Genomic DNA, 55,039 nt, shown 5'->3' on the forward strand with positions numbered 1-55,039 from the left:
TATATGGATTGACGTAAGGCAAGGCGATACGCCTTGGTATGACAAAAATATCCGCCATCGGCTTCAAATCTCTCGCGGATTTACCAAATTCGCTGATTTCCTTGACTTTCCGGCACTTTCGGCATATTTGCGCTGCATCCTTGCGGCGATAGGGCCGCTGAACCTCATTGCGTTCGTAAGAACCGGAACGGAAACTGTTTTCCCTTTGACCACTTTTGCTGATCTTGGCCTGAGCCCGAAAGTCCTGTCCGCCGTCACAGATGCCGGGTACACGATCCCGACCCCGATCCAGGCGGGCGCCATTCCGCCGGCCCTTGCACGGCGCGACATTCTCGGCATCGCCCAGACGGGCACCGGCAAGACCGCCTCCTTCGTTCTGCCAATGCTGACGCTGCTCGAAAAGGGCCGTGCCCGCGCCCGCATGCCGCGCACGCTCATCCTGGAGCCGACGCGCGAGCTTGCCGCCCAGGTTGCCGAGAACTTCGAGAAATACGGCAAGAACCACAAGCTGAACGTCGCCCTCCTCATCGGCGGCGTCTCCTTCGACGAGCAGGACCGCAAGCTGGAGCGCGGCGCGGACGTGCTGATCTGCACCCCCGGCCGCCTGCTCGACCATTGCGAGCGCGGCAAGCTCTTGATGACCGGCGTCGAGATCCTCGTCATCGACGAAGCCGACCGCATGCTCGACATGGGCTTCATCCCGGATATCGAGCGCATTGCCAAGCTCATTCCCTTCACGCGCCAGACGCTGTTCTTCTCGGCCACCATGCCGCCGGAGATCCAGAAGCTGGCCGACCGCTTCCTGCAGAACCCGGAGCGCGTCGAGGTGGCACCGCCCTCCTCCACGGCCAAGACCGTGACGCAGCGCCTCGTCGCCACCCACGGCAAGGACTACGAGAAGCGCGCCACGCTGCGCGATCTCATCCGCGCCCAGGAGGATCTCAAGAACGCGATCATCTTCTGCAACCGCAAGGTCGACGTGGCGGACCTCTTCCGCTCGCTCGATCGCCACGGCTTCTCCGTCGGCGCGCTGCACGGCGACATGGACCAGCGGGCCCGCACGACGATGCTGGCCAATTTCAAGGAAAACAAGCTCACGCTGCTCGTGGCGTCCGACGTCGCGGCCCGTGGCCTCGACATTCCGGATGTGAGCCACGTCTTCAACTTCGACGTCCCGATTCATGCCGAGGACTATGTCCACCGCATCGGCCGCACCGGCCGTGCCGGCCGCTCGGGCGCCGCCTTCACCCTGGTATCCAAGCGCGACGGGAAGTTCCTCGACGCCATCGAAAAGCTGATCGATCAGAAGATCGAATGGCTGAGCGGCGGCATCGAAGACCTGCCGCCGCAGGCCGAGAGCGAGGAGCGCGAGCGTCCCCGCGGCGGCCGCGATCGGGGCGGTCGTGACCGCGACCGCGATCGTTCCCGTGGCCGCAAGGGCGAACCCAGCGCGACCGAAACGCGCATCGAGACCAGCGAGAGTGAAGAGAAGGTGGAAGCCGTGAAAGCTGAACGCAAGGCGGAAGGGCGGCCGCAGAATCCCGCTCGCAATCCGCGTGCCGCAAACCATAGCGCGCCGCGTCCGGCCAATGACGACAGCCGCGATCGCCGCAGCCGTTACCGCCGCGACGAGGACGACGGCCCGACGCCGCTCGGTTTCGGCGACGAGGTTCCCGCCTTCATGCTGATCGCCGGCAAGGCCTGATCTCCCCGAATGTCCATTCCAGGCATCGATGTGCCAGGCCTCGGTTGCGGCCTGGCGATTTTGCGTGAGGGCAGGCTCCTGCTCTACCGGCGCCTGCGCGCGCCGGAAGCGGGCGCGTGGAACATCGTCGGGGGCAAGATCGACCACATGGAGCGCGCCGTGGATTCCGCCCGCCGGGAGGCGGAGGAGGAATCCGGGCTGACCATCGGCGCCGTCGATTTTCTCTGCGTTTCCGAACAGATCATCGCGGACGAACGCCAGCACTGGCTGTCGCTCATCTATGTGACGGAGGATTTCTCCGGCGAGCCGCGCGTCATGGAGCCGGAAAAGCTGCCGGAATTCGGCTGGTTCGCGCTCGATGCCCTGCCCGCGCCGCTCTCGCGCTTCGCCGCCGATGCGGTGAAGGCACTGCGGAAATGATCAGAACCGGGCCGTCGCGCCGATGATGAAGGTGCGGCCGCGGCCGTTCTTGACGCCGCCGTAATTGTCCATCAGGCCGGAATTCGCCTTCATGTAGGTCGTGTCGAAGACGTTCTCGACATTGAAGAAGATCTTGGCGTTCTCGTTGATCTGCCAGGAGGCGTGCGCGTCGAACAGCGTATAGGCGTCGACGTCGAAGGCCATGCTCTGGTTGATATAGGCCTGCTTGCTCTTGCCGACATAGCGCATCCGGCCGCCGACCGTGAGGGTTTCCTCCAGGAAGCGCATGCCGGCGTCGATCGTCAGGAAGTCGTCCGGCAGCCGCCCCGTGTCGCTGCCGACGCCGGCGGCGGCGCCCTCCGGCTGCTTGGTGTCGGCAAGCGTCAGCGAGAAGCCGGCATAGTAGCGGCCGGCATCGTAGCCGCCCTCCACTTCCAGCCCCTTCATCACCGTCGTGCCATCCACGTTGACCCAGCGCGCGGCACCGTCCGTGTCGATGTCGTAGGTGATGTAGTCGCGGATGCGGTTGTGGAAGTAGCCGACCTTCAGCCAGGCGGAATCGCCCGGCGTCAGGAGGTCGTCCGCCGTCATGTTGACGCCGAGTTCCCAGCCGCGGCTCTTTTCCGGCACGAGGTTGGGATTGTTGTTGATCGGGTCGGAGGAGCCGTCGAAGCTGTGGCCGCCGGGATAGAACATCTCGGCCGCCGTCGGCGGACGGGCGGTTTGGGCATAGGTCACATAGGGCTGCAGCCATTCGAGCGGGCGCGCCGAGAGGGTGACCTTCGGGTTGAGGTCGCCGCCGTCGCGCGACAGCGTCTCCATCGGGCACGGATCGCCGCCGGCGGCACAGCCGTTCGTGCCCGGCGCGTCGTAGCCGCTGATGCCTTCGAGCGACCAGTAGTCGTAGCGCAGGCCTCCGGTCAGGTCGAAGATTCCGTGCGAGATCGTCGCCTCGCTGAAGACGCCCGCCTTCACCAGCGTCCCGTCCGGATTGGCGCCGCGCTTGGCATTGCCCTCGTAGCGGTCGCGGCTGTAGGCGCCGCCATAGGTGAGCTTCAGCTCCGTTTCCTCGCCGAGATCGAAGCGCATGCGGTTGGAGATGTCGAAGCCGGTCGTCGTGTTGGTGCCCTTGCGGCCGTCGAACGTGCTGACATTGCCGTTGGTGCCGTCGAATTCGAGATCGGTGATGTTGAGATAGGCATTGATCGAGAGGTCGATCAGGTCGCTGCCGGGCTGGTAGCTGTATTTCGCCGTATAGGTCTGGTTCTCGACGATCCAGTTGTAGCCGGAGCTGCCCGGCAGGAACTCGTTGCCGTACCAGATGCCGCCAAGCGACAGCTTGTGATCGGAATTCGGCGCCAGGTTGACCTTGAAGAGGCCCGATTTCGGGTGCTGGTAGCCGGCATTCGGGTAGAGAATGCCCGAGCCGTTCTCGTAGGGGCTCTTCTTCGTGTCGCTGAGCGCGCCGACGATGCCGATCTCGCCCTCGCCCATCTCGGTGCGCACGGCGCCGCTGAGAAGGCGCGAATAGTCGAAGCCGTTGGTGCCGGCGCGCACCGAGGTCATCACGCCGTAGTCCCTTCCGGGCAGCAGCACGTCGTCGACGTCGAGCGTGCGGAAATTGGCCGCGCCTGCCAGCGTGCCCATGCCCTCGGCACCCGAGACCGCGCCGCGCGTCACGTCGACGCCGACCAGCATGTTCTGCTCGACATAGAGCAGGCTGTCGAAGGTGCCGCCATGGCCGGACAGGTTGCTGAAGGTCTGCGGCACGCCGTCGATCATGCTGTTGACGCGGCCCATGCCCTGCATGCCGCGGATATTGACGGTGATGCCCGGCTGGTCCGCCGGCTCGCGCGTGAAGGTGCCCGGCGCGGAGCGCAGGACCTGCATCACGTCGCCGGCATAGCGGTCCTGGATCTTCTCGCGGTCGGCGGTCGAGACGCCGGCCGGAACCTCGACGATGCCGTCGCCATTGCCGTCGCCTTCCACGTTGATCTGCTGGAGGTCGGTCGCCGTCACGTCCTGCGCGGCGGCAGGGCCGACGGCTGCCAGCAGCGCCAGAGCAATTCCGGCAAAAGTGTAAAGCGGTTTTGCGTCCGGGATCGCGGCGAAGCAGAAGTTTGGGGCGGTTTTGCGATTGGGAGAGAAGCGGAAACGCTCCAACGCCATGGCCGTGCCCGCAAGAAGCGTCGACGCGTGGAAACGAACCTTTTTCATGGAGACCTCACCGCACTCTGCCCGCGCAATTTTGACGCGCGGACCGTCCGGTAATGGACAACATGACAATATAAGTCAAGTTTGAATGCGGTGTTTTCCGGGCGCCGGTTATTTCACCCGCAGCGCCGCCTCGTAGGCCCGGCGCACCCAGAGCGCCATGAGGTCGGGATCGTCAAAGGCCTCGTCCGGAATGGACCAGTAGGGCATCTTCACCGGCTTGCCGCTCTTGCCGTCATAGAGCCATTGCCGGCAGCCGGCGGCCGCGAAATCCGGAGCGCTGACCGCGTCGGCCTTGAGCAGGATCTCGTCGTAGACTTCCAGCGCCAGGATGCGGCCCTGGTGGTAGATGCCCTTGCCGCCGAACATGCGCTTGATCGTCACCGGTCCCAGCGCCTGGAACATCTCCTCGATCGCGTCCCGATCCATGCCCTACCCTTTCAGAACCCCGCCCGCGGCCAGCACCGCCTCCGGCGTATCGACATCGACATGCGCCGCCGCGCCGATCTCCACGTCGATTATGTCGAGCCCGGCGCTCTCTACGATATGGCGCGCGCCGACATCGCCTTCAAGCTGCAGGATCGCGGCAAAGGTGGTGCGCGGCAGCACGACGGGATTGCCGCGCTTTCCGCCGGAGACGGCCCGCACGATGGCATGGCCGCCGGCCGCGGCAAAGGCGTCGAGCAGCCGGCGCACATCCTCGCCGGTGACATGCGGCATGTCGGCCAGCAGGACGACGACGCCGTCGCAGCCCGGACCGAGCGCGGCGACGCCCGCCCGCAGCGAGGTCGACATGCCCTGCGCGTGATCGGGATTGCGCACGAGATCAACCCTGAGACCGGAAAGCTCCGCCTCCACCTCCTCCGCCCGATGTCCCGTCACCACCAGCACGCGCGCCGGCCGTGCCGCAAGCGCGGCCTCCGTCGAACGGCGGACGAGCGCCTTGCCGTCGAAGGCGGCGAGCAGCTTGTGGCGGCCGTTCATGCGGCTGGCGCGGCCGGCGGCGAGCACCAGTGCCGCGACGGAGAGCGGCCGTTCCGCCGCGCGGGTATCGCGCGGCTGCGGCCGGCTCGGGATTTCGGCGAGAAGGCCGCCGACGCCCATGCCGGTGATCTCGGCGGGGCCTGGCGTTTCCCCGGCGAGGATGCGGGCGAGGATCCAATCGAAACCGTTTTCCTTCGGGCTGCGCGCGCAGCCGGGCGCGCCGATGACCGGCACCGCGCCCACGCGGCCGAGGACCAGCAGGTTGCCGGGATCGACCGGCATGCCGACATGCTCGACCACGCCGCCGGCGGCCCGGATGGCCGCGGGGATGACGTCGTTGCCGTCGGTGACGGCGGAGGCGCCGAAGACGAGCACGAGGTCGTTGTCGGCCGCAGCCATACGGATCGCCTCCGCGACGCCGGCCGTCTGGTGCGGCACCCGCACCTCGCCGGTCAGGCGGCTGCCGGAAGGATGCAGGCGCTGTTCGAGCAGCCGGCGCGTCTTGTCCATCACGGAGGGTTTCAGCGTCGGCAGTTCCGTCGCGACGAGCCCGACGCGGCGGGGCGCGAACGGCTTGACCTCCAGCGCCCGGCTGGAGGCCAGCACCGCCGCCGCCTTGCGCGCGAGGTCGCCGGCCACCGCCAGCGGAATGATCTTGATCGTCGCCACCATGTCGCCGGCCGTCACGCTGGCATGGTCCGGCAGGGTGGCGATGGTGATGGCCGGATCGACCCGGTTGAACCGGTCGATGGCCGCCCGGTCGGCAACGAAGAGCCCGTTGGCCGCGGCATGGAGATTGATGCGGCCGGTCGCGGGCGCGGTGAAGGTCAGGTGGTCCGGCGGGATCGCCCCGGCGATCAGCGCCGCCGCCGCGTCCTCGTCGAGATCGCCGGCTTCAAGGCGCACGGCGATGACGGTCGCGATGCCGGCGGCAAGCAGCCCGTCGCAGTCCGCCTGCGTCACCACATGCCCCTTGTGCAGCGACAGGCCCGCCACGCGCACGCCATGCGCCAGCCGCGCACCCAGCGCCCCGGACACCGGAACCTCCCCGAAGATCATGGTCCGGCCCCGAGGAGGGGGCGCCGGCGCAGATGCGCCACGATGTCGGCCAGGATGGCGACGGCGATCTCCGCCGGGCTCGCGGCGCCGATATCGAGGCCGATGGGCGCCGAGATGCGGGCGATCTCCGCCGCGCCGTGCCCCAGCGCCGTCAGGCGCTCGACGCGCTTGGCATGGGTCTTCCGGCTGCCGAGCGCGCCGACATAGAAACAGCCGGTGGTGAGCGCCTGCGACAGCGGAAAATCGTCGATCTTCGGATCGTGCGTGACGGCGACGAGGGCGGTATAGGCATCGAGCGGCCGCGCCTTCAGCACATCCTCCGGCCAGTCGGCGACAAGGTCGATACCGGCAAAGCGCTCTTCCGTGGCAAAGGCGGTGCGCGGGTCGATGATGGTGATGTCGAAGCCGGCGACGACCGCCATCCGCGCCAGCGCCTGGCTGATATGGACCGCGCCGATGGCGACGATGCGGGCGGGCGGCAGGTGGACATTGAGGAAGAATTTTCGATCCTCGACCTCCACAAGGCCGGACCGGCCGGAGCGGAAGGCGCGCGCGATTATCTCGCCGAGCGGGCCGGCGACCGGATCGCCCTCGCGGATCACCCGGTCGCGCCCGTCGCCGAGATCGGTCAGGTGGATGACGGCGCGGCGGGCGGCGCGCTCCGTGTTCAGCTTGCGCAGCAGATAGGGATCCATCAGCCGACGCGCTCCACATAGACCCGGATGCGCCCGCCGCAGGACAGGCCGACGCGCCAGGCGGTCTCGTCGGCGACGCCGAATTCCAGGAGCCGCGGCTCGCCGTCCGCAATCACCTCCATCGCCTCGCCGATGACGGCGCCCTCGACGCAGCCGCCGGAAACCGAGCCGTGGAAATTGCCCGCGCCGTCGATCACCAGATGGCTGCCGACCGGGCGCGGCGCCGAGCCCCAGGTCTCGATGACGGTGGCGAGCGCCACCATGCGCCCGTCGTCCATCCAGCGTTCCGCGATGGCCAGCGGATCGAACACGTCGTTGGTCTCCATTCTCCCCTCCTCACGCCGCCGGCAGGAAACGCCGCGGATCGCCGGTGCCGCGCGGCGCCGCGCCAGAAAGCGCCGCCACCAGGTCGGCCATGGCCTCCAGGTTGTGCACCGGCCGCAATTCGTCGACATGCGGCAGCATCGCCCGCACCCCGCGCGCCCGCGCCTCGAACCCTTCGAAACGCAGCAGCGGATTGAGCCAGACAAGACGCCGGCACGAGCGGTGCAGCCGGTCCATCTCCCTTTCCAGGAGGTCGATGCCCTCGCGCTCCAGCCCGTCGGTGATGAGCAGCACGACGGCGCCCTGCCCCAGCACGCGGCGCGACCAGAGCCGGTTGAATTCCTTCAGCGTCTCGCCGATGCGCGTGCCGCCTGACCAGTCGCTGACCGACTGGCTGCACGCCTCCACCGCGATATCGGGATCGCGGTGGCGCATCTGGCGCGTGACATTGCTGAGCCGCGTGCCGAACAGGAAGGCGTGCAGGCGGCGGCGATGCTCGCCGAGCGCATGCAGGAAATGCAGGAAGATGCGCGTGTACTGGCTCATCGAGCCGGAAATGTCGGCCAGCACCACGAGCGGCGGATGCACCGTCTTCGGCTCCCGGTGGCGCGGCAGGATCAGCGCGCCGCCGGTGCGCATGGCATGGCGCATCGTGGCGCGCGCGTCGATCGCCACCGGCCGGGTGGACCGGCGGAAGCGGCGCGTGCGCACCTCGTCGAGAGGCAGCACGAGACCGGCGATGGCGCGTTTGGCGGCGGCAAGCTCGGCCGCGGACATCTGCGCGAAATCGGTCTTGCGCAGCACCTCGCTGCCGGAGGCGGTGAACCGGGCATCGACCTCGATGTCGGGCTCGTCGCGCAGGCGCCGCTCGTCCTGCCGGCCGCCGAACAGTGCATCGGAGACGCGCGTCTCGCCCGCCTTGCGTTTTTCCCGCTCCGCCTCGCGCCGCACCACCGGCGACATCAGCGCGATCATCTTGCCGACGAGATCGCGCGAGCGCCAGAACAGCCGGAACGCCTCGTCGAAGACAGCGTCGTCCTCGTGCCGCTTGACCAGCGTCGCATGCAGCGCCGTATAGAATTCCTCGCGCTCGCCGATGCCGATCGCCCGCACCGCCTCGATGGCATCCGTCACCGCCGCCGGCCCGATGCGCAGGCCCGCCTTGCGCAGCACGCGGGCGAAGAACACGATATTGTCGGCAAGCCGCCCTTCGAGGGCCGCGCCCGGCATGCCATTGTCCGCCGCCGCCGTCATCGCTCAGCCCGCCGCCGCCAGGTCGGCCTTCACGCCATCCAGCAGCCTGCGCCCTTCCGCGCCCTCGATGCGGGCAATGTCGTCCTGGTACTTGAGCAGCGTTCCGAGCGTGCCGGACACGGTTTCCGGGTCGAGCGCGACGCGGTCGAGCTCGGTGAGCGCGCTCGCCCAGTCGATGGTTTCGGCGACGCCCGGATTCTTGAAGAGATCGAGCCCGCGCAGCTTCTGCACATAGGCGACGACCTCGCGCGAGAGCGCCGCGTTGCAGCCCGGCACCTTGCGGCGGATGATCTCCAGCTCCTGCGCGGCGGCGGGATAATCGACCCAGTGGTAGAGACAGCGGCGCTTCAGCGCGTCGTGCACCTCGCGGGTGCGGTTCGTCGTGATGATGACGATGGGCGGCTCTGCGGCGCGGATGGTGCCGAGCTCGGGCACCGTCACCTGGAAATCGGACAGCACTTCGAGGAGGAAGGCCTCGAAGGCTTCGTCGGTGCGGTCCAGTTCGTCGATCAGGAAGACCGGCGCCCGGCCGTCCGGCGAGGACAGCGCCTGCAGCACGGGGCGGCGGATGAGATAGCGCTCGGAGAAGATATCGGCCTCGATGCGGCCTCGATCCGTGGTCCCGGCGGCCTCGGCAAGACGGATCTCCAGCATCTGCGCCGGATAGTTCCACTCATAGACCGCCGAGGAGATGTCGAGGCCCTCGTAGCATTGCAGGCGGATCAGCGGGCGGTCGAGCGCGGCGGCGAGCACCTTGGCGATCTCCGTCTTGCCGACGCCGGCCTCGCCCTCCAGGAAGAGCGGCCGCTTCATGCGCAGCGCGAGGAACAGGACGGTCGCCAGCGACCTTCCGGCGAGATAGTTGCCCGCCGCCAGCATGTCCACGGTTTCGTCGATGGATTGCGGTCTGTTTCCGCGTTGATAGGCCACGCCATTCCTCCGTCTGGAAGAACGAACTTATAGCGTGCGATAGCCCCGGTCCATATAGAGAAGGGCCTCCCCGGGCTCGCCGAAGGAGACGCCCATCACCTCGCCGATCAGCACCATGTGCGTCGCCATGACCTTGAGCTCGACAAGCCGGCAATCGAAGGCGGCCAGCGCGTCCTTCAGCACGGGTGCGCCGGTCACCAGCTCCTGCCAGTTGCCCATGGCGAAGCGCTGCTCGGACGTCAGCGCCGGGTCGCGTCCGGAAAAGGCGTTGGCAAGCTCGATCTGGCTGCCCGAGAGCGTGTTGAGCGCGAAATTGCCGCTCCTGGAGAAGATCGCGTTCTTCGGGTTGGAGGCGTTGACGCAGGCGAGCACCATGGCCGGATTGTCCGACACCGAGCAGGCGGCGGTGATCGTCACGCCGCGCTTTTCGCCCGCATGCGCCGTCGTCACGATCTGCACATGGCCGGCATAGCGGCTCATCGCATCACGGTAGAGCGACGGGTCCAGCATCAATCTGTCCAACACGGCATTCTCCTTCACCACAGGTGATACATGGCGAAAGTGAAGAAAAATGTAACCCCCGTTCTCGAATTTTCCTGTCCCGTCAGAGACAAAGCCGGGCTTTGCGTGGATATTTCTCTTTGACGCTGCCGGCCCGATCCTTACAAAGAGCGTCATCGCGATCGATGGATTGAGAATGAGAACCGCCTTCCTTGCCAGCCTGCTCTGCGCCTCGGTGCTTGCCGCCTCTCCCGCGGCCGCGGCCGGCCTCACCTTCGCCGTGGTTGCGCCGGCGGAAGGGCCGCTCGCCATCCTCGGCCAGCAGGTGCGCGACGGTGCCCGCTTCGCCGCGCAGGCGAACGGCGACACGGTGGTGGAAATTCCCGAGGCCTGCGACGAGAGCGACGGCGCGGCGATCGGCAAGGCGATCCTGGCGGCGGACGCCGTTGCCGCGGTCGGCTTCCTCTGCACGGAGGGGCTTGCGGCCGCCCTGCCCGCCCTCGCCGAGGCGAAGGTCCCCGCGATCACGCTTTCCGTGCGCTCGGGCATCCTCATGGAGGACGCGCTGAAGAAGAATTGGCCGCTCTTCCGCCTCGCCCCCGGTCCGAAGGCGGAGGCCGACAAGGCGGTCGAGGTCATCGTCCGGGACTGGAAGGCCGAGCCCTTCGCGCTCATCGACGACGGCACGATCCACGCCCGCGAGCTGGTCGAGACGATCCGCCTGCGGCTGGAGGAGGTCGGCATGAAGGCCGCCTTCGTCGATACCTATCGCCCGGCGCAGGAGCAGCAGCTCACCCTCGTGCGCCGCCTCGCCCAGACGGGCGTCACGCGCGTCTTCGTCGGCGGCGACCGGACGGATATGGCCGTGATCGCGCGCGATGCCAGGGCGGAGAACGTCGCGCTGGCGCTCATCGGCGGCGAGGCCCTGATGGGCGCCGATCCGCTCGTGCCGATGACCGACGGCGTCGGGGCGATCGCGCTGCCGGACTACCAGGCCTTGCCGGAGGGCGAGGCCGTCGCGGCGGCGATGAAGGAAAAGGGCATCGTCGCGGAAGGCTATGTGCTGCCGGCCCATGCGGCCGTCACCGTCCTTGCGACGGCGGCAAGCCGCGGCGGCGATCTTGCGGCGGCGCTTTCCGGCACGCCCTTCGCAACGGCGATCGGCACCGTCGCCTTCGGGGCCGACCACGAACTTACCGAAAATCCCTACCGCCTGCTCGTCTGGCGCGCCGGCGCCTTCGTGCCGGCGGAGGGAGAATGATGCGGCCCGGCCCGAAGAACCGCCTGACGGATGTCGCCGGGCTCACGGTCGGCAACGCCACGGATCATCTGCTCCGCTCCGGCGTCACCGTCGTCCTCTGCGAGGAGCCGGCGACGGCTGCCGTGCAGGTGCTGGGCGGCGCGCCGGGCACGCGCGAGACCGATCTCCTTGAACCGCACAACACGGTCGAGGCCGTCGATGCGCTGGTGCTGTCCGGCGGCTCGGCCTTCGGGCTCGATGCGGCATCGGGGGTGCAGGCGGGCCTTCGCGAAAGGGGGCGCGGCTTTGCCGTCGGCCCGCACCGCGTGCCGATCGTGCCGGCCGCCATCCTCTTCGACCTGATGAACGGCGGTGCCAAGGACTGGGGCCGCTACCCGCCCTATCGCGAGCTCGGCCATGCGGCGCTTGCCGGGGCGGCGGCGGATTTTGCCACCGGCAGCGCCGGCGCCGGCACCGGCGCGCTGACGGCGACGTTCAAGGGCGGGCTTGGCACCGCCTCCAGCGTGGTCGAGGGCGGCTTCACGGTCGGCGCGCTGGCGGCCGTCAATGCGCTCGGCTCCGCCACCATCGGCGACACCCGGCATTTCTGGGCGGCGCCCTTCGAGGAGGCGGGCGAATTCGGCGGCCTCGGCCTGCCCTTCCCGTTCCCGCCCGAGGCCCGCACGCCGCGCACGAAACTGTCGCTCCGGCCGAGCGGCACGGAGAACACGACGATCGCCGTCATCGCCACCGACGCCGCCCTCACCAAGGCCGAGGCCAAACGGCTGGCGATCGCCGCCCATGACGGCTTCGCCCGCGCCCTCTGGCCGGCCCATACGCCGCTCGACGGCGACCTCGTCTTCGCGCTTTCGACCGGCGGGAGCGGCCGCCGGCCGGCGCCGGAGGACTTCATCACGCTCTGCGCCGCCGCCGCCGCCACCATGGCCCGCGCCATCGCCCGCGGCGTGCACGATGCGACGCCGATGCCCGGCGATGTCCTGCCGGCGTGGGCGCTGCGCTGATTCGGCCGTTGTCCGCCCCTGCGGGGAATGGTATGGCGACGCCAAATTCCTTCCTCACGGAGCCTGACATGACCCTTCCCATCCGGATCGCGCCCTCCATCCTCGCCGCCGACTATGCGAAACTCGGTCAGGAAGTGCGCGACGTCGTTTCGGCCGGGGCGGACTGGGTCCATCTCGACATCATGGACGGCCATTTCGTGCCGAACATCTCCTTCGGCCCCGATGTCATCAAGGCGCTGCGCCCGCACACCGACGCCTTCTTCGACTGCCACCTGATGATCGCGCCCGCCGATCCCTATCTCGAAGCCTTCGCGAAGGCCGGCTGCGACGGCATCACCGTGCATGCCGAGGCCGGCCCGCATCTCGATCGCTCCCTGCAGGCGATCCGCGCGCTCGGCAAGCGCGCCGGCGTGTCGATCAACCCCGCCACCCCGGAAAGCGTGCTGGACTACTTGCTCGACAAGATCGACCTCATCCTCGTCATGACGGTCAACCCCGGCTTCGGCGGCCAGAAGTTCATTCCCGCCATGCAGGAGAAGCTGCGCCGCGTGCGCAAGATGGTCGGCGACCGGCCGATCGACATTGAGGTCGACGGCGGCATCGCGGTCGATACGATCGCCCTGCCCGCCGCGGCCGGTGCCAATGTCTTCGTCGCGGGCTCGGCGATCTTCGGCGGCGGTCATGTTGACGCCTATCGCAAAACCATCGACACTCTGCGCAGCAATGCGGAGGGGGCGCGGGCGTGACGATGTTCCGGAAGGCGGCGAGCGCCCTTGCGGCATGCCTGCTGGCGGCGAGCGCGGCCACGGCCGGCGATTTCTCCACCTTCCAGTCGCTCGGCTTCTCGCCGGACGGCAAGGTCTACGCCTTCGAGGAATTCGGCGTCCAGGACGGCTCGGGCTTTCCCTATTCCAACGTCTATTTCATCGACACGGAAAAGGACGCCTATCTCCCGGGCACGCCGGTCCGCGTGCGCATCGACGACGAGGCGGCGGATATCGCGAAGGCGCGCGCGCAAAGCCGCGACAAGGCCGTGGCGCTGATCGAGACGCACAAGGTGCTCTCCCATCCCGGCGTGATGGCCGCGTTCAACCCGATGGGCGAGGTCGGCGCCGACAGGAGCCGCATCGAATATCTGCAACACGCCATCGAACCGACGCCGGGCGGCAGCTTCGCCCTCGCGCTCGAGGAAATCCCGCTCGCGCTCTCCGAGAAGTGCCGCGACATCACGCCGGAGGGCGGCAAGGGGTTCCGCCTGAAACTCGTCAGGCGCGACGGCGAAGCGGCCGACACGGTGGTGCACGAGGATGCGCGCGTGCCCGACAGCCGCGCCTGCCCGCTTTCCTACCAGGTTTCCGGCGCGCTCACCTTCAATCCGATCGACGGCGACCCGGTCCATGTCGCGCTCGTCCTGGTGCGCAGCTTCGGCTTCGAGGGCAGCGACGGCCGCTGGATCGCCGTGCCCTTCCGGCCCTGACCATGGAGCTGGCCGCGGCGGGACGGGACGGGCCCGATGCCGCAGGGCGGCAGCCGTCCGCGCCGATCTTCCCGTCGCTGCCGGTCTGTCTCGGCGGCGCCCTCGGCTGGGGCGCGCTGATGGCGGCCGGCGCCTTTCTGTCGCTGGCGCTGCAGGGACGCGCCGAAAACTTCCAGCTCGTGCGGATCCTCGCGATCTACTTTGCCGGCGGCCTTGCCGCCTGGCCCCTCGCCCTGCCGCTGGCCCGGCTCCTCACCCGCCACCGGCCGTTCGAAACCCGCTTTGCCGCCCATTTCGCGCTGCTCAGCCTCGGCACCATCGCCGTGACGGCCTTCTTCTTCGCCCTGGACTACCGGCTTTTCTACGCACAGTGGCACCATGCGCCCGGCACGCGCATCTGGATCTACCAGTTCGTCTTCACCATTGCCGGGGCCGTCTACCAGTTCCTCGTCATGGGCCTCAGCCTGTACCTGCCGGTCGGATTGCCCGTCGTTGCGGGCGCCAGCCTGTGGCTCTCCCGATCCATACGTTGAGCTTGCCGGCCATCTTTGCTAAAGCGGCGGCAATTCCCACACTGCCAAGGAAAGCCAAGAGCCGATGATCCCTCGCTATTCCCGACCGGACATGGTCGCCATCTGGTCGCCCGAAACGAAGTTCCGCATCTGGTTCGAAATCGAAGCCCATGCCTGCGATGCGCTCGCCGAGCTCGGCGTCATCCCGAAGTCGGCCGCCGAGACGATCTGGGAAAAGGGCGGAAAGGCCGAATTCGACGTCGCCCGCATCGACGAGATCGAGGCCGTCACCAAGCATGACGTCATCGCCTTCCTGACGCACCTTGCCGAATTCGTCGGCCCGGACAGCCGCTTCGTGCACCAGGGCATGACCTCCTCCGACGTACTCGACACGACCTTCAACATCCAGCTCGTGCGCGCCGCCGACATCCTGCTTGCCGGCATGGACCGCGTGCTCGCCGCGCTGAAGGCCCGCGCCTTCGAGCACAAGGACACGATCCGCATCGGCCGCAGCCACGGCATCCATGCCGAGCCGACGACGATGGGCCTGACGCTCGCCCGCTTCTACGCCGAAATGGACCGTGGCCGCGCCCGCCTCGTCGCCGCCCGTGCGGAAATCGCCACCGGTGCGATCTCCGGCGCCGTCGGCACCTTCGCCAATATCGACCCGCGCGTCGAGGAACATGTCTGCGCCAAGCTCGGCCTCGTGCCGGAACCGGTCTCCACGCAGGTCATCCCCCGCGACCGCCATGCCATGTTCTTCGCCACGCTCGGCGTCATCGCCTCGTCCATCGAGAACGTCGCGATCGAGATCCGCCACATGCAGCGCACGGAAGTGCTGGAGGCGGAGGAATTCTTCTCGCCCGGCCAGAAGGGCTCCTCCGCCATGCCGCACAAGCGCAACCCTGTGCTGACGGAAAACCTGACGGGCCTTGCCCGCCTCGTGCGCATGGCCGTCACACCCGCCATGGAGAACGTGGCGCTCTGGCACGAGCGCGACATCTCCCATTCCAGCGTCGAGCGCGGCATCGGCCCGGATACGACGATCACGCTCGACTTCGCGCTGAACCGGCTTGCCGGCGTCATCGAGAAGCTGGTGATCTATCCGGACAACATGATGAAGAATCTCAACAAGTTCCGCGGACTTGTTCACTCGCAGCGCGTCCTGCTTGCCCTAACGCAAGCCGGCGTTTCGCGCGAGGATTCCTACCGCCTCGTGCAGCGCAACGCCATGAAGGTCTGGGAGCAGGGCAAGGACTTCCTGGAGGAACTCCTGGCCGACGCCGAGGTGCGCGCCGCCCTCTCCGAGGAGCAGATCCGCGAAAAATTCGATCTCGGCTACCACACCAAGCACGTCGACACGATCTTCCGCCGCGTCTTCGGCACCGTGTAGCCCACGCTTTCGAGATCGGCCGGCGAAGCCTCTTCGCCGGCCGGCCCCTCTGTATTAGACTTCCCTTGCGTGCAATGGCGCACGTCTTCCCGGGGGCTGAACATGAGGTTTCCTGCTGCCGCGCTTCTCGCCGTGGCTTTCTTTGCCGGAACGGCACAGGCACAGACACCGCAATCCGTCGTCGAACTTCTGGCCGCCGGCTACGACATCATCAACGTGTCGCCGATCGCCGAAAGCTATGCGGTCTTCCTGGAGAAGGACGACACGGTCGTCATCTGCCAGGTCGGCTTCAAGGACGGCGCCTTTTCCACCGACAGGTGTTATCCGCTGAGTAAATGAGGGCCGGAAACGGCGATGGCGCCAATGGCGCCATCGCTCCCCTCTGACGGGCGGTCTTGCACTCTCCTCCTGGCGCGTGCCGCCCGCGAAACGGCGTCATCGCTGCTCGTCGACGACGATCTTGCGATAGAGATGCCAGGTGGCATGGCCGAGGATGGGCATGATCACGGCGAGCCCCACGAAGACCGGGATGGAGCCGACGACCAGCAGCGCGGCGACGATCAGCCCCCAGCAGGCGACCGGCACCGGGTTCACCAGCGTGGCGCGCAGCGAGGTCTCGATGGCCGCCACGGCGCCGACATCCCGGTCGAGCAACAGCGGAAACGCGATCACCGTCGTCGCCAGCACGACGAGCGCGAAGCAGAAGCCGATCGCATTGCCGGCCAGCATCAGGAGCAGCCCGTTCTCCGAGCCGAAGACGGAGGCGAGGAACAGGGCGAGCGACTGCGGCGGCTCCGGCCCGAACAGGCTGGTATAGAGCAGCTGCGCGAAGACCAGCCAGGCGATGAACAGCGCCATCAGCATGGCGCCGACGGCAAGGATGGATGGCAGGGCCGGCGAGTTGCGCACCTCCAGCGCATGGCGCCAGGAGGCATCCATGCCGCGCTCGCGCCGCCGGCTGATCTCGTAGAGGCCGATGGCGAAGAACGGTCCGAGCAGCGCAAAACCGGCCACCAGCGGAAAGATCAGCGGCAGCATGTTGGCGCCGGAGCTCCAGGTGACGAGCACCACGCCCGCGATCGGATAGATGAGGCTGAGGAAGACATAGTGGGACGGCTTGGCGCGGAAATCGTCGAAGCCGCGGCGAAGCGCATCCATCACGTCGGGAATGCCGATCCGCCGGATCGCCGGGCGCGCCACCATCTGGTCGTGGCCTGCCATCACATGAAATGTCGTCATGACAATTCCTCCTTGCCGGTTCGGGACCGTCTCGGCGCGCACGTGGAGGGCGATCGTCCGCCAGCACGGCGTGCCGTGATTGGCATTGAAGGGGACGAATCATACACCCGGGGGGATGATTTGTCCCTCCCCCTTGACTTCAGCACTTCGTGAACGCACATGCCGGCGCATGAAAACCTCAGAAGCAGAAATCCTCATCATCCCCGGATACACCAATTCCGGGCCCGAGCATTGGCAGAGCCGCTGGCAGTCCAAGCTCGGTTCGGCGCGGCGTGTCGAGCAGGCCGAATGGTCCAAGCCCGTGCGCGAGGACTGGGTGCAGCGCGTGATCGAGGAGGTCGCGGCCGCCAGCAAGCCCGTCGTGCTGGTCGCCCATTCGCTGGGCGTGGCGGCGGCGATCCACGCCGCCCCGCATCTCGGCAACAAGGTGGCCGGCGCCTTTCTCGTCGCGCCGCCCGATGTCGCCAACGAGGGCATCCGGCCGAAGCACCTGATGACCTTCGGCCCCTATCCGCGTGAGCCGCTCTCCTTCCCCTCGCTCGTCGTCGCGAGCCGCAACGATCCCTTCGGCACCTACGAGCATGCCGACGACATCGCCGCCGCCTGGGGCGCGCTGCTGCTCGATGCGGGAGAGGCCGGGCATATCAACACGGAGTCCGGCCATGGTCCCTGGCCGGAGGGCACGATGGTCTTCGCCCAGTTCCTGAGCCGGCTCAAGGCGCCCGAATGACGAGCGCCTCCCGGCCCTCATTAAGAGGAATTTCATAGAAATCCTGCACGCTGGCCCCGTTGAGTTCCAAGCAGGCGCCGCGTTTCATGGCCAAACCATCCGGTTCGACCTCCATTGCCGTGCATGAAACGGAGCGCGAGCCGTTTTATCGCCGGCTTTTCGCGCGGTCCGGATTCGGTTTCGCCGCACTCGATGCCGAGGGGCGCATCATCGAGGCGAACGGGACGTTCCTGCGGTCCTTCGGCGTCACCTGTCTTTCCGCCCTTCCGCCCTTTCCGGACTGCGTCTCGCCGAGGGACAGCGCCGTCCTTGCCTTTGCGATGCGCCCGAGCCTTGCCGAGCAGGCGCCGTGGGAGCTTCGCCTGCAGCGGCCGGACGGCGGGGAATTCTGGGTTCTGGCGTCCTTCGTCGAGCCCCCGGCCCTGCCCGGCGAAGCCGTCGCGCCCGCCCTTATCGTCCAGATCACGGATGTCGACGAGCGCAAGCGCAACGCGCTCGAGCTGGCGGAGCGGGAAAGCCGCTGGAACCATGCGCTCGAATCCGCCGGCCAGGGTGTCTGGGACCACGATTTCGCGCGCGGCGACCTTTTCTATTCCCGCCAGTGGCGGGCGATCCGCGGCCTGCGGCCGGACGAGCCGATCGATTCGTCCCTGGAGGGCTGGCTCCAGTCCGTGCATCCCGACGACCGGGCGCATGTCCTGGAGGAGATCCGCAAGCAGGAAACCGGCCAGACGCCGTTCAACGTCTTCTGCTATCGCGAGCGCCACAAGGACGGCCGCTGGGTCTGGATCGAGAGCCGCGGCGCCGTCGTCGATTACGGCCCGGACGGCAAGCCGAGCCGCATCGCCGGCACCGACACGGACATAACGGAGCGCAAGGAGGCGGAGGAGCGCCTCGCCCAGATGTCCCGCCGCCTGGAGCTGGCGCTCGACGTGTCGCGCATCGGCGTCTTCGAGGTCAATCTGAGAACCGGCGACGTGCGCTGGGACGACCGCATGATCGAAATGTACGGCCTGACCGAAGAGCCCGACGCAGGCACCTGGGAGCGGGCGCTCCATCCGCAGGATCGGCGCAAGGCGACGGCGCGGGTCAGCGACAGCCTCTTCCAGAGCCAGGATTTCGCCAACGAGTTCCGCATCATCCGCGGCGACGGGCAGATCCGCCACATCCGCGGCCGCGCCGCGCCCTATGTCGACATGACGGGCGTGCCGCACCTCATCGGCGCCAACTGGGACGTCACGGACGACATGCGCCTTCGCGAGGAGCTGCAGCACGCCAAGGACCTGGCGGAGGCGCGCAATGCGGAACTGGAGGCCGCCCGGGCGCGGATCGAATATACCGCCCTGCACGATCACCTGACCGGCCTGCCGAACCGCCGCTTCCTGGACGCCACCATCGAGGCGGCCGCGCAGGAGGCGCGACGAACCGGCAGCCGCCTTGCCGTGCTGCATATCGACCTCGACCGCTTCAAGGAGATCAACGACACGCTCGGGCACCTCGCCGGCGACCAGATGCTCGTCCACGCCGCCGGCGTGCTCAACGATCTGAAAGGCCCCGGTGATTTCGTCGCTCGCATCGGCGGCGACGAGTTCGTCTTCCTGTCGACCGGCTCTGCCGGGCGCAACCTCGCCATGCTCGCCGAGGCGATCGTGTCGGCGATGCGCAAGCCCGTCACCTTCAACGGCCATATCTGCCGCTTCGGCGCGAGCGTCGGCATCGCCAGCCAGTCGGGCGAGGCCATCGATGCCAAGCAGCTCCTCGTCAATGCCGATCTCGCGCTCTATCGCGCCAAGAACCGCGGGCGCAGCCGGCATGAATTCTTCACCAGCGATTTCCAGGCGCAGATCATCGTCAACAAGCAGACGGCCGACGAAATCCTCACCGGCATCGAGCAGCAGCGCTTCCTGCCCTATTACCAGCCGCAGTTCTGCGCCCGCACGCTCGACGTCGTCGGCGTCGAGACGCTGGCGCGCTGGGACCATCCGACCCGCGGCATCCTGGCACCGGACGCCTTCCTGAAGATCGCCGAGGATCTCGACTGCGTCGCGATGATCGACCGGATCGTGCTCGAGAAATCGCTCGCCGACTATGCCGGCTGGCGGGCGCTCGGCCTCGGCATCGAGAAGATCTCGGTCAACGTCTCCTCCAAGCGCCTGCACGACCCGGAGCTCGCGCGCTCGCTGCACACGCTGGCCATCCGCCCGAAATCCCTGTCCTTCGAGCTCCTGGAATCGATCTTCCTCGACGATTGCGACCGCATCGTACTGGAAAACCTGGCCGAGATCCGCAAGCTCGGCATCGATATCGAGATCGACGATTTCGGCACCGGGCATGCCTCGATCGTCAGCCTGATGAAGCTCTCGCCGCGCCGGCTGAAGATCGACCGGCAGCTCGTCAAGCCGGTCAGCCGCTCGCCCGGCCAGCGCAAGCTCGTCGGCACGATCGTCGAGATCGGCCGCTCGCTGAACATCGAGGTCGTCGCCGAAGGCGTCGAGACGCCGGCCCACGTCGCCATCATGCGCGATCTCGGCTGCGACATCCTGCAGGGCTATGCGCTCGCCCGGCCCATGCCGGCGGAGGCCATCGCGGATTTCGTGCGGCGCCAGGAATGGCGCCAGCCGGGCGGCGGCGCACGCGACCTCCAGAACGAGGTGCGCCGGGCCGCCGGCGGCTAGAACGAGAAAAGCCGCCCGGCAAGCCGGACGGCTTTCGATGGTACGGCCTGACGGCGAAAGGCCGCTCAGCCCACTTCGAGCTGCGCGATGGCGACGGCCAGGAGCTCGATCATCTGGACGCGGATTTCGTCCTCGCTGCGGGCGATGCCGGCGGCGTCGAAATCGGCCTTGATCTTTCGCACCACGTCCTCATGGCCGACTTCCTCGAAATCGGCGGCGACAACTTCCTTGGCATAGGCTTCCGCCTCGCCGTCCGTCTTGCCGAGCAGGCCGGCGGCCCACAGGCCGACCAGCTTGTTGCGGCGTGCTTCGGCCCTGAAGCGCAGCTCCTCGTCCAGCGCGAACTTGGCCTCGAAGGCCTTTTCCCGATCCTGCATGCTGGTCATCTATGGCTCCCGTAGATTCTCTGACCCGTTAGGCTTTCCGCCCATAAATCAAAACAACGGCAAAAGTGCAATGCGAACTTTCGTGAGGTCCGAACTTCCCGGAAAACGGGGGATCGGCCGTGACAGCGATTGTTAAACTGCGGCATTTCGTTTATGGGAGCGCAAACGAACGACACCTGCGCGACCCAAGCGCGCCAACAACAGAGACAAAATCCATGAACCGTCGCCGCCGTATCTACGAGGGCAAGGCCAAGATCCTGTACGAGGGCCCCGAGCCGGGCACGCTGATCCAGTTCTTCAAGGATGACGCGACCGCCTTCAACAAGAAGAAGCACGATGTCATCGACGGAAAGGGTGTGCTGAACAACCGGATCTCCGAGTACATCTTCACCCAGCTCAACAAGATGGGCATCCCGACCCACTTCATCCGCCGGCTCAACATGCGCGAGCAGCTGATCAAGGAAGTCGAGATCATCCCGCTGGAAGTGGTCGTGCGCAACGTCGCCGCCGGCTCGCTCTCCAAGCGCCTCGGCATCGAGGAAGGCACCGTGCTGCCGCGCTCGATCATCGAATTCTATTTCAAGGCCGATGCGCTGGAAGACCCCATGGTCTCCGAGGAGCACATCACCGCCTTCGGCTGGGCGAGCCCGCAGGAACTCGACGACATCATGGCGCTCGCCATCCGCGTCAACGACTTCCTCTCCGGCCTCTTCCTCGGCGTCGGCATCCAGCTCGTCGATTTCAAGATCGAGTGCGGCCGCCTCTACGAAGGCGACATGATGCGCATCATCATCGCCGACGAGATCTCGCCGGACAGCTGCCGCCTCTGGGACATCGCCACCCAGGAGAAGATGGACAAGGACCGCTTCCGCCGCGACATGGGGGGCCTCGTCGAAGCCTATCAGGAAGTGGCCCGCCGCCTCGGCATCATCAACGAGAACGAGCCCGTGCGCGGCACCGGCCCGGTTCTGGTGAAGTAACACGCCTTCCAAGGATGGACAGACAGACATGATCAAGGCACGCGTAACGGTTACGCTGAAAAACGGTGTTCTCGACCCGCAGGGCAAGGCGATCGAGGGCGCCCTCGGCAGCCTCGGCTTCGACGGCGTCGGCCAGGTCCGCCAGGGCAAGGTCTTCGATCTGGAGCTCGCGACCGCCGACCGCGCCAAGGCCGAGGCCGACCTCAAGGCCATGTGCGACAAGCTGCTGGCCAACACGGTAATCGAGAACTATACTATCGCCCTCGCCTGACGGTTGAAGGAGACGATCGTGACCGATATTTCTCAGGAACTGATGCTTGAGCTCATGAAGCGCATCCAGTCGGATCTCGCCACGCTCAAGGATGGCCAGAGAGATGTGCGGCAAGATATCGTAAGTCTGCGAAATCACATGCATGTCATGCAAGGAGACATCAACAACCTGCATGGCAGCATGGCGCAGGTATTGACACGCCTCGACCGTATCGAAAACCGCCTCGAACTGCGTGAACTCGCCGAGGCCCAGGCAAGGTTTGAACCCCACCCATGAAGTCCGCCGTCGTCCAACTTCCCGGCCTCAACCGTGACCGCGACATGATCGCGGCGCTGACCAAGATCTCCGGCCAGGCGCCGGTCACCGTCTGGCAGACGGAAACGGAGCTGCCGGATGTCGACCTGATCGTCATCCCGGGCGGTTTCTCCTACGGCGACTACCTGCGCTGCGGGGCGATTGCCGCCCGCATGCCCGTCATGCAGGCGATCAAGGCGAAGGCCGAGGCCGGCGTGAAGGTGCTGGGCGTATGCAACGGTTTCCAGATCCTGCTCGAATCCGGCCTCCTGCCCGGCGCGCTGATGCGCAACGCCTCGCTGAAATTCGTCTGCCGCGAGGTGAAGCTCGAAGTCGCCAATGCCGAGACCGACTTCACCCGCGCCTATGAGAAGGGCCAGGTCATCCGCTGCCCGGTCGCCCATCACGACGGCAACTATTTCGCCGACGCCGAGACGCTGGCCGCCATCGAGGGCAATGGCCAGGTCGTGTTCCGCTATGCGCAAGGCACCAACCCGAACGGCTCGATCAACGACATTGCCGGCGTGATGAACGCAAAGGGCAACGTGCTCGGCCTGATGCCGCACCCGGAAAACCTCATCGAGGCCGCCCATGGCGGTTCCGACGGCCGCGGCCTCTTCGCCTCGGTGCTCGACGTAATCGCCGCTTAACCGGTCGTTGTTATCAAGGGCGCATGTCCGTCCCCGAAAGGCTTTTCATGCGCCCGCTTCTTCCCGCCAAGCTCGTCCTGCCGCTTCTCGCCGCCGCGGCGCTTGCCGCGTGCCAGGCGAAAACCCCGGCGCCGCAGGTCCGTGGCGGCGCCCTGCCGACCATGGAGCGCGTCGCGCTCGCGGCGAACAGCTGCTGGTTCAAGTCGGGCGACCCGGCCTTCAAGGCCTATCGCCTCGCGCCGGAGCTGAACTCCTTCTCCGGCCGCCCGCGCATCCTCGTCGTCCACCGCAATTCGCCGGAATCGCGCCCGCTGCTCGTCGTGCAGGCGGAGGGCAACCCGGCCAGGCTCGATGCCTTCGGCCCGATGATGGGCGAGGCCGTCGGCCCGCGCATCGCGACCGACGTCAAGCGCTGGGCCGCCGGCGGCAAGGGCTGCTGACCCCCGGCCGTCAATCCCAATAGATCGACTTGCGGATTTCCCGCGTCGCCTCGGCACGGCTGACGCCGATGTCGCGGAGCTGTTCGTCCGTCATTTCCACCAGCGCGTGGCGCGTGCGCCGCGTGACGCTCCAGGCGCGGCCTGCGCGCCAGGCGCGATGCAGCATCGCGCGCAGGCCGCCAGGCCTGCCGGATTCTGCCGCGGTGAATATTGTATCGATTGCCATGGTCGTCTCTCCTGAAGCGTCACAAGGCTCTCGTGACAAACGGTGCATTCAGGAAATAATTGACTCTCATTGCGGTGCAATCTAAGAATTGGCACCATGACAAATTGGCTTCCCGATCTCCAGGCCTCCGACGGCCCGCTCTATGTGCGCATTGCCGACCAGATCGAGCAGGCGATCAGCACCGGCGCGCTCGCCTCCGGCAGCAAGCTGCCGCCCCAGCGCAACCTCGCCTACGATATCGGCGTGACCATCGGCACCGTCAGCCGCGCCTATACGATGGTGCGCGAGCGGGGCCTCGTCAGCGGCGAGGTCGGCCGCGGCACCTATGTGCTCGGCTCGAAAGAGGATGCCGATCCGGCGGCCATGGATCCGGTCAGCGCCCGGCTGGTCGGCACCCGCGCGGCGAATGCACCGCCCGGCAAATTGCGCTTCGACACGACGGCCGCCACCGATGTCGGCCAGTCGACCGCGATCACCGACATCCTCACGGACATCTGCCGGGAGCAGGCGAACGAGATCGCCAGCTATACCCGGAATTTCCCGCTGCAATGGCTGGAGGCCGGGCGGCGCTGGTTGAGGCGGGACGACTGGCAGCCGGCGATCGAGAGCATCGTGCCGACGCTCGGCGCCCATGCCGCCGTCATTGCCGCTGTCTCGGTCATCACCGCGCCCGGCGACCGCATCGTCTTCGAGCACGTCACCTATTCGCAGGTGAGCCGCGGCACCGCCCTCATCGGCCGCCAGACGGTGCTCGTCGAATCGGATGCCCACGGCGTGATCCCGGAGGATTTCGAGCGCGTCTGCGTGCAGCAGCATCCCAAGCTCGCCTTCCTGATGTCGTCGGGCCAGAACCCGACGCTCGCCATCATGCCGGAGGATCGCCGCCGCGCCATTGCCGCCATCGCCCGGCGGCACAATGTCTTCCTCATCGAGGACAATCTCTATGGCGGCACGATCGACGCCGGCATTCCGCTCCTCGCCGAAATCGCCCCCGACCGGACCTTCCTTGTCGGGGGCCTCTCGAAGAGCGTGGCGGCGGGCGTGCGCGGCGGCTGGATCGCCTGTCCGCCGCACCTTGCCCAGCGCGTGCGCATCGCCCACAAGATGGTGAGCGGCGGCCTGCCCTACCTGCTCGCCGAGCTCGGCGCCCGGCTGGTGCTGTCGGGCATGGCGGACGCCATCCGCGCGAAGGTCTCCGCGGAAGTCGAGGCACGCGAGGCGCATGCGCGGGAAATCCTCGCGGGGCTCGATTTCAATTCGCACCCCCGCGTGCCCTTCCTCTGGCTGAAGCTGCCGGATCCGTGGCTATCCGGCACGTTCCGCCAGGCGGCCTTCGCCGAGGATATCCTCATCGACGACGAGGACGAGTTCAAGGCCGGCCGGTCGGAGAAGACGTTCTACCGCGTGCGCATCGGCCTGTCCTCGCCGGAGAACCGCGCGGATGTCGCGGCCGGCCTCTTACGGCTGCGCAGCCTCATCGCCCACGGCCCGACGGGTTACGACAGCCCGGCCTGAACAGGCCGTTTCGCCTGTGATTGCGGTCATTTTCCTGTCGCGCTGCCGGGCGGCATAGGTTAAAGAGACCGCAATCCTGCCCTCCACGACAAGACGAGCGACGATGACCATTTCGAACACCCGCCCGATCACCCCGGAGCTGATTGCCGCCCACGGGCTGAAGCCGGATGAATACGACCGCATCCTCTCGCTGATCGGCCGCGAGCCGACCTTCACCGAACTCGGCATCTTCTCGGCCATGTGGAACGAGCACTGCTCGTACAAGTCCTCCAAGCGCTGGCTGCGCACGCTGCCGACCAAGGGACCGCGCGTCATCCAGGGCCCCGGGGAAAATGCCGGCGTGGTCGATATCGACGACGGCGACTGCGTCGTGTTCAAGATGGAGAGCCACAACCACCCGTCCTATATCGAGCCCTATCAGGGCGCGGCGACAGGCGTCGGCGGCATCCTGCGCGACGTCTTCACCATGGGCGCGCGCCCGGTCGCGGCGATGAACGCGCTGCGCTTCGGCGCGCCGGACCATCCGAAGACCCGCCACCTCGTTTCCGGCGTCGTCGCCGGCGTCGGCGGCTACGGCAATTCCTTCGGCGTGCCGACCGTCGGCGGCGAGGTCGAGTTCGACCCCCGCTACAACGGCAACATCCTCGTCAACGCCTTTGCCGCCGGCCTTGCCAAGTCCAACGCGATCTTCCTCTCGGAAGCCAAGGGCGTCGGCCTGCCCGTCGTCTATCTCGGTGCCAAGACCGGCCGCGACGGCGTCGGCGGCGCCACCATGGCCTCCGCGGAATTCGACGAAACGATCGAGGAGAAGCGCCCGACCGTGCAGGTCGGCGACCCCTTCACGGAAAAGTGCCTGCTGGAAGCCTGCCTCGAACTGATGCAGACCGGTGCCGTCATCGCGATCCAGGACATGGGCGCTGCCGGCCTCACTTGCTCGGCCGTCGAAATGGGCGCCAAGGGCGACCTCGGCATTGAACTGAACCTCGATCTCGTGCCGGTTCGCGAAGAACAGATGACGGCGTACGAGATGATGCTGTCGGAAAGCCAGGAGCGCATGCTCATGGTTCTCGAACCCGCCAAGGAAGAGGTCGCCAAGGCGATCTTCGTCAAGTGGGGTCTCGACTTCGCCATTGTCGGCTACACGACCGACGACCTGCGCTTCCGCATCCTGCACCAGGGCGAGGAAGTAGCGAACCTGCCGATCAAGGAATTGGGCGATCAGGCGCCGGAATACGACCGCCCCTGGCGCGAGCCGGGCAAGCCCGCGCCGCTGCCGGCCAACCTCGTCGCCGAACCCGCTGATTACGGCCAGGCCGTGCTGGCGCTGGTCGGCTCGCCGAACCAGTCGAGCCGCCGCTGGGTCTACGAGCAGTACGACACGCTGATCCAGGGCAATTCGCTGCAGATCCCGGGCGGCGATGCCGGCGTCGTGCGCGTCGAAGGCCATGCCACCAAGGCCCTCGCCTTCTCCTCCGACGTGACGCCGCGCTATGTCGAGGCCGATCCGTTCGAGGGCGGCAAGCAGGCCGTCGCCGAATGCTGGCGCAACATCACGGCGACCGGCGCCGAGCCGCTCGCCGCCACCGACAACCTCAACTTCGGCAACCCGGAAAAGCCGGAGATCATGGGCCAGTTCGTCAAGGCCATCCAGGGCATCGGCGAAGCCTGCCGGGCGCTCGATTTCCCGATCGTCTCGGGCAACGTCTCGCTCTACAACGAGACGAACGGCATCGCCATCCTGCCGACCCCGACCATCGCCGGCGTCGGCCTTCTGCCCGACTGGTCCGCCATGGCGAGGATCGGCGGCGCCAGGGACGGCGACCAGCTCGTGCTGATCGGCGTCGACGGCAGCCATCTCGGCCAGTCCGTATACCTGCGCGACGTGCTCGGCCTCGTCGACGGCCCGGCGCCGGAAGTGGACCTCCACGCCGAACGCCGCAACGGCGATTTCGTGCGCTCGGCCATCCGCAACGGCCAGGTCACCGCCTGCCACGACATCTCCTCCGGCGGCCTCGCCGTCGCGCTCGCCGAAATGGCGATGGCCTCCGGCAAGGGCATCAAGGCCAGCCTTTCGCAGGCCAACGGCCCGGCCCATGCGCTGCTCTTCGGTGAAGACCAGGCCCGTTATGTGCTGGCCGTCCCGGCCGATCTCGCCAACTTCCTGTGCGCCAATGCGGAGGGTGCAGGCGTGCCGTTCCGCCGCCTCGGCACCGTCGGCGGCGATGCGCTCGTGGTGGACGGCCTGCTGTCGCTGCCGATTGAACAATTGCGCGACACCCATGAATCGTGGTTCCCTGACTTCATGGACGGCAACGGCACCGCCGCTGCCGCCGCGGAATAAGATAAGGGAGCAGTTCACATGCCTATGTCACCCGGCGATATCGAAGACATGATCAAATCCGGCATTCCCGGAGCGAAGGTGGTCATCCGCGATCTTGCCGGCGACGGCGATCACTACGCCGCCGAAGTTGTCGCGGAAGCCTTCCGCGGCAAGACCCGCGTGCAGCAGCACCAGATGGTCTACGATGCGCTGAAGGGCAATATGGGCGGCATCCTGCACGCCCTCGCCCTGCAGACCTCGATCCCGGATTGACCGATCCATGGCCGATCTCATCAAGGAGCTCGTCAGCGGCGTGGTCGATGCAGCCCTCAAGGAGGTGCTGAAGAAGACCGGCGTGCGCAAGGCCTCGACGAAGCGCACGCGCCGCAAGACGACGACGCGCAGGAAGGCGTCCGGCGGGCTCCTCGGTGACATCCTCGAGGCCGTGCTGAAGCCGGAAAAGAAACCGGCGAAGCGCCCGCGCAAACAGGTGAGCCGCCGTCGCACGGCGGCAAGCCGCAGCCGCCAGCGCAGCCGCTGATCGGAAAAATTCAACCAAGTCAAGAATAGGGCGGATTGCAGAGTGCCTCCAGTCACCGCTTCCGCATCCGGCGGTCAGCCGGATTTCCTCCTTGTTGTCGGTGGGTATATCGTCGCTGTCACAGTCGCCTCCGCGGTCGTGGTTGCAGCGCTTGACATGGTGGCTGGAGGCGTCAATTCAACATTTTTCTCAGCTTTCTTTATGGGCTGCGCATATACGTTTGCCTATGCACTTCCCGGATTCATCGCTACTGTCATGATCGCCCGCTATTTCCGTTTGCGGGCATGGCTCTTCTTCACCGTCGCTGGCGGCCTTGACGGTATTGTGGCTTTGTGGATTTTGGACCGCCCGGGGGCGGGACCGAGTGATGACTTTATTCTCATGGTTATCGCTGGCGGTTTGGCTGGTGGCCTGGCCTACAGACTAATTGCATATCGACGGGGTGGCGCTGCCGGCTGAAGCGCAGCTGCGCATTTTTTCTAATGGGCTTCTGGCAATTGTCACCCGAGGTTGTTATCTAGGGCAAACGGATCATCGCATCGGCCCTTGAAGCCGATTTGCCAAGGAAGACTGCTATGAGTGGCATCCACGATTTCATCGACAACGAAGTGAAGACCAACGACGTTGTCCTCTTCATGAAGGGCACGCCCGAATTCCCGCAGTGTGGGTTCTCCGGCCAGGTCGTGCAGATCCTCGACTACGTGGGCGTGGGCTACAAGGGCATCAACGTGCTCGCCGACGCCGACATCCGTCAGGGCATCAAGGACTATTCCAACTGGCCGACCATCCCGCAGCTTTACGTGAAGGGCGAGTTCGTCGGCGGTTGCGACATCGTGCGCGAGATGTTCCAGTCGGGCGAATTGCAGTCGCATCTTCAGGAACAGGGTATTTCGATCAAGGGCGCTGCCTGACGCTTAACGGTCTTCCCAAGGCCCCAAAGCTTTTCAAAGGCGCCGCATCCCAGCGGCGCCTTCTCTCTTTTTCATGGAATATATAGATTATGTCTGGACTTTCCCCTGAATCGGCCCAGCGCCTCAAAGGCATGGGCAAGATGGAATTCATTGCGCTCATGGCGCTGCTGATGGCGCTCAATGCGCTCGCCATCGACATCATGCTGCCCGGCCTGCAGGAAATCGGCGCCAGCCTCGGCGTCGAGAACGAGAACCACCGGCAATATGTCATTTCCGCCTACCTGATCGGCTTTGCGCTCGCGCAGCTCATCTACGGTCCGGTGTCCGACCGCTTCGGCCGCCGTGCGCCCATGTTCGTCGGCCTTGCCATCTATGTCGTGTCGTCGCTCGCCGCGATCCTCGTGCCGAGCTTCGCCGCGCTTCTGGCGCTGCGCTTCATCCAGGGCATCGGCTCGGCCGCCATGCGCGTCATCACCGTCTCGATCGTCCGCGACATTTTCGGCGGCCGCGCGATGGCGGAAGCGATGTCGCTCATCATGATGGTGTTCATGGTCGTTCCGGTGCTGGCGCCGGGCACAGGCCAGATCGTCATGCTGTTCGGCGACTGGCATCTCATCTTCGTCTTCATGGCGGTGATGGCCGCCGTGATCTGGGCCTGGATGTATTTCCGCCTGCCGGAAACTCTGCATCCCGAAGACGTGCGGCCCTTCACGGTGCGCTCGGTCCTCGGCGGCTTCCGCATCGTCCTGACGGACCGCGTGGCGCTCTGCTACACGCTCGCCAGCACCTTCATCTTCGGCGCGTTGTTCGGCTTCATCAACTCGGCGCAGCAGATCTATGTCGGCATCTACGGGCTCGGCGTCTGGTTCCCGGTCGCCTTTGCCGGCGTTGCCGCCTTCATGGCCCTGTCGTCCTTCGTCAATGCCCGGCTGGTCGGCCGGTTCGGCATGCGGCGGCTGTCGCATGGCGCGCTCCTCGGCTTCCTCGGCGTCAATGCGTTCTGGCTGCTGCTGACGCTGGTCTGGGCACCGCACCTGCCGTTCGCGATCTTCATCGTGCTCTTCGCGCTGTCGATGTTCCAGTTCGGCTGGATCGGCTCGAACTTCAACTCGCTCGCCATGGAGCCGCTCGGCCACGTCGCCGGCACGGCCTCCTCGGTGCTCGGCTTCATGGGCACGGCCGGCGGCACGGTCCTCGGCGCCATCATCGGCCAGGCCTTCAACGGCACGGCGCTGCCGCTCGTCATGGGCTTCTTCGTGCTCTCGGTCATCGGCCTCGTCTTCGTGTTGATCGCCGAGCGCGGCAAGCTGTTCCAGCCGCATAACAAGCCGGTTTGAGGGAAAGCGTCGTCGCTCTCCTCCAGCCGCCCAGCGTGAGAAAGGCACTTGCCCTCACCTCCAGCCGAACCGCTCGCGAGGAAGGCGCCTTACCTCCCCTCCGTCATGGTCGGGCTTGACCCGACCATCCAGGCCCAGGGGGCCGCGTGGATCCTCGGGTCGAGCCCGAGGATGACGAAAGCAGAAGGTTGCGGACAAACAAAAGGCCCGGCTGCGGATGCAGCCGGGCCTTTTTCATCGATGATCAAGCCGCCTCAATCAACAAAGACTTCGCGGCGCAGCATCTCCCAGCTGTCCTTGTCCGGCGCGACCAGGAGGCCGCCCTCGACATGGTGCGGCTTGTAGGCCGAGCCGTCGAAGCGCGCGGCATAGGCGCCGGCCTCCTCGGCGATCAGCGTGCCGGCGAGGTGGTCCCAGGGCATCAGCTTGTTGTACATCAGGTAATGCAGGTGGCCGCCGGCAAGGGTGCGGTATTCGTGCGCCGCGCAGCGATAGTTGGAGACGAAGGCCACCTTGGCGAGGTTCGACAGGATGCGCGCCCGGCGCGCCCGGTCGAGGAAGCTGGTCGAGGCCATGCCGGTCATCGCTTCGAGCGGCGCGCCGCCCCGCGTCTTCAGCCGCACGGCCGGGCGGTGATCGCCGGTCTGCCACGCGCCGCCGCCCTTTTCCGCCATGACGAAGTCGTCGCCCATCGGGTCGTAGATGATGCCGCCGACCGTCTCGCCGCCGGAGACGATCGCCGCCATGACACCGAAGAGCGGCACGCCGGCGGCGAAGTTGAAGGTGCCGTCGATCGGGTCGACGACGATCGCGACGTCCGCATCCTTGAGCTTCGGCAGCAGCGCCGGATCGGCCGCGACCGATTCCTCGCCGACGAACAGAACACCCGGAAACTGCGCCGCGACTTCCCGGCTGATGAAGCGCTCGGCCGCCTCGTCGGCTTCCGTCACCAGGTCGTTGGCATCCGCCTTGGTGCGGATGTCGCCCTTGGCGAGCGCGCGGAAGCGCGGGCGGATTTCCGCCTCGGCCGCCTGTGCAAGCACGAGGGCGAGGGCATTGATGTCAATCGTCGTCATGGGGCCTTACCGTTTCGAGGGAGGAGAAATCGAAAAGCTTCGGGTCGAGAAGATGGGACGGGTTGGTATGGCCGAGCGCGCGCAGCATGGCGTCCTTGCGGCCCGGCATGCGCGTCTCGATCTCCGCCAGCATCGCCTTCATCGCATTGCGCTGCAGGCCGTCCTGCGAGCCGCAGAGGTCGCAGGGGATGATCGGGAACCGCATGGCGGCGGCGAATTTGGCAAGATCGTCCTCCGCCGCATAGGCGAGCGGACGCAGCAGCATGACGTCGCCCTCGTCGTTCAGGAGTTTTGGCGGCATGGCGGCGAGCCGCCCGCCGTGGAAGAAGTTCATGAAGAAGGTTTCAAGGATATCCTCGCGGTGGTGGCCGAGCACCAGCGCATCGCAGCCCTCTTCCCGGGCGATGCGATAGAGATTGCCGCGCCTCAGCCGCGAGCAGAGCGAACAATAGGTCGCCCCCGACGGCACCTTCTCCTTCACGATCGAATAGGTGTCGCGATATTCGATCCGGTGCCTGACGCCGATGGATTTCAGGTAATCCGGCAGGATGTGCTTCGGAAAATTCGGCTGACCCTGGTCGAGATTGCAGGCGACGAGCTCCACCGGCAAAAGGCCGCGCCATTGCAGGTCCATCAGCAGGGCGAGCAGGCCGTAGCTGTCCTTGCCGCCGGAAAGGCCGACGAGCCAGCGCTTCTGGCCCTTCAGCATGGCGAAATCGTCCATCGCCTGCCGGACCTGCCGCAGCAGGCGCTTGCGCAGCTTGTTGAAGGAGACGCTTGAGGGCGCGTCCGCAAAGAGCGGATGGCGGCCGGTATCCGGTGCGTCGTCGTCGGTATCAGCAAAGGCCAGGGTCGTAGATGCCGTCATGGGCCTGCAATGCCCCGAACCGGCCGCACAATCAAGCCCCGAAGACAGACCAGCCGGTGCGCGCCGCCAGCATTTCCAGCGCCAGCGAGCCGATGAGCGAATTGCCGTTCTCGTTCAGCCCCGGCGACCAGACGGCGACCGAGGCCTTTCCCGGCGCGACGGCCAGGATCCCGCCGCCGACGCCGCTCTTGCCCGGCAGGCCGACGCGGTAGGCGAAGTCGCCCGAGCCGTCATAGTGGCCGCAGGTCAGCATGAGTGCGTTGATACGCCGCGCCCGAAGATGCGAGACGACGCGGTGGCCGGTCAAAGGGTTGGTGCCGCTGTTGGCGAGGAACAGCCCCGCCTTGGCGAGCTGCCGGCAGCTCATCGCCAGCGCGCATTGATGGAAATAGACGCCGAGCACCAGTTCCGCCGCATGGTCGAGCTTGCCGAAGGAGCGCATGAAATTGGCGAGCGCAAAGTTGCGGAAGCCCGTCGCCTGCTCCGAGCGTGCCACGGCCTGGTCGATGATGATGTCGTCCTCGTCCGCGAGATAGCGCAGGAACCGCACGATCTCGCCGATCGCCTCCTTCGGCGTATGGCCGGCGAGCACGAGGTCGGTGATGGCGATCGCCCCGGCATTGATGAAGGGATTGCGCGGGATGCCGCCCTCGTGCTCGAGCTGGACGATGGAGTTGAAGGCCGAGCCAGACGGTTCGCGGCCGACCCGCTTCCAGATCGCCTCGCCATGCTTGCCGAGGGCGAGCGTGAGGGTGAAGACCTTGGAAATGCTCTGGATGGAAAAGGCCTCGTCCGCGTCGCCGGCAAGGTGCACCGCGCCGTCGACCGTCACCACGGCGATGCCGAACTTCTTCGGATCCACATGGGCAAGCTGCGGAATATAGTCCGCCACCCTGCCCTCGCCGCACCGTGGCGACAGGCGCGCGTGGATCTCCTCGACAATGCCCTGCAAGTCCGTCATCCCGTTCCCCCGAAACGAAAAAGCCGCCAATCTCTTGGCGACTCAGACTGGCTGGCAAAGTCCCGAACCCCTCTCCTCCGTCATGCTCGGGCTTGACCCGAGCATCCATAAACCGTTGAGAAGGTTGGATCCTCGGCTCAAGGCCGAGGATAACGGCGGTGGGTGGCAAGGCTTGCCGGCAACCTGAGCCGCCAATCTCTTGGCGGCTTTTCCCGATTGCGCAAGGTGTCGCCCGCGAATTAACGCGAGTAGAATTCGACGACCAGGTGCGGTTCCATGATGACGGCATAGGGCACGTCGGAGAGAACCGGAACGCGAACGAAGGTCGCGGTCATCTTGTTGTGGTCGGCTTCGATATAGTCCGGAACGTCGCGTTCAGCCAGACCGACGGATTCGAGAACCGTGACGAGCTGCTTGGACTTTTCCTTGACTTCGATGACGTCGCCCGGCTTGCAGCGGTAGGAACCGATGTTGACGCGCACGCCGTTGACCTTGACGTGGCCATGGTTGACGAACTGACGGGCAGCGAAGACCGTCGGAACGAACTTGGCGCGGTAGACGATCGCGTCGAGGCGCGATTCGAGCAGGCCGATCAGGTTCTCCGGGGTGTCGCCCTTGCGGCGCTCGGCTTCGGCGAAGATCGCGCGGAACTGCTTCTCGCGGATATCGCCGTAGTAACCCTTCAGCTTCTGCTTGGCGCGGAGCTGGACACCGAAGTCCGAAAGCTTGGACTTGCGGCGCTGGCCGTGCTGGCCCGGGCCGTATTCGCGGCGGTTGACCGGGGACTTCGGGCGGCCCCAGATGTTCTCGCCCATGCGGCGGTCGATTTTGTACTTGGATGCAGCGCGCTTGCTCATCGCATTTCCTCTTGGTCTTGTTATGCCGGGCCAATGACGGACCGGCTGAAGGAAACACGCCCTCCTCTGAACCTTTCGGGTTCCGACAGGCTTCTCACGATCGCGACCGGAGAATCCACGGGACATGTCAAATGAAACACCGGACATTTCTGCCCGGCGCTGGCGGGGTCATTAGGGGAATTTTACAGGACTGTCAACGAGCAAGGCCCGGAAAATCCGCCTATTCCGCCGCATCGCGGTGGGAATCGGCAAGGTCCGGCCCGTTGGCGTCGCCCGGCAGCGTCTCGCAGCCGAGGTCCGGGAAGGCGACGATGCGGTGGCCGGCAAGATCGCTGTGCACGACCACCAGCCCCTGCTCCTCGAAATAGCCGAGCAGCCGGCGCGCCCGACGGGCCGAATGCGTGCCGTAGGCCCGCGCGATCCGGGCATCCGAGGGGCAGGATAGCCCGCGCACCGCGGCCTGCGCGACGAGCAGGAACACGCCCTGCAGGTCCTCGGTGACACTGCGGGAAAGGTCGAGCGCCCTGCCCCAGATTTCCGTCGCCGCTGTCTCGGCATCGACGCCGGAGCGCGCGACCGCCATCTTGCGGCGGAAGGCGGGAAGCGACAGCGGCGCGCCCGGCACGCGGCGGATGCGGCAGCGCACCAGGAAATCCTGGAACAGTTCCGCATCGGCCCGAAAGGCCGCATCGGGATTGCCGAGGATTTCGGCGAGCGCCTGGTCGAGCAGGCCTTCCCGCTCCTCGGGGGAGATTTCCGGCACCGGGGCCTTCGCCTCCGCCTGTACCGGCTCCGGCCGCGCGCGGGACAGTTCGGCGAGGATGTCCGTCGTCGGGCGCGGCGCCGGCGGCGCGCGGCGAACGAGCGGGCGGGAAAACTCGTCCGGATCGGGCGTGAAGATCAGGTCTTCCACGTCCGGCAGTGCATCCGGCAGCGGCATCAGCTTGGGGCTGGTCGAGCGCGCGGAGGTCTCGACCGCGCCGATCGTCACCGGCAGGGGGCGGCGCGACAGCGCCGGGCCGAGCGCGACGAAGGAACCGCGCGGCAGGTCGCGGAACATCTCCGCCTGCCGGCGGTCAAGCCCGAGCAGGTCGGCAGCACGCGCCATGTCGATGTCGAGGAAGGTGCGGCCCATCAGGAAGTTGGAGGCCTCGGCCGCGACGTTCTTGGCAAGCTTGGCGAGGCGCTGCGTGGCGATGACGCCGGCAAGGCCGCGCTTGCGGCCGCGGCACATCAGGTTGGTCATCGCGCCGAGCGACAGTTTTCGCGCCTCTTCGGAGACCTCGCCGCTGACGGCGGGCGCGAAAAGCTGCGCCTCGTCGACGACGACGAGCACCGGATACCAGAAGTCCCGGTCCGCATCGAACAGCGCGTTCAAGAAGATGCCGGCCGCCCGCATCTGCTCGTCGGCCTCAAGGCCCTCCAGCGAGAGCACGCAGGAGACGCGGTGCTGGCGGATGCGGTTGGCGATGCCGACGAGTTCGGCTTCCGTGCGCTCGCCATCGACCACGACATGGCCGAAGCGGTCGGAAAGCGTGACGAAATCCCCTTCGGGATCGATGATGACCTGCTGGACCCATTGCGCGGACTGTTCGAGCAGGCGCCGCAGGAGATGCGACTTCCCCGAGCCCGAATTGCCCTGCACGAGCAGGCGCGTCGCCAGCAGTTCCTCGATATCGAGCCTGGCCGGTGCGCCGCCCTGCACCGTTCCCATGTCGATGCCGACCTTCATCCCGTTCCTCGTTCCAAAATTCCTGATTCGCCGGCCGCCACCGGATATCCGGCAAGCCCTAACACGAAACAAGCGCCCGTCACGCCCGGCTTCTTGAAAAAATCCACAGGGAAAGCCGCATCAGACCACCCGAAGCCCGAAACCCTGCATCAGGCGGCACGTCGAGAAGTCTGGCTTGCCGGAGGTGAACACGGCGATGTCCTCGCCCGGGGCGAGGGTTTCCAGCGGGGGCACGAGGCGGCAGGCTTGACGGGCGATGGCTTCGGCGGGGTCGAGCCAGTCGACCGGCCAGGGGGCGAGCTTGCGGAAAAGGTTGGCCATGAAGGGATAATGCGTGCAGGCGAGCACGACGATATCCGTCTTGCGGCCGTCCTCGTCGACGAAGCAGGGCACGATCTCGGCGCGCACGGCCGCGTCGGAGAAAGTCTCGCCGCGGATATAGGCCTCGGCCATGCGGGCGAGGTTCTCCGAGCCGACGAGGCGCACGTCGCACTGGCTGGCGAAGGACTGGATGAGATCGCGCGTATAGGCGCGCTTCACCGTGCCGGGCGTGGCCAGCACCGAGACGAGGCCGGAACGCGTGCGCTCGGCGGCGGGCTTTATCGCGGGCACGGTGCCGACGAAGGGCATGTGGGGGAATGCGGCACGCAGGTCCGCGCCCACCAGCGTGAAGGCCGTGTTGCAGGCGATGACGCAGACTTCCGGGTCGTGCTCGGCGAGCAGTTTCCCGAAGAGATCGATGATATGCGCCTTCAGCGCCGGCTCTTCCCAGCCGCCATAGGGAAAGCCGGCATCGTCGGCCACATAGGTGAAGTGCCGCTCGGGCATCAGCACGCGCGCCTCGCGCAGGACGGTCAGGCCGCCGATACCGCTGTCGAACATCAGGATGGGTCTGGCCGACGCCTGTTCCGGAAAGGGCCTATGCGTCGTCACGGGGCACCTTGGGCCGGCGGTTGCGGGTGCGGTTCGGGTTGGTCGCGCCGCGCGGCGATTCGCGGGTGAAGCGATCGAGGCAGGAGATGATGCCGCGCATGACCTGGATCTCCGTGCCGGTGAAGGAAGGACGCGTCAGGATGGCGCGCAGGTTCTCAACCAGCTTGGGCTTTTTTTCGGCGGGCCGGAAATAGCCGCGCGCCTCCAGCGTTTCCTCCACATGGTCGAAGAGGCCCTGCAGCTCCTCCTTCTTCGCCGGGCGCTGCGGCAGCGCGTCGAAGGGCGTGTCCTTGACGGAGGCAAGGCCGCTCTTCATCCACTCGTAGCTCATGAGGAGCACGGCCTGGGCGAGGTTGAGCGAGGCGAAGGCGGGGTTGACCGGGAAGGTCACCAGTTCGTCGGCGAGCGCGATTTCCTCGTTGGTGAGGCCCGTGCGTTCGCGGCCGAAGAGGATGCCGGTCTTCTGTCCGGCGCGGAAGCGCACGCGCAGGTCGTCGGCGGCGACGACCGGCGAGCGGACCTCCTTGTAGCCGTAGCGGTCGCGCGCGGTCGTCGCATAGACGAATTCGAGATCGGCGACGGCCGCTTCCAGCGACGGATAGACCTTCGCCGCCTCGATGACATGGTCGGCCTTGCTGGCGGCGGAGATCGCCTTCTCGCTCGGCCAGCCGTCGCGCGGATTGACGAGGCGCAGTTCGGCCAGGCCGAAATTCGCCATGGCGCGCGCCACCATGCCGATATTCTCGCCGAGTTGCGGATGAACGAGGATGATCGCCGGTCCCTCGGCGATCAGCGTGCGTTCGCTGTTCGTGCCTGCCATGCCCAAATATCCCTGGAAAGTTCGGGCTTCACTGGCACAATAAGCGGCAAATGAAAAGCATGAAGCCGCTCATTCGGGGGATTCGGCGGCGCTGCCGTTGCCGCCATTGGCGCCGGCCTCGGCGATCTCCACCATTTCCTTCTTCAGGGAGGCGCCCTCCTCGAAGCTCGGGCGCTCGATGTCGTCGATGACCGCCCGGCCGTCCTCCTCGATCATCTTGAAGACCAGCGTTTCCGGCTGCCAGCCGGCAGGCCGCTCGCCGAAGCAATGGCTGTTGTCGAAGGTCACGGTCACGTCTTCCGCGCCGTTCGCCAGTTGCCCCTCGGTGGTCGTCACGTCCTTCAGCGCGCAGCTGTCCTGGCCGCCGATCACCGGATCGTAGTCGAAGGGCGAATCGCCGTCGTCATAGGCCGGGAACTTCGCCGCCGCCTTGTATTTCGCAACGAAATCCTTGCTGTAGAGGCGCTTCAGGAAATCCTCGGAGAAGTAGTCCGTATAGGGCGGCGGCGTGTCGGTGTCGGTGTCCTCGCCCAGGTCCTGCCAGTTGACCGTCGCGGCCGCCATGACCTCCGAAACGGGCGCCTTGAAATCGGCGGCTGCAACGGAAACGGGAAGCAAAAGGGCGAGCGCCACGAGGCCGAAACGCGACATCATATTCTCCACTGGATGACGGCGGGCCGGAACGGGCCGCCAAAGAGCCTTCCTGAAACGGAATTTTGGCGAAACTTATTCTCAACGCCGGCGAAAATAAACCGTCTCGGCGATTGGTCGGCTTTGCCTTCCCGGCCACGAATGCTATAGGGCCAAACGTTCCTTTCAAGTCCACGATCCGGGGCGCAAGGCCCCGACAAAACACGAGGCTCTCCATGGCAAAGATCAAGGTCGCCAACCCCGTCGTCGAACTCGACGGCGACGAGATGACGCGCATCATCTGGCAGTTCATCAAGGACAAGCTGATCCATCCTTACCTGGATATCGACCTCGAATATTACGACCTCGGCATGGAGAACCGCGACGCCACCGACGATCAGGTGACGATCGACGCGGCCAACGCCATCAAGAAGCACGGCGTCGGCGTCAAGTGCGCCACCATCACGCCGGACGAGGCCCGCGTCGAGGAATTCAAGCTGAAGAAGATGTGGAAGTCGCCGAACGGCACGATCCGCAACATCCTCGGCGGCGTCATCTTCCGCGAGCCGATCATCTGCAAGAACGTGCCGCGCCTCGTTCCGGGCTGGACCAAGCCGATCATCGTCGGCCGCCACGCCTTCGGCGACCAGTACCGCGCCACCGACTTCAAGTTCCCCGGCAAGGGCAAGCTGACGATGAAGTTCGTCGGCGAGGACGGCAAGGAGATCGAATACGACGTGTTCGACGCCCCCTCCGCCGGTGTCGCCATGGGCATGTACAACCTCGACGATTCGATCACCGAATTCGCCCGCGCGTCGTTCAACTACGGCCTGCAGCGCAAGGTGCCGGTGTATCTCTCGACCAAGAACACCATCCTCAAGGTCTATGACGGCCGCTTCAAGGACATCTTCCAGCAGGTCTTCGACGCCGAGTTCGCTGAAAAGTTCAAGGAAGCCAAGATCTGGTACGAACACCGCCTGATCGACGACATGGTCGCCTCGGCGCTGAAATGGTCCGGCGGCTATGTCTGGGCGTGCAAGAACTACGACGGCGACGTTCAGTCCGACATCGTGGCCCAGGGCTTCGGCTCGCTCGGCCTGATGACCTCGGTCCTCATGACGCCGGACGGCAAGACCGTCGAAGCCGAAGCCGCGCACGGCACGGTGACGCGCCACTACCGCCAGCACCAGAAGGGCGAGGAAACCTCGACCAACTCGATCGCCTCGATCTTCGCCTGGACGCGCGGCCTTGCCCATCGCGCCAAGCTGGATGGCAATGCGGAGCTGGCGAAGTTCTCCGAGACGCTGGAACGCGTCTGCGTCGAGACTGTCGAATCGGGCTTCATGACCAAGGACCTCGCGCTCCTCATCGGCCCCGACCAGCCGTGGCTCTCCACCACCGGCTTCCTCGACAAGATCGACGAGAACCTCCAGAAGGCCATGGCGGCCTGATCCAGCAAGACCACGGAAAGCCCGGCCAAGCGCCGGGCTTTTTCGTTGCGGCCTCTTGCGGCAGGGCCCGTGTGCCCTATCCTCCCGGCCGGTTTGCAAGAGGAGGACGGCATGGCCGAGGAACTGGTTTTCTATAGCAACCCGATGTCGCGCGGGCGCATCGCCCGCTGGATGCTGGAGGAGGTCGGCGCGCCCTATCGCACCGAATGGCTGACCTTCGACGGCTCGATGAAATCGCCGGAATTCCTGGCGATCAACCCGATGGGCAAGGTGCCGACCATCCGCCACGGCCGGACCGTGGTGACGGAGGCGGCGGCGATCTGCGCCTATCTCGCCGATGCCTTCCCCGAAGCCGGCCTCGCCCCGCCGCCTGAAAAGCGCGGCGATTACTACCGCTGGCTCTTCTTCGCCGCCGGTCCGCTGGAAATGGCGGTCTCGCTGAAGGCCTTCGGCATCGAGGTTCCCAGGGAGCGCGAGCGCAGCATCGGCTGCGGCAGCTATGACGCGGTCATGGGCGCCCTGTCGCTGGCCGTCACGCGCTGTCCCTACATCGCCGGCGACAATTTCACCGCCGCCGATGTCTATGTCGGCGCCCATATCAGCTGGGGCCTGCAATTCGGCTCGCTGGAGCCCCGGCCGGAATTCAAGGCCTATTGGGATCGCCTGAAGGAGCGGCCGGCCAGCAAGCGCGCGACCGCGATCGACGACGAGGAGATGCACCGCCAGCTTCAGGCGGCGAAGGGTTAGGGCGGGCTTACCGCCCGCCCCTGCCGTTCAGGCCGCGGCTTCGGCCGCCGGCTGGAGCGGCAGGCAGATTTCCGTCAGAAGCGCGTTCGGCGCAACCTCGCGCGGATTGTTGAGATAGGCCTCGAACATCACCTCGTCGCGAATCGAGCGTCCCGAGGCCGGCAGCCATGTGCCGTAGAGCCAGCGATAGGCCGCGCCCATATCGGCATAGGGGCCCTGGTGGCGCAGCACCGCATAGTCGCCGCCCGCCAGCGTGCGGCGCTCGAGCGGCGCCTCGGCGGGAATGTTCGCATCCGCCGTCACGCAGGCGAAGGAGCGAAGCTCCTCCTCCGCCACGAGATCGGGATCGTCGAGGAAGACGCCGATCATGCGCATGTCCGGCCGGAAGAGGTTGCGGGAGAAGAGCGCGCCATGCAGCGCCTCGAAGGCCTTGCCGATGCCCATGTAGGAACCGGAATGGGCAACGGCGATCAGCGTCTGCTCGGGAATGGTGCGGATGGTCACGTCGAACATGCGGGAGCACTCCTTGTCGTTCTCGGGTTCGTAGGCGCGATGGGAGCCTTCCTTGCGGTAGCGTGCCGGCGGCATGCCATAGGCAGCCGCGAAGGTACGCGTGAAGGACTGGAGGTTGGCGTACCCCCATCGCGCGGCAATGTCCCGGACGGAGCGGTCGCTGCGCACCAGATCGCCCGCCGCACGGTGCAGACGCAGCCGGCGGACGGTTGCCGCCAGCGTCTCGTTGTGCACGGCGCGGTAGACGCGGTGCCAGTGATGGGCGGAAAGGCAGGCGATCTCCGACAGCCGGTCGAGGTCGAGATCCTCTTCCAGGTGCTCGTGAATATAGGCGGAAACCCGCAGCAGGCGTTTCTCATAGGCCGCCCAGATCCCGCTCTCGCTCATGCCGCTTCCCTCTCGCCGGAACGCATTCAACCAAGCACGGAGCGATTTCACAAATCCTGCGCTTCTGTCATGCCCTGCAATTTCTGCATAGCCTTGCCTTGTGCCATTGCAAAAACGGGCGACTCGGCGTGAGATGCCCCCGCCGGCCCTCCCTTACTCCATCCTCCGGCCTTCCGAGGCACCCATGACCGATACCTTGACGCCGAAGCTCGCCAGCGTTTTCGCGGAGGGCTATGGCCCCGCGCGGTTCAAGGCCGATGCGCTGGCCGGCCTCACGGTGGCGATCGTCGCGCTGCCGCTGTCCATGGCGATCGCCATCGCCTCCGGCGTCACGCCGGATCGCGGCCTCTACACCGCCATCATCGGCGGGTTCCTCGTTTCCGCGCTCGGCGGCAGCCGCTTCCAGGTCGGCGGGCCGGCCGGCGCCTTCATCGTGCTCGTCTCGGCCACGGTCGCCCGCCACGGCGTCGAGGGCCTGCTGGTCGCCACGCTGCTCTCCGGCCTCATGCTCGCGCTGGCCGGCTATCTCAGGCTCGGCAAGTACATCAAGTTCATCCCCTATCCCGTGACGGTCGGCTTCACGGCCGGCATCGCCGTCATCATCTTCGCCAGCCAGATCGGCGAACTGTTCGGCCTGAAGCTGGACGGGCGCGAGCCGGGGCCGATCGTCGAGAAGCTCGAGGCGCTCTGGGCCGCCCGGCCCAGCTTCAATCCGGCCGCCTTCGGCGTCGCCGGGCTCACCATCGCCGTCATCCTGCTGTTGCGCCGCTTCCGCCCGAGCTGGCCGAACCTGCTCATCGCCGTCACCGTCGCCTCGTTCGCCACCGCGCTTCTCGCCCTGCCGGCGGACACGATCGGCACCCGCTTCAACGGCATCCCCCGTGGCCTGCCCCTGCCGGCGCTGCCGTCCTTCTCCCCCGAGCTCGTGCTCGCCGTCCTGCCGGACGCCGTCGCCTTCACGCTGCTCGGCGCCATCGAATCGCTGCTCTCGGCCGTCGTCGCCGACGGCATGACGGGGCGCAGGCACCGCTCCAGCATGGAGCTTGTCGCCCAGGGGGTCGCCAATGTCGGCTCGGCGCTCTTCGGCGGCATCTGCGTGACGGGCACCATCGCCCGCACCGCCACGAACGTGCGCTCCGGCGCCACCAGCCCGGTCTCCGGCATGCTGCACGCGGTCTTCCTGCTGCTCTTCATGCTCGTCGCTGCGCCGCTCGCCAGCTATATCCCACTCGCCGCGCTCGCCGGCGTGCTGGCGGTCGTCGCGTTCAACATGGTGGAGCGTCCGGCCATCGCCGCCCTCTTCCGCTCCTCGCGCGGCGATGCGGCGGTACTCGTCGTCACCTTCTTGCTGGTCGTCTTCCGCGACCTGACGGAGGGCATCGTCGTCGGCTTCCTGCTCGGCGCGGTGCTGTTCATCGACCGCATGGGCAAGTCCGTCGACATCCGCGAGGAGACGGTGCCGCGCGTCGTACGGGCGATCGAGAATGCCGGCGAGGACAGCGGCCTGCCCGAGCGGCCGGTCGCCGGCGACGATCCGGATACGGTGATCTACCGCATCAGCGGCGTCTTCTTCTTCGGCGCGGCGGCCAGCGTCGGCTCCGTGCTCGACCGCATCGCCGACCAGCGGCGCAACTTCGTGCTCGACTGCGCCGACGTGCCCCTGCTCGATTCCACCGCCGCCAGCGTCATCGAGGGCCTGGTGCGCAAGGCCGAGCGGGCCGGCGTGCGCGTCTTCATCACGGGCCTGAAGCCTGACATGCGCCGCATGCTGGAAGCCCACGAGCTGCACGCCCCGCGCGTCACCTTCACGGCCACCGTGGACGCCGCCATGGGCGAGATCGCGGCGGCCACGCGCTGAAACCGCGCCGGAGGGGCGCGAACGGCTCTCCGTCCGGTGCTTGTCATGCAAAGGAAAGCGCAGACGCCTCAGCCGGCGCGGGCGACATCCGAAGCGGCCGGGTTCCTCATGCGCTCGGCGACACCCGGAAGCCCCAGCGAGGGCGCTGCGCGCTTCACCTGGTTGCGGCCGGCCTCCTTGGCCGCATAGAGCGCGCCGTCGGCTGCCGAATGCAGGCGGTCGAAATCCGCGCCGAAGGTCGCGACATCCGCAAGGCCGATGCTGACCGAGACCGCGATCTCGTGATCCCCGGCGCGGACCGGCAGGGCGGCGACCTCCAGCCGCAGCGCCTCGGCGAACTGTTCGGCGGGCGCCATGTCGCGCCCCGGCGCAAAGAGCGCGAATTCCTCGCCGCCGAAGCGGCAGAACAGCATGTTCGCCTCCAGGCGGGCGGCGACCTGCGCGGAAAACCGCTTCAGCACGAGATCGCCGGCGACATGGCCGTAGGTGTCGTTGATCGCCTTGAACCGGTCGAGATCGAAGATCATCAGCGTGCCCTGCCGCCGGTCGCCCAGCAGTTTCTGCATGTCGTCCAGGAAAGAGCCGCGGTTGGCGATGCCGGTCAGCGCGTCGGTGCGCGAGGCCTGGCGGTAGAGCGCCTCGCCCCGCTCCTTGATCAGCACCAGCATGGCGACGGCGGCAAGGATCGTATGGGCGAACAGTTCCAGGGAGAAGACCGCGAACCAGGCGGAATAGGCCGTGCCATGGCCGAAGGCCGCAGGCAGGATGATCGCCATGGGAATGCGCAGGCCATAGATGATGCCGTGGCTGACGAAGAAGGCCGCCGCGAGCATGCGGGTCGGCAGCGGCTCGGTGCGGTGCCCGCGCCAGATGTCGATGCCGATCCACAGGCAATAGGCGGTGATGATGGTCGAGCTGACGATGATGCGGTTGTTCACATCCTCCGACACCTGCGGGACAAGAAGATAGACGAGGCCCCAGAGGACGGGGCCGGCCAGAACGACGGAACGATAAACGCGGCGGCGATCGAAGACGCGGAAGCCGGCCCACATGAACGCATAGCCGCAGGCGGCGAGCGCATTGCCGAGGCCGACGGTCAGGAGCGGCGGGCCGACGGAGCGCAGCGCGAACAGCAGCGTGCAGAGCGAGCCGACCCACATGGACAGGCACCAGTAGCCGGCCGCCCTGTGCCGCCGGTCGGTCAGCCACACCTGCAGCATGAAAATCCCGACGGCGGTCGTCGCCAGGAACGTACAGATCATCAAGGTTGAGATGCTGATGATGTCTTCAATCAAAATACGCACTCCGCACGCGCAGGATGCTAGGGGCAAACCTTGAAGACTTCGCAAACAAAAGCGGCGGGCCGAAGCCCGCCGCCGTGATCCGTTCCTTGCGTGCAGGGTCGTCGCATGGGGAATGAAACGCCACCCCATCCCCTTCTCCCCCGCGGGGAGGAAGGTGCCGGCAGGCGGATGAGGGGGATGCCCAAGGCGCGAAGGCTCTGTCAGAGCCCCCCTCATCCGACCCCTCGGGCCACCTTCCTCCCCGCGGGGGAGAAGGGGATGGGGCAGTGTCGAACTCGATATATGATCGCCTACCCTTGTGGAGGCACAGGCGATCGCGCGGCTGCGGGAAGGTTCAGCCGGCGATGACGGCGGCAACCGCCTCGATCGCATCGCCCGCCCTGGCGCCGTCCGGGCCGCCGGCCTGCGCCATATCGGGACGCCCGCCGCCGCCCTTGCCGCCGAGCGCTTCGGAGGCGCGGCGCACGAGATCGACCGCGCTGTAGCGGCCGGTGAGGTCGTCGGTGACGGCGACCACGGCGCTCGCCTTGCCGTCCGCCGAGACGCCGACGAAGGTGACGATGCCGGAGCCGAGGCTCTTCTTGCCGTCGTCGGCAAGGCTCTTCAGGTCCTTCGGCTCGACGCCGGTGACGACCTTGCCGAGATATTTCACGCCCGCGACCTCGCGCACGCCCTCGTCGCCGCCGGCGGTGCCGCCCGACAGCGCCAGCTTCTTCTTCGCCTCGGTCAGTTCGCGCTCCAGCTTGCGGCGCTCCTCGACCAGCGCCTCGACGCGGGCGAGCACGTCGCCCGGCTGCGCCTTCAGTGTCGTGGCGAGCGCCTTCACGCGCTCGTCCTGCTCGGCAAGGTAGGCGCGGGCCGCCTCGCCCGTCAGCGCTTCCAGACGGCGCACGCCGGAGCCGACGGCGCTCTCCGAAAGGATGCGCACGAGGCCGATCTCGCCGGTCGCCGACACATGCGTGCCGCCGCAGAGCTCGACCGAATAGGGCCGGTTCGCCCTGGCGCCGTGCAGGCCGGTGCCCATGGAGACCACGCGCACCTCGTCGCCGTATTTCTCGCCGAAGAGCGCCATGGCGCCTTCCGCGATCGCATCGTCCACCGTCATCAGGCGAGTGGTGACCGGGGCGTTCTGCACGATGATCTCGTTCGCCATGTCCTCGATGACGCGCAGCTCCTCCGCCGACATGGGCTTGGGATGCGAGACGTCGAAGCGCAGGCGCTCCGGCGCGACCAGCGAGCCCTTCTGGGCGACATGGGTGCCGAGCACCTCGCGCAGCGCCTCGTGCAGCAGGTGGGTGGCGGAGTGGTTGGCGCGAAGGCGCGCGCGGCGGGCATGGTCCACCGTCAGCGCCACGGCATCGCCGACGGCAAGCTTGCCGCTCTCGACGACGGCGCTATGGACGAAGACGCCCTCGCCCTTCTTCTGCGTGTCGGTCACCAAAAGGCGCGCATGGTCGCTGGCGATCACGCCCGTATCGCCCATCTGGCCGCCCGATTCGCCGTAGAACGGCGTCTGGTTGACGACGATCTGCACAGTGTCGCCGGCACTGGCGCCGTCGATCGTCCTGCCGTCCCTGACGATCGCCTGCACCACGCCCTCAGCCGCCTCGGTGTCGTATCCGAGGAACTCGGTCGCGCCGTGTTTTTCCTTCAGCTCGAACCAGACCGCTTCCGTCGCCTTGTCGCCGGAGCCGGACCAGTTCGCCCGCGCTTCCGCCTTCTGGCGCTGCATCGCATCGTTGAAACCGGAAAGGTCGACATTGATGTCGCGGGCGCGCAGCGCGTCCTGGGTGAGGTCGAGCGGGAAGCCGTAGGTGTCGTAGAGCTTGAATGCGGTCTCGCCGTCCAGCATGTCGCCCTTCTTGAGCGTCACGGTGGCATCCGAAAGCAGCGACAAGCCGCGCTCCAGCGTCTTGCGGAACCGGGTTTCCTCCAGCTTCAGCGTCTCGGAGATCAGGGCCTCCGCCCGCACGAGCTCGGGATAGGCCCGGCCCATCTCGCCGACCAGCGCCGGCAGCAGCGACCACATCAGCGGCTCGCGGGCGCCGAGCAGCTGCATGTGGCGCATGGCGCGGCGCATGATGCGGCGCAGCACGTAGCCGCGGCCTTCATTCGACGGCAACACGCCGTCGGCGATCAGGAAGGCGGAGGAGCGGAGGTGATCGGCGATGACCCGGCAGCTTGCGGCCGCCTCGCCTTCCGCCTTGATGCCGACGGTCTCCTCGACGGCCGAGATCAGCGTGCGGAAAAGGTCGGTCTCGAAGACGCTCTGCACGCCCTGCAGGATGCAGGCCATGCGCTCGAGGCCCATGCCGGTGTCGATCGACGGGCGCGGCAAAAGACTGCGCTCGCCGGGCGCCGTCTGGTCGAACTGCATGAAGACGAGGTTCCAGAATTCGAGGAACCGGTCGCCGTCCTCCTCGGGCGAGCCGGGCGGGCCGCCCCAGACATGCTCGCCCTGGTCGATGAAGATTTCCGAACAGGGGCCGCAGGGGCCGGTGTCCCCCATCTGCCAGAAATTGTCGGAGGTCGGGATGCGGATGATCCGGTCGTCGGACAGGCCGGCGATCTTCCTCCAGAGGACCGCCGCCTCCTCGTCCTCGGAATAGACGGTGACGAGCAGCCGGTCCTTCGGCAGGTCGAAGCCCTTGGTCACCAGCGTCCAGGCAAGCTCGATGGCGCGCTCCTTGAAGTAGTCGCCGAACGAGAAGTTGCCGAGCATCTCGAAGAAGGTCAGGTGCCGCGCGGTATAGCCGACATTGTCGAGGTCGTTGTGCTTGCCGCCGGCGCGCACGACCTTCTGGGCGGTCGTCGCGGTGGAATAGGGGCGCGATTCAAGGCCCGTGAAGACGTTCTTGAACTGCACCATGCCGGCATTGGTGAACATCAGCGTCGGGTCGTTGCGCGGCACGAGCGGGCTGGACGGCACGATCTCGTGGCCGTTCTTTCGGAAATAGTCGAGGAAAGTCGACCGGATCTCATTCACGCCGCTCATATCGCGTCCTTCATCTCTGCCCATTCACGCCGGAAGACCGGCGCATCACCCACCCAATGTCACTGCAACGACGGTAAAACCGCCTCGCCGGCCGGAGCGCCCGCCCGGAAGACCCCACAAGGCCGCCCTTTCGCGAATTCCGTCGAAACCGCCCGCGCCTGCCGCTTGGATGCGGAAAGGCCGAAAACCTTGGCGCGCGCGAGAACTGAAGGCTTTTATCGCCCGCCTCGGCCCCTGTCCAGACACCAAAAAACCGGCCTTTCGCGAAGAAGAGGCCGGTCTTTCCCATTTTTGCGGAACCGTTGCGCGGCGATTACATGCCGGCCGCGTCGTCGGCGTCGTTCGGATCCGGCCCGCCGTTCTCCAGGAAGCGGTCGGCGATCAGGCCGGCATTCTGGCGCAGCGCCATTTCGATCTCGCGGGCGAGGTCCGGATTGTCGCGCAGGAACGTCTTGGCGTTCTCGCGGCCCTGGCCGAGGCGCTGGCTGTTGTAGGAGAACCAGGCGCCGGACTTCTCCACGATGCCGGCCTTGACGCCGAGGTCGATGAGCTCGCCGGTCTTGGAGACGCCCTCGCCGTACATGATGTCGAACTCGACCTGCTTGAAGGGCGGTGCCATCTTGTTCTTGACGACCTTGACGCGCGTCTGGTTGCCGATCACCTCGTCGCGCTCCTTGACGGCGCCGATGCGGCGGATGTCGAGGCGGACGGAGGCGTAGAACTTCAGCGCGTTACCGCCCGTCGTCACTTCCGGCGAACCGTAGACGACGCCGATCTTCATGCGGATCTGGTTGATGAAGATCACCATCGTGTTCGACTTGGAGATCGAGGCGGTGAGCTTGCGCAGCGCCTGGCTCATCAGGCGCGCCTGGAGGCCCGGCAGGCTCTCGCCCATCTCGCCCTCGATTTCGGCGCGCGGCGTGAGCGCGGCGACCGAATCGACCACCAGCACGTCGATCGCGCCGGAGCGCACCAGCGTGTCGGTGATTTCGAGCGCCTGCTCGCCGGTGTCGGGCTGCGAGATCAGCAGGTTCTGGAGATCGACGCCGAGCTTGCGGGCATAGACCGGGTCGAGCGCATGCTCGGCGTCGACGAAGGCGCAGATGCCGCCCGACTTCTGGGCCTCGGCGATGGTCTGCAGCGCCAGCGTCGTCTTGCCCGAGCTTTCCGGGCCGTAGATCTCGATGATGCGGCCCTTGGGCAGGCCGCCGATGCCGAGCGCGACGTCGAGGCTGAGCGAGCCCGTCGACACCGTCTCGATCTCGACGACGCTGTCCTTCGAGCCGAGCTTCATGATGGAGCCCTTGCCGAAGGAGCGCTCGATCTGGGAGAGTGCCGCTTCGAGTGCCTTGCTTTTATCCACTGCTTTATCCTCTACGAGCCGCAAAGTGTTCTGTGCCATTTGGTCCACCTTTAGGTTATTGAAGCAAGACAGGCAACGAAGCCGTCGATGAAAGCTATGTACACATTTTGTTCTCTTTTTGCAAGGTCCGTTCATCCATTTGAATGATTTCGTGAATCGAGCGTGTGTTCTCTTTTCGTTTACGGCTGTTGAAAGCCGTGGCGGAACAAGGATGTATCCGCGCGGGCGCCTCGCTTTTGCCGGCGAATCGCGCCCCCCGCGGGAATGAAGGAAGACGATGACGGGAAAGACGATACTGGTGATGGGCGGCGCCCATGTGGACAGGCGCGGACGCATTGCCGGCGAGACGGCGCCGGGGGCGAGCAATCCCGGCGCCTGGTTCGTGGAAGCGGGCGGCGGCGCCTTCAATGCGGCGCGCAACCTTGCCCGGCTCGGCCGCACGGTGCGGCTCGTCTCGCCGCGCGGGGGCGATGCGGACGGCGCCATCGTCGCGGCGGCGGCGGAGGCGGCGGGCGTCGAGGATACGCCCTTCACCTTCCTCGACCGGGCGACGCCGAGCTACACGGCGATCATCGAGCGCGACGGCAACCTCGTCGTCGCGCTGGCGGACATGGAGCTCTACCGACTGTTCTCGCCGCGCCGCCTGCAGCAGCGGGCGATGCGCGAGGCGGTCGCGGCGGCGGGGCTGATCCTCACCGATGCCAACCTGCCGGCCGAGACGCTGGCGGCGATGACGGCGGCAGCGGGTGCCGCGGGCGTGCCGATCGCCGGCATCGCCATCTCGCCGGCCAAGGTGCCGCGCTTTGCGGCGAGCCTTCCCGCCCTCGCCTTCCTGTTCATGAACGAGGCGGAGGCACGCACGCTGGCGGGCGTCGCGCCTGAGGACCCGGCCGACTGGCCGAAGGCGCTGCGCGCGGCCGGCCTTTGCGCCGGCGTCGTGACGCGCGGCGGCCGGGGCGTCGTCGCCTTCGATGCGGAAAAGGCGGTTCTCGTCACGCCGCCGGAGGCGCCCGCGCTCGGCGACGTCACCGGGGCGGGCGATTCGCTCGCCGCCGGCTTCCTCGATGCCTGGATGGCCGGCCACGACATCGGCGAGGCGCTGCGCCACGGGGTCGCCGCCGCGGCGATCACCGTGCGTTCGCCGCTTGCCGTCGCCGAAGAAATGTCGCAGGCGGCGCTTCAGGCCGCACTTTCCCTTGTGCCGGAGGCCGAAGGGATGGCATGAGACTTTTTTGCCGAAATTCCTGCAAGGACACCGCATGACCAGACCCGTTTCCGCCCTCCTGCCGATGCAGTATTCGGACGAAGTCGCCGCCGCCAAGGCGCGCGGCGCGCCGATCGTCGCGCTCGAATCGACGATCATCACCCACGGCATGCCCTATCCGGGCAACCTGAACATGGCCCGCAGCGTCGAGCGCATCATCCGCGAGGAAGGCGCCGTGCCGGCGACCATCGCCGTCATCGACGGCGTGCTGCATATCGGCCTCGACGACGCGCGGCTGGAAGCGCTGGCGCAGACCGAGGGCGCGATGAAGCTGTCGCGCGCCGACCTCGCCTTCGCGATCGCCGAGCGCCGCACCGGCGCGACGACCGTGGCGGCGACGATGATCGGCGCGGCGCGCGCCGGCATCAGGGTCTTCGCGACCGGCGGCATCGGCGGCGTGCACCGCAAGGCGGAGGAGACCTTCGACATCTCCGCCGACCTCGACGAACTGTCGCGCACTGGCGTCATCGTCGTCTGCGCGGGGGCCAAGGCGATCCTCGACATCCCGAAGACGCTGGAGGTGCTGGAGACGCGCGGCGTGCCCGTCGTCACCTATGACAGCCCGGTCTTCCCGGCCTTCTGGTCGCGCGATTCGGGCCTGAAGAGCCCGCTGACGCTGAACAGCCCGGCGGCCATCGCCAATTTCCAGAAGGTGCGCGACCAGCTCGGCGTCGACGGCGGCATGCTGATCGCCAATCCGGTGCCGGAGGCCGACGAGATCGAACGCGAGGAGATGGAGATCTACATCGCCCGTGCGCTCGACAATGCCGAACGCGACGAGATCGCCGGCAAGGCCGTGACGCCCTACCTGCTCGACAGCCTGTTCCGCCTGACGGACGGGAGGAGCCTCAAGACGAACATCGCGCTCGTCGAGAACAATGCGCGGCTGGCGGCGGAAATCGCCGTGGCGCTGGCGGACTGAGCCGCCGGTCGGGGGTGCCATGCCCTTGTGTGAGGCGATTGTACAAGGATAGGCAGTCTGCGCTTTGCGTTACCCCCCTCTGGCCTGCCGGCCATCTCCCCCTCAAGGGGGGAGATTGGCAAGACGTGCAAACCTGGCTTGATCAGCACCGTTGAAGAGAGGCGAGGCGCTGCTCCATCCGATCTCCCCCCTTGAGGGGGAGATGGCCGGCAGGCCAGAGGGGGGTGCTTTGCCACAGCCCAGCCCCTCATAAAACAAAAACGGCGGCAGTGCGTCTTGTCGCACTGCCGCCGGAAGATGCCGTGCAGCCGATCAGCCGCGCAGGATGCCGCGGCCGGCGTATTTCGCCTGGGCGCCGAGCTGCTCCTCGATGCGGATCAGCTGGTTGTACTTGGCGGTGCGGTCGGAGCGGGCGAGCGAGCCGGTCTTGATCTGGCCGCAGTTGGTGGCGACGGCGAGATCGGCGATCGTCGAATCCTCGGTCTCGCCCGAGCGGTGCGACATGACGGCGGTGTAGCTCGCCTTGTGCGCGGTCTCGACGGCGTCGAGCGTCTCGGAGAGCGAGCCGATCTGGTTGACCTTGACGAGGATCGAATTGCCGACGCCCATCTTGATGCCGTCGCGAAGGCGCGCGGAGTTCGTCACGAACAGGTCGTCGCCGACGAGCTGGACCTTTTTGCCGATCTTGTCGGTCAGCGCCTTCCAGCCGTCCCAGTCGTCTTCCGCCATGCCGTCCTCGATCGAGAAGATCGGGTATTTGCCGGCGAGCTCGGCAAGGTAATCGGCCATGGCGCCCGGCTCCAGCGTGCGGCCTTCGCCTTCGAGCACGTACTTGCCGTCCTTGAAGAATTCGGTCGAGGCGCAGTCGAGCGCGATGAACATGTCCTCGCCCGGGCGGTAGCCGGCCTTCTCGATCGACTTCATGATGAAGTCGAGGGCGGCGGGGGCGGAGGCGAGGCCCGGCGCGAAGCCGCCTTCGTCGCCGACATTGGTGTTGTGGCCGTCGGCCGCAAGCTGCTTCTTCAGCGTGTGGAACACTTCCGAGCCCATGCGCACGGCGTCGCGGACGGTGTCGGCGCCGACCGGGACGATCATGAACTCCTGGAAGTCGATCGGGTTGTCGGCATGCGCGCCGCCATTGATGATGTTCATCATCGGCACCGGCAGGACACGGGCGTTCGGGCCGCCGACATAGCGGTAGAGCGGCAGGTTGGCGGCTTCCGCGGCGGCCTTGGCGACGGCGAGCGAGACGCCGAGGATGGCGTTGGCGCCGAGGCGCGCCTTGTTCGGCGTGCCGTCGAGCTCGATCATCGTCTGGTCGACGGCGATCTGGTCCTCGGCGTCGAGCCCGCCGATCGCCTCGAAGATCTCGCCGTTGACGGCGGCGACGGCGTTTTCGACGCCCTTGCCGAGATAGCGCTGGCCGCCGTCGCGCAGTTCGACGGCTTCATGCGCACCCGTGGAGGCGCCCGACGGAACGGCCGCCCGGCCGAAGCTGCCATCTTCGAGATGCACGTCCACTTCGACGGTGGGGTTGCCGCGGCTGTCGAGAATCTCGCGGCCGATGATGTCGATGATTGCAGTCATGGAGATCGTCCTGTTCCGGGGTTTATAAATCGATTAAAATCCACTTTTAATCGAGGATGCAGAAATTACAATGGCGTGCGTCGCCCTGGGAAAAACGGATGGCATGTCTCCATGTCATCCGTTTGAAATGTCAGGCCTTGGCGATGTCGTCGAAGGCGACGAGCTTTTCCAGCAGCCGCGGCATGTCCTTCAGGTGCACCATGTTCGGGCCGTCGGAGGGCGCGTTGTCCGGGTCCTCGTGGGTCTCCACAAAGAGGCCGGCAATGCCGACGGCGATGGCCGCGCGTGCCAGGGTCTCTACGAACCGGCGGTCGCCGCCGGTCGAGCCGCCCTGCCCGCCCGGCTGCTGCACCGAATGGGTGGCGTCGAAGACGACGGGCGCGCCGAGCGAGGCCATGATCGGCAGCGAGCGCATGTCGGAGACGAGCGTGTTGTAGCCGAAGGAGGCGCCGCGCTCGCACAGCATGACGTTGGGGTTACCACTCTCGGTGAACTTCGCCAGCACGTTCTTCATGTCCCACGGCGCCAGGAACTGGCCCTTCTTGACGTTGATCGCGCGGCCGGTCCTGGCGGCGGCGACGAGCAGGTCCGTCTGGCGCGACAGGAAGGCCGGGATCTGCAGGATGTCGACCGTCCCGGCGACGACGGCGCACTGCTCTTCCGTGTGGATGTCGGTGAGGACCGGGAAGCCGAAGTCCTTCTTGAGGTCGGCGAAGACCTCGAGCGCCTTTTCAAGGCCGATGCCGCGCTTGCCGGAAAGCGAGGTGCGGTTCGCCTTGTCGAAGGAGGATTTGTAGACGAGGCCGATGCCGAGCTTGTCGGTCATCTCGACCAGCGCCCCGGCCATCATGTAGGCATGGTCGCGGCTCTCCATCTGGCAGGGGCCGGCGATCAGCGAGAAGCGCTTGTCCTGGGCGAAGGTGACCTTCTTGGCGCCTTCGCCGACGACGACGGTGGAATTGGTGTTCATCTCATTCTCCGAAGACAAGGAGGACGCCCTGCCCGGGTGCCGGCGGCACGAGGAGGCGGTTGTCCCGTTTATGGAAGGCGACGCCGCGTTCCGTCAGGAGGCGCTCGCATTCCGCTGTATTTTCAACCTTGAAGACGACCGCGCGCCCTTTCAGGCCGCGATCCGTGCCGGCGACCGGCGCGATCCCGTAAAACCCCTCCAGGCCCGCATCGTTGAGCACGGTGATGCGCCCGCGCGGCGTATCGACGGACATGCCGAAGGACAGGGCCTCGACCGCGCGCTCGTCGGCCGCCTCCTGCACGAGGTACTGGAAATCCGTCGGGTTCTGTTCCGACAGGACGACCTCCGACAGGGCGGTGACGCCGTTCGCGTGCGTTTCCAGCGACGCGCGGTCGGCCGGCAGCGGCAGGATGCGCTGCGAGGCGAAGAAGAAGAAATCGGGGCTGCGCAGGTCGGCGGCGAAGGCAAGGCGGAAGCTGCCGGTCGCGCTTGTCCCGTCGGGCAGCAGCATGTCGCGGGAAAATTCCAGCACCTCGCCGCCGGAAAGGCCGGCATTGGTATAGCGCTGGTCGTCCTCCCAGGCATCGCCGCTCGCCATGGCGATGGCGGAAAAACCCTCGAGGCCGCGGCGGAAGCGGAAGGCCTGGTCGCGCGCCACGAAAACATTGCCGCCGCGCGCCGCTTCCTCGCATTCCTCGCGATTGGCGATGCCGAGCGGTTCGAGATAGGAACCGTCGGCGAGGAAGACGCAACAGTTCTCCGTGCCGAACGGGTGGCGGGCGTCGCTGGCAACGGTGAAGCCGAGCGCGGTCAGGCGCGCGCGGGCCACCCCGAGGTCGGACACCGGCAGCACCAGATGGTCGATCGGGCGGGGCGTTCTCGAACTCACGGTCATGGCGAAAAATCCGGCGTGTTTCAGGCGCCCCGTGCTTTGCCCGCTTTCGGCGCGCAATGCAAGCGCCAGCACGGCCCGCCACGCCCTGCGGGAACTTTTCCGCCACCCGATCATTTCCCGCAGCGTCCCCGCACCGGAGCCCGCCCATTCCCAGATCCCGCGACATCACCCGCCAGCGCGACCTCCACGAATCCCGCCCCCTCTGGGCTGGCTCGCCGCGCCTTTCGCTTCGCGCGCGGCCAGGGCCGTCGCGTACCGACTATGACGTCATCATCGTCGGCGCCGGCATTTCCGGGGCGCTGATGGCCCATGCGCTGGCGGACGGCACGCGCTCGGTGCTCGTCGTCGACCGGCGCCTGCCCGCGCATGGCAGCACGCTTGCCAGCACCGCGATGATCCAGCACGAGATCGACATCCCCCTCTCGAGGCTCTCGGACATGATCGGCGCGCCGAAGGCCCGCCGCGCCTGGCAGCGCTCCGCCCGCGCCGTCGAGCGCCTGTCGGGCATCGTCGCCGATCTCGGCCTCACCTGCGGCTTCGAGCGCAAGCAGACCCTGTTCCTCGCCGGCGAGGCCTATGGCCGCCGGGCCCTGCAGGAGGAGGCCGAGGCGCGCCGCGCCGCCGGCATCGCGGCCGAATATCTTGACGCCGCCACCCTTGC

56 protein-coding genes (2 of these 56 only partly in view) are annotated in these 55,039 nt (G+C 66.8%); 30 read left to right on the forward strand and 26 right to left on the reverse strand.

Annotation, left to right across the window (positions count from 1 at the left end; translation table 11 throughout):
* The 3 genes from WMC41_RS09230 to WMC41_RS09240 all read left to right on the forward strand — a co-directional run.
* On the forward strand, nucleotides 1-12 hold the 3' portion of the coding sequence (locus WMC41_RS09230) for a M23 family metallopeptidase (protein WP_432347796.1). The gene continues 1,278 nt to the left of window position 1, outside the view; 12 of the gene's 1,290 nt are visible here — the last part of the coding sequence; its start codon lies beyond the left edge, outside the window; its stop codon occupies nucleotides 10-12.
* 193 nt (nucleotides 13-205) lie between these two features.
* Nucleotides 206-1,705, forward strand: a complete 1,500-nt coding sequence (locus WMC41_RS09235) for a DEAD/DEAH box helicase (RefSeq protein WP_432347798.1) — start codon at nucleotides 206-208, stop codon at nucleotides 1,703-1,705.
* A 9-nt stretch (nucleotides 1,706-1,714) separates the two neighbouring features.
* Nucleotides 1,715-2,125 (forward strand): NUDIX domain-containing protein, encoded by a 411-nt coding sequence (locus WMC41_RS09240; protein WP_272805473.1) that lies wholly within the window; start codon nucleotides 1,715-1,717, stop codon nucleotides 2,123-2,125.
* Here WMC41_RS09240 and WMC41_RS09245 read toward each other — a convergent pair whose 3' ends face one another.
* From WMC41_RS09245 to WMC41_RS09280, 8 genes are all read right to left on the reverse strand, one after another.
* On the reverse strand, nucleotides 2,126-4,342 hold the full coding sequence (locus tag WMC41_RS09245; RefSeq protein ID WP_432347801.1) for a TonB-dependent receptor domain-containing protein: 2,217 nt from the start codon (nucleotides 4,340-4,342) through the stop codon (nucleotides 2,126-2,128). It lies immediately after the preceding gene.
* Nucleotides 4,343-4,450: 108 nt separating this feature from the next.
* Complete coding sequence (locus WMC41_RS09250) at nucleotides 4,451-4,768, reverse strand: TfoX/Sxy family protein (protein ID WP_432347803.1); 318 nt, start codon at nucleotides 4,766-4,768, stop codon at nucleotides 4,451-4,453.
* Nucleotides 4,769-4,771: 3 nt separating this feature from the next.
* Nucleotides 4,772-6,382 (reverse strand): NTP transferase domain-containing protein, encoded by a 1,611-nt coding sequence (locus tag WMC41_RS09255; RefSeq protein ID WP_432347805.1) that lies wholly within the window; start codon nucleotides 6,380-6,382, stop codon nucleotides 4,772-4,774.
* Complete coding sequence (locus WMC41_RS09260) at nucleotides 6,379-7,077, reverse strand: XdhC family protein (RefSeq protein WP_432347807.1); 699 nt, start codon at nucleotides 7,075-7,077, stop codon at nucleotides 6,379-6,381. The genes WMC41_RS09255 and WMC41_RS09260 overlap by 4 nt, the downstream gene beginning before the upstream one ends.
* Entirely contained in the window at nucleotides 7,077-7,403 is a 327-nt protein-coding gene (locus tag WMC41_RS09265; RefSeq protein ID WP_244765454.1) for an XdhC family protein, read from the reverse strand. The genes WMC41_RS09260 and WMC41_RS09265 overlap by 1 nt, the downstream gene beginning before the upstream one ends.
* A gap of 10 nt (nucleotides 7,404-7,413) precedes the next feature.
* The gene (locus tag WMC41_RS09270) at nucleotides 7,414-8,631 is read right to left on the reverse strand and encodes a vWA domain-containing protein (protein WP_432347809.1); all 1,218 of its coding nucleotides are present in this window, start codon (nucleotides 8,629-8,631) and stop codon (nucleotides 7,414-7,416) included.
* Between the two features lie 27 nt (nucleotides 8,632-8,658).
* Nucleotides 8,659-9,534 carry an AAA family ATPase gene (locus WMC41_RS09275; protein WP_432348308.1) on the reverse strand — a complete coding sequence of 292 codons (876 nt, stop codon included), beginning with the start codon at nucleotides 9,532-9,534 and terminating at the stop codon, nucleotides 8,659-8,661.
* A 78-nt stretch (nucleotides 9,535-9,612) separates the two neighbouring features.
* Nucleotides 9,613-10,095 carry a flavin reductase family protein gene (locus WMC41_RS09280; protein ID WP_432348310.1) on the reverse strand — a complete coding sequence of 161 codons (483 nt, stop codon included), beginning with the start codon at nucleotides 10,093-10,095 and terminating at the stop codon, nucleotides 9,613-9,615.
* 172 nt (nucleotides 10,096-10,267) lie between these two features.
* Here WMC41_RS09280 and WMC41_RS09285 point away from each other — a divergent pair, with 172 nt between their 5' ends.
* The 7 genes from WMC41_RS09285 to WMC41_RS09315 all read left to right on the forward strand — a co-directional run bounded on the left by WMC41_RS09285 (nucleotide 10,268) and on the right by WMC41_RS09315 (nucleotide 16,069).
* Nucleotides 10,268-11,347, forward strand: a complete 1,080-nt coding sequence (locus tag WMC41_RS09285) for an ABC transporter substrate-binding protein (RefSeq protein WP_432348312.1) — start codon at nucleotides 10,268-10,270, stop codon at nucleotides 11,345-11,347.
* Nucleotides 11,344-12,348, forward strand: a complete 1,005-nt coding sequence (locus WMC41_RS09290) for a P1 family peptidase (protein WP_432347811.1) — start codon at nucleotides 11,344-11,346, stop codon at nucleotides 12,346-12,348. The genes WMC41_RS09285 and WMC41_RS09290 overlap by 4 nt, the downstream gene beginning before the upstream one ends.
* A gap of 68 nt (nucleotides 12,349-12,416) precedes the next feature.
* On the forward strand, nucleotides 12,417-13,094 hold the full coding sequence (gene rpe, locus WMC41_RS09295) for a ribulose-phosphate 3-epimerase (RefSeq protein ID WP_432347813.1): 678 nt from the start codon (nucleotides 12,417-12,419) through the stop codon (nucleotides 13,092-13,094).
* Nucleotides 13,095-13,096: 2 nt separating this feature from the next.
* Nucleotides 13,097-13,825, forward strand: coding sequence for a DUF2259 domain-containing protein (locus WMC41_RS09300; protein ID WP_432348314.1), 729 nt, complete (start codon nucleotides 13,097-13,099; stop codon nucleotides 13,823-13,825).
* 2 nt (nucleotides 13,826-13,827) lie between these two features.
* A complete protein-coding gene (locus WMC41_RS09305; protein WP_244765449.1) occupies nucleotides 13,828-14,358 on the forward strand; it encodes a hypothetical protein in 531 nt (176 codons plus the stop codon).
* Nucleotides 14,359-14,422: 64 nt separating this feature from the next.
* Entirely contained in the window at nucleotides 14,423-15,730 is a 1,308-nt protein-coding gene (gene purB, locus WMC41_RS09310) for an adenylosuccinate lyase (protein WP_244765448.1), read from the forward strand.
* Between the two features lie 102 nt (nucleotides 15,731-15,832).
* On the forward strand, nucleotides 15,833-16,069 hold the full coding sequence (locus WMC41_RS09315; protein WP_244765447.1) for a hypothetical protein: 237 nt from the start codon (nucleotides 15,833-15,835) through the stop codon (nucleotides 16,067-16,069).
* A gap of 96 nt (nucleotides 16,070-16,165) precedes the next feature.
* Here the strand turns inward: WMC41_RS09315 and WMC41_RS09320 are convergent, their stop codons facing one another.
* Nucleotides 16,166-16,969, reverse strand: coding sequence for a DUF2189 domain-containing protein (locus WMC41_RS09320; RefSeq protein ID WP_244765446.1), 804 nt, complete (start codon nucleotides 16,967-16,969; stop codon nucleotides 16,166-16,168).
* Nucleotides 16,970-17,138: 169 nt separating this feature from the next.
* Between WMC41_RS09320 and WMC41_RS09325 the strand changes: the two genes are divergently transcribed.
* Together WMC41_RS09325 and WMC41_RS09330 are read left to right on the forward strand one after the other, a co-directional pair.
* A complete protein-coding gene (locus WMC41_RS09325; RefSeq protein ID WP_244765445.1) occupies nucleotides 17,139-17,699 on the forward strand; it encodes an RBBP9/YdeN family alpha/beta hydrolase in 561 nt (186 codons plus the stop codon).
* 86 nt (nucleotides 17,700-17,785) lie between these two features.
* Nucleotides 17,786-20,374: a sensor domain-containing protein gene (locus WMC41_RS09330; protein ID WP_432347816.1), complete on the forward strand. Its 2,589-nt coding sequence runs from the start codon at nucleotides 17,786-17,788 to the stop codon at nucleotides 20,372-20,374.
* Nucleotides 20,375-20,439: 65 nt separating this feature from the next.
* Here WMC41_RS09330 and WMC41_RS09335 read toward each other — a convergent pair whose 3' ends face one another.
* Nucleotides 20,440-20,760 (reverse strand): DUF1476 domain-containing protein, encoded by a 321-nt coding sequence (locus WMC41_RS09335; RefSeq protein ID WP_244765443.1) that lies wholly within the window; start codon nucleotides 20,758-20,760, stop codon nucleotides 20,440-20,442.
* Nucleotides 20,761-20,975: 215 nt separating this feature from the next.
* On the opposite strand from WMC41_RS09335, the gene purC reads away from it, so the two are divergent.
* The 5 genes from purC to WMC41_RS09360 are packed head-to-tail and all read left to right on the forward strand — an operon-like array spanning nucleotide 20,976 to nucleotide 23,395.
* On the forward strand, nucleotides 20,976-21,740 hold the full coding sequence (gene purC / locus WMC41_RS09340) for a phosphoribosylaminoimidazolesuccinocarboxamide synthase (RefSeq protein ID WP_064330132.1): 765 nt from the start codon (nucleotides 20,976-20,978) through the stop codon (nucleotides 21,738-21,740).
* A 28-nt stretch (nucleotides 21,741-21,768) separates the two neighbouring features.
* Nucleotides 21,769-22,011: a phosphoribosylformylglycinamidine synthase subunit PurS gene (gene purS / locus WMC41_RS09345; protein WP_023517061.1), complete on the forward strand. Its 243-nt coding sequence runs from the start codon at nucleotides 21,769-21,771 to the stop codon at nucleotides 22,009-22,011.
* Nucleotides 22,012-22,029: 18 nt separating this feature from the next.
* Complete coding sequence (locus WMC41_RS09350; RefSeq protein ID WP_272805487.1) at nucleotides 22,030-22,287, forward strand: hypothetical protein; 258 nt, start codon at nucleotides 22,030-22,032, stop codon at nucleotides 22,285-22,287.
* Nucleotides 22,284-22,955, forward strand: a complete 672-nt coding sequence (gene purQ / locus WMC41_RS09355) for a phosphoribosylformylglycinamidine synthase subunit PurQ (RefSeq protein ID WP_432347819.1) — start codon at nucleotides 22,284-22,286, stop codon at nucleotides 22,953-22,955. The genes WMC41_RS09350 and purQ overlap by 4 nt, the downstream gene beginning before the upstream one ends.
* Before the next feature lie 47 nt (nucleotides 22,956-23,002).
* Nucleotides 23,003-23,395, forward strand: coding sequence for a hypothetical protein (locus WMC41_RS09360; protein ID WP_244765440.1), 393 nt, complete (start codon nucleotides 23,003-23,005; stop codon nucleotides 23,393-23,395).
* Between the two features lie 10 nt (nucleotides 23,396-23,405).
* Here WMC41_RS09360 and WMC41_RS09365 read toward each other — a convergent pair whose 3' ends face one another.
* On the reverse strand, nucleotides 23,406-23,621 hold the full coding sequence (locus WMC41_RS09365; protein WP_244765439.1) for a DUF1127 domain-containing protein: 216 nt from the start codon (nucleotides 23,619-23,621) through the stop codon (nucleotides 23,406-23,408).
* A 96-nt stretch (nucleotides 23,622-23,717) separates the two neighbouring features.
* On the opposite strand from WMC41_RS09365, the gene WMC41_RS09370 reads away from it, so the two are divergent.
* From WMC41_RS09370 to WMC41_RS09400, 7 genes are all read left to right on the forward strand, one after another.
* Nucleotides 23,718-25,136 (forward strand): PLP-dependent aminotransferase family protein, encoded by a 1,419-nt coding sequence (locus WMC41_RS09370; RefSeq protein ID WP_432347821.1) that lies wholly within the window; start codon nucleotides 23,718-23,720, stop codon nucleotides 25,134-25,136.
* Between the two features lie 103 nt (nucleotides 25,137-25,239).
* On the forward strand, nucleotides 25,240-27,477 hold the full coding sequence (gene purL / locus WMC41_RS09375) for a phosphoribosylformylglycinamidine synthase subunit PurL (protein ID WP_432347823.1): 2,238 nt from the start codon (nucleotides 25,240-25,242) through the stop codon (nucleotides 27,475-27,477).
* Between the two features lie 18 nt (nucleotides 27,478-27,495).
* On the forward strand, nucleotides 27,496-27,729 hold the full coding sequence (locus WMC41_RS09380; protein WP_064330139.1) for a BolA/IbaG family iron-sulfur metabolism protein: 234 nt from the start codon (nucleotides 27,496-27,498) through the stop codon (nucleotides 27,727-27,729).
* A gap of 7 nt (nucleotides 27,730-27,736) precedes the next feature.
* Nucleotides 27,737-27,997 (forward strand): hypothetical protein, encoded by a 261-nt coding sequence (locus tag WMC41_RS09385; protein WP_432347824.1) that lies wholly within the window; start codon nucleotides 27,737-27,739, stop codon nucleotides 27,995-27,997.
* A 42-nt stretch (nucleotides 27,998-28,039) separates the two neighbouring features.
* A complete protein-coding gene (locus tag WMC41_RS09390) occupies nucleotides 28,040-28,456 on the forward strand; it encodes a hypothetical protein (protein WP_432347826.1) in 417 nt (138 codons plus the stop codon).
* Nucleotides 28,457-28,572: 116 nt separating this feature from the next.
* On the forward strand, nucleotides 28,573-28,908 hold the full coding sequence (gene grxD, locus WMC41_RS09395) for a Grx4 family monothiol glutaredoxin (RefSeq protein ID WP_244765434.1): 336 nt from the start codon (nucleotides 28,573-28,575) through the stop codon (nucleotides 28,906-28,908).
* Between the two features lie 131 nt (nucleotides 28,909-29,039).
* Nucleotides 29,040-30,245, forward strand: a complete 1,206-nt coding sequence (locus tag WMC41_RS09400) for a multidrug effflux MFS transporter (RefSeq protein ID WP_244765986.1) — start codon at nucleotides 29,040-29,042, stop codon at nucleotides 30,243-30,245.
* A 254-nt stretch (nucleotides 30,246-30,499) separates the two neighbouring features.
* Here WMC41_RS09400 and WMC41_RS09405 read toward each other — a convergent pair whose 3' ends face one another.
* The 8 genes from WMC41_RS09405 to WMC41_RS09440 all read right to left on the reverse strand — a co-directional run bounded on the left by WMC41_RS09405 (nucleotide 30,500) and on the right by WMC41_RS09440 (nucleotide 38,143).
* Nucleotides 30,500-31,321, reverse strand: a complete 822-nt coding sequence (locus tag WMC41_RS09405) for an inositol monophosphatase family protein (protein WP_244765433.1) — start codon at nucleotides 31,319-31,321, stop codon at nucleotides 30,500-30,502.
* Nucleotides 31,308-32,189, reverse strand: a complete 882-nt coding sequence (gene ttcA, locus WMC41_RS09410; protein WP_244765432.1) for a tRNA 2-thiocytidine(32) synthetase TtcA — start codon at nucleotides 32,187-32,189, stop codon at nucleotides 31,308-31,310. Before ttcA ends, WMC41_RS09405 begins: the two co-directional genes overlap by 14 nt.
* 31 nt (nucleotides 32,190-32,220) lie before the next feature.
* Nucleotides 32,221-33,150, reverse strand: a complete 930-nt coding sequence (locus tag WMC41_RS09415; protein ID WP_432347829.1) for a glutaminase — start codon at nucleotides 33,148-33,150, stop codon at nucleotides 32,221-32,223.
* 239 nt (nucleotides 33,151-33,389) lie between these two features.
* The gene (gene rpsD, locus WMC41_RS09420) at nucleotides 33,390-34,007 is read right to left on the reverse strand and encodes a 30S ribosomal protein S4 (RefSeq protein ID WP_244765430.1); all 618 of its coding nucleotides are present in this window, start codon (nucleotides 34,005-34,007) and stop codon (nucleotides 33,390-33,392) included.
* A gap of 220 nt (nucleotides 34,008-34,227) precedes the next feature.
* Nucleotides 34,228-35,739 (reverse strand): helicase HerA domain-containing protein, encoded by a 1,512-nt coding sequence (locus tag WMC41_RS09425; RefSeq protein ID WP_432347831.1) that lies wholly within the window; start codon nucleotides 35,737-35,739, stop codon nucleotides 34,228-34,230.
* Nucleotides 35,740-35,859: 120 nt separating this feature from the next.
* Entirely contained in the window at nucleotides 35,860-36,621 is a 762-nt protein-coding gene (murI, locus tag WMC41_RS09430; RefSeq protein ID WP_432347832.1) for a glutamate racemase, read from the reverse strand.
* 37 nt (nucleotides 36,622-36,658) lie between these two features.
* Nucleotides 36,659-37,492: an RNA methyltransferase gene (locus WMC41_RS09435; RefSeq protein WP_244765428.1), complete on the reverse strand. Its 834-nt coding sequence runs from the start codon at nucleotides 37,490-37,492 to the stop codon at nucleotides 36,659-36,661.
* Between the two features lie 69 nt (nucleotides 37,493-37,561).
* Nucleotides 37,562-38,143: a hypothetical protein gene (locus WMC41_RS09440; protein ID WP_244765427.1), complete on the reverse strand. Its 582-nt coding sequence runs from the start codon at nucleotides 38,141-38,143 to the stop codon at nucleotides 37,562-37,564.
* A 215-nt stretch (nucleotides 38,144-38,358) separates the two neighbouring features.
* Between WMC41_RS09440 and WMC41_RS09445 the strand changes: the two genes are divergently transcribed.
* Complete coding sequence (locus tag WMC41_RS09445; RefSeq protein WP_244765426.1) at nucleotides 38,359-39,573, forward strand: NADP-dependent isocitrate dehydrogenase; 1,215 nt, start codon at nucleotides 38,359-38,361, stop codon at nucleotides 39,571-39,573.
* 111 nt (nucleotides 39,574-39,684) lie between these two features.
* Nucleotides 39,685-40,320, forward strand: coding sequence for a glutathione S-transferase family protein (locus WMC41_RS09450; RefSeq protein WP_432347833.1), 636 nt, complete (start codon nucleotides 39,685-39,687; stop codon nucleotides 40,318-40,320).
* A 27-nt stretch (nucleotides 40,321-40,347) separates the two neighbouring features.
* Here the strand turns inward: WMC41_RS09450 and WMC41_RS09455 are convergent, their stop codons facing one another.
* A complete protein-coding gene (locus tag WMC41_RS09455) occupies nucleotides 40,348-41,220 on the reverse strand; it encodes an AraC family transcriptional regulator (protein WP_432347834.1) in 873 nt (290 codons plus the stop codon).
* A 184-nt stretch (nucleotides 41,221-41,404) separates the two neighbouring features.
* Between WMC41_RS09455 and WMC41_RS09460 the strand changes: the two genes are divergently transcribed.
* Nucleotides 41,405-43,078: a SulP family inorganic anion transporter gene (locus WMC41_RS09460; RefSeq protein ID WP_272805503.1), complete on the forward strand. Its 1,674-nt coding sequence runs from the start codon at nucleotides 41,405-41,407 to the stop codon at nucleotides 43,076-43,078.
* A 68-nt stretch (nucleotides 43,079-43,146) separates the two neighbouring features.
* Here WMC41_RS09460 and WMC41_RS09465 read toward each other — a convergent pair whose 3' ends face one another.
* The 3 genes from WMC41_RS09465 to recA form a co-directional block, all read right to left on the reverse strand.
* Entirely contained in the window at nucleotides 43,147-44,340 is a 1,194-nt protein-coding gene (locus WMC41_RS09465; protein WP_432347835.1) for a GGDEF domain-containing protein, read from the reverse strand.
* Nucleotides 44,341-44,716: 376 nt separating this feature from the next.
* Nucleotides 44,717-47,377 (reverse strand): alanine--tRNA ligase, encoded by a 2,661-nt coding sequence (gene alaS, locus WMC41_RS09470; RefSeq protein ID WP_432347837.1) that lies wholly within the window; start codon nucleotides 47,375-47,377, stop codon nucleotides 44,717-44,719.
* A 313-nt stretch (nucleotides 47,378-47,690) separates the two neighbouring features.
* Nucleotides 47,691-48,779 (reverse strand): recombinase RecA, encoded by a 1,089-nt coding sequence (recA, locus tag WMC41_RS09475; RefSeq protein WP_244765420.1) that lies wholly within the window; start codon nucleotides 48,777-48,779, stop codon nucleotides 47,691-47,693.
* A 238-nt stretch (nucleotides 48,780-49,017) separates the two neighbouring features.
* Between recA and WMC41_RS09480 the strand changes: the two genes are divergently transcribed.
* Entirely contained in the window at nucleotides 49,018-49,965 is a 948-nt protein-coding gene (locus WMC41_RS09480; protein WP_432347838.1) for a carbohydrate kinase family protein, read from the forward strand.
* Between the two features lie 34 nt (nucleotides 49,966-49,999).
* A complete protein-coding gene (locus WMC41_RS09485) occupies nucleotides 50,000-50,926 on the forward strand; it encodes a pseudouridine-5'-phosphate glycosidase (protein WP_432347840.1) in 927 nt (308 codons plus the stop codon).
* 312 nt (nucleotides 50,927-51,238) lie between these two features.
* On the opposite strand, the gene eno is transcribed toward WMC41_RS09485, so the two are convergent.
* From eno to WMC41_RS09500, 3 genes are all read right to left on the reverse strand, one after another.
* Nucleotides 51,239-52,513 carry a phosphopyruvate hydratase gene (eno, locus tag WMC41_RS09490; RefSeq protein WP_272805507.1) on the reverse strand — a complete coding sequence of 425 codons (1,275 nt, stop codon included), beginning with the start codon at nucleotides 52,511-52,513 and terminating at the stop codon, nucleotides 51,239-51,241.
* Between the two features lie 130 nt (nucleotides 52,514-52,643).
* Nucleotides 52,644-53,483 carry a 3-deoxy-8-phosphooctulonate synthase gene (kdsA, locus tag WMC41_RS09495; protein WP_288077572.1) on the reverse strand — a complete coding sequence of 280 codons (840 nt, stop codon included), beginning with the start codon at nucleotides 53,481-53,483 and terminating at the stop codon, nucleotides 52,644-52,646.
* Nucleotide 53,484: 1 nt separating this feature from the next.
* Complete coding sequence (locus tag WMC41_RS09500) at nucleotides 53,485-54,378, reverse strand: VOC family protein (protein ID WP_244765416.1); 894 nt, start codon at nucleotides 54,376-54,378, stop codon at nucleotides 53,485-53,487.
* A gap of 146 nt (nucleotides 54,379-54,524) precedes the next feature.
* Here WMC41_RS09500 and WMC41_RS09505 point away from each other — a divergent pair, with 146 nt between their 5' ends.
* Nucleotides 54,525-55,039, forward strand: the start of a protein-coding gene (locus WMC41_RS09505; protein ID WP_432348316.1) for an NAD(P)/FAD-dependent oxidoreductase. Its footprint extends 727 nt past the window's final position; only the first 515 of its 1,242 coding nucleotides appear in the window; its start codon is at nucleotides 54,525-54,527; its stop codon lies off the right edge, out of view.

The sequence above is a fragment of the Shinella yambaruensis genome, from assembly GCF_050859155.1.
Classification (GTDB): domain Bacteria; phylum Pseudomonadota; class Alphaproteobacteria; order Rhizobiales; family Rhizobiaceae; genus Shinella; species Shinella yambaruensis.

Bases quoted from the DNA above. Each gene is read 5' to 3' on its own strand.
- WMC41_RS09240 (WP_272805473.1), top strand. From the start codon at position 1,715: ATGTCCATTCCAGGCATCGATGTGCCAGGCCTCGGTTGCGGCCTGGCG.
- WMC41_RS09245 (WP_432347801.1), bottom strand. From the start codon at position 4,342: ATGAAAAAGGTTCGTTTCCACGCGTCGACGCTTCTTGCGGGCACGGCC.
- WMC41_RS09250 (WP_432347803.1), bottom strand. From the start codon at position 4,768: ATGGATCGGGACGCGATCGAGGAGATGTTCCAGGCGCTGGGACCGGTG.
- WMC41_RS09255 (WP_432347805.1), bottom strand. From the start codon at position 6,382: ATGATCTTCGGGGAGGTTCCGGTGTCCGGGGCGCTGGGTGCGCGGCTG.
- WMC41_RS09260 (WP_432347807.1), bottom strand. From the start codon at position 7,077: ATGGATCCCTATCTGCTGCGCAAGCTGAACACGGAGCGCGCCGCCCGC.
- WMC41_RS09265 (WP_244765454.1), bottom strand. From the start codon at position 7,403: ATGGAGACCAACGACGTGTTCGATCCGCTGGCCATCGCGGAACGCTGG.
- WMC41_RS09270 (WP_432347809.1), bottom strand. From the start codon at position 8,631: ATGCCGGGCGCGGCCCTCGAAGGGCGGCTTGCCGACAATATCGTGTTC.
- WMC41_RS09275 (WP_432348308.1), bottom strand. From the start codon at position 9,534: ATGCTGGCGGCGGGCAACTATCTCGCCGGAAGGTCGCTGGCGACCGTC.
- WMC41_RS09280 (WP_432348310.1), bottom strand. From the start codon at position 10,095: ATGCTGGACCCGTCGCTCTACCGTGATGCGATGAGCCGCTATGCCGGC.
- WMC41_RS09290 (WP_432347811.1), top strand. From the start codon at position 11,344: ATGATGCGGCCCGGCCCGAAGAACCGCCTGACGGATGTCGCCGGGCTC.
- rpe (WP_432347813.1), top strand. From the start codon at position 12,417: ATGACCCTTCCCATCCGGATCGCGCCCTCCATCCTCGCCGCCGACTAT.
- WMC41_RS09300 (WP_432348314.1), top strand. From the start codon at position 13,097: ATGTTCCGGAAGGCGGCGAGCGCCCTTGCGGCATGCCTGCTGGCGGCG.
- WMC41_RS09305 (WP_244765449.1), top strand. From the start codon at position 13,828: ATGGAGCTGGCCGCGGCGGGACGGGACGGGCCCGATGCCGCAGGGCGG.
- purB (WP_244765448.1), top strand. From the start codon at position 14,423: ATGATCCCTCGCTATTCCCGACCGGACATGGTCGCCATCTGGTCGCCC.
- WMC41_RS09315 (WP_244765447.1), top strand. From the start codon at position 15,833: ATGAGGTTTCCTGCTGCCGCGCTTCTCGCCGTGGCTTTCTTTGCCGGA.
- WMC41_RS09320 (WP_244765446.1), bottom strand. From the start codon at position 16,969: ATGACGACATTTCATGTGATGGCAGGCCACGACCAGATGGTGGCGCGC.
- WMC41_RS09325 (WP_244765445.1), top strand. From the start codon at position 17,139: ATGAAAACCTCAGAAGCAGAAATCCTCATCATCCCCGGATACACCAAT.
- WMC41_RS09330 (WP_432347816.1), top strand. From the start codon at position 17,786: ATGGCCAAACCATCCGGTTCGACCTCCATTGCCGTGCATGAAACGGAG.
- WMC41_RS09335 (WP_244765443.1), bottom strand. From the start codon at position 20,760: ATGACCAGCATGCAGGATCGGGAAAAGGCCTTCGAGGCCAAGTTCGCG.
- purC (WP_064330132.1), top strand. From the start codon at position 20,976: ATGAACCGTCGCCGCCGTATCTACGAGGGCAAGGCCAAGATCCTGTAC.
- purS (WP_023517061.1), top strand. From the start codon at position 21,769: ATGATCAAGGCACGCGTAACGGTTACGCTGAAAAACGGTGTTCTCGAC.
- purQ (WP_432347819.1), top strand. From the start codon at position 22,284: ATGAAGTCCGCCGTCGTCCAACTTCCCGGCCTCAACCGTGACCGCGAC.
- WMC41_RS09360 (WP_244765440.1), top strand. From the start codon at position 23,003: ATGCGCCCGCTTCTTCCCGCCAAGCTCGTCCTGCCGCTTCTCGCCGCC.
- WMC41_RS09365 (WP_244765439.1), bottom strand. From the start codon at position 23,621: ATGGCAATCGATACAATATTCACCGCGGCAGAATCCGGCAGGCCTGGC.
- WMC41_RS09370 (WP_432347821.1), top strand. From the start codon at position 23,718: ATGACAAATTGGCTTCCCGATCTCCAGGCCTCCGACGGCCCGCTCTAT.
- purL (WP_432347823.1), top strand. From the start codon at position 25,240: ATGACCATTTCGAACACCCGCCCGATCACCCCGGAGCTGATTGCCGCC.
- WMC41_RS09380 (WP_064330139.1), top strand. From the start codon at position 27,496: ATGCCTATGTCACCCGGCGATATCGAAGACATGATCAAATCCGGCATT.
- WMC41_RS09385 (WP_432347824.1), top strand. From the start codon at position 27,737: ATGGCCGATCTCATCAAGGAGCTCGTCAGCGGCGTGGTCGATGCAGCC.
- grxD (WP_244765434.1), top strand. From the start codon at position 28,573: ATGAGTGGCATCCACGATTTCATCGACAACGAAGTGAAGACCAACGAC.
- WMC41_RS09400 (WP_244765986.1), top strand. From the start codon at position 29,040: ATGGGCAAGATGGAATTCATTGCGCTCATGGCGCTGCTGATGGCGCTC.
- WMC41_RS09405 (WP_244765433.1), bottom strand. From the start codon at position 31,321: ATGACGACGATTGACATCAATGCCCTCGCCCTCGTGCTTGCACAGGCG.
- ttcA (WP_244765432.1), bottom strand. From the start codon at position 32,189: ATGACGGCATCTACGACCCTGGCCTTTGCTGATACCGACGACGACGCA.
- WMC41_RS09415 (WP_432347829.1), bottom strand. From the start codon at position 33,150: ATGACGGACTTGCAGGGCATTGTCGAGGAGATCCACGCGCGCCTGTCG.
- rpsD (WP_244765430.1), bottom strand. From the start codon at position 34,007: ATGAGCAAGCGCGCTGCATCCAAGTACAAAATCGACCGCCGCATGGGC.
- WMC41_RS09425 (WP_432347831.1), bottom strand. From the start codon at position 35,739: ATGAAGGTCGGCATCGACATGGGAACGGTGCAGGGCGGCGCACCGGCC.
- murI (WP_432347832.1), bottom strand. From the start codon at position 36,621: ATGTTCGACAGCGGTATCGGCGGCCTGACCGTCCTGCGCGAGGCGCGC.
- WMC41_RS09435 (WP_244765428.1), bottom strand. From the start codon at position 37,492: ATGGCAGGCACGAACAGCGAACGCACGCTGATCGCCGAGGGACCGGCG.
- WMC41_RS09440 (WP_244765427.1), bottom strand. From the start codon at position 38,143: ATGTCGCGTTTCGGCCTCGTGGCGCTCGCCCTTTTGCTTCCCGTTTCC.
- WMC41_RS09445 (WP_244765426.1), top strand. From the start codon at position 38,359: ATGGCAAAGATCAAGGTCGCCAACCCCGTCGTCGAACTCGACGGCGAC.
- WMC41_RS09450 (WP_432347833.1), top strand. From the start codon at position 39,685: ATGGCCGAGGAACTGGTTTTCTATAGCAACCCGATGTCGCGCGGGCGC.
- WMC41_RS09455 (WP_432347834.1), bottom strand. From the start codon at position 41,220: ATGAGCGAGAGCGGGATCTGGGCGGCCTATGAGAAACGCCTGCTGCGG.
- WMC41_RS09460 (WP_272805503.1), top strand. From the start codon at position 41,405: ATGACCGATACCTTGACGCCGAAGCTCGCCAGCGTTTTCGCGGAGGGC.
- WMC41_RS09465 (WP_432347835.1), bottom strand. From the start codon at position 44,340: ATGATCTGTACGTTCCTGGCGACGACCGCCGTCGGGATTTTCATGCTG.
- alaS (WP_432347837.1), bottom strand. From the start codon at position 47,377: ATGAGCGGCGTGAATGAGATCCGGTCGACTTTCCTCGACTATTTCCGA.
- recA (WP_244765420.1), bottom strand. From the start codon at position 48,779: ATGGCACAGAACACTTTGCGGCTCGTAGAGGATAAAGCAGTGGATAAA.
- WMC41_RS09480 (WP_432347838.1), top strand. From the start codon at position 49,018: ATGACGGGAAAGACGATACTGGTGATGGGCGGCGCCCATGTGGACAGG.
- WMC41_RS09485 (WP_432347840.1), top strand. From the start codon at position 50,000: ATGACCAGACCCGTTTCCGCCCTCCTGCCGATGCAGTATTCGGACGAA.
- eno (WP_272805507.1), bottom strand. From the start codon at position 52,513: ATGACTGCAATCATCGACATCATCGGCCGCGAGATTCTCGACAGCCGC.
- kdsA (WP_288077572.1), bottom strand. From the start codon at position 53,483: ATGAACACCAATTCCACCGTCGTCGTCGGCGAAGGCGCCAAGAAGGTC.
- WMC41_RS09500 (WP_244765416.1), bottom strand. From the start codon at position 54,378: ATGACCGTGAGTTCGAGAACGCCCCGCCCGATCGACCATCTGGTGCTG.